Origin of the sequence: Lacrimispora sphenoides, assembly GCF_900105215.1 — a bacterium.
GTDB lineage: Bacteria > Bacillota > Clostridia > Lachnospirales > Lachnospiraceae > Lacrimispora > Lacrimispora sphenoides_A.
Map to the genome: position 1 here is coordinate 807399 of NZ_FOIP01000001.1, position 57671 is coordinate 865069.

The following is a 57671-nucleotide window of genomic DNA, read 5'->3' on the forward strand; positions in this document are numbered from 1 at the left end:
CATATTCATATGCAAGCTTTTCGCAATTCTGGACGGCTTCCATCGATTTTTGCGTAAATTTATTGATGTTCATAATAGCTCCTCCTTTTTTTCCGTTATGTAAAAGTATTGCTTTATTTGTTCTATATGTAATATAACAAATAGTGTTTCCTGTGTCAAGATAATTTTTCAGGATTCCAACAGAATTCCAACAAAAATCTTACAGTTTTAAGCCCTGCATTGTTTTTTCCAGGACCTTCCTCTATAATCAAAGCAGTGATTCTTATCCCTTACATTCAGGAGGTGACACTTTCATGAAAAATATTTCCCGCCGCGGGTTACTACTCCACGGAGCAGCCGCTGCTGTTTCCCTGTTTCTTTTTGCAGCCACAGTCCCCTTTGACAGCTTTGCCCACACAAAGGATGAATCCATATATCTGTCCGGTGCCTGGATAAAGGATGAGGTTGGCTGGCGTTTTTTTAATCAATGGAATTCCTCCTATCCTGCCGGAAAATGGGCGGAATACCAGGGCCATTCCTATTATTTCATGGATAATGGGTACATGGCGACCGGCTGGCGTTTTATCAATGACAACTGGTATTATTTTAATCCCAGTCAGGGAAAAGAGGAAGGCTCTATGGTAACCGGCTGGGTATATGACTCTGATCATTGCGGCTGGTTTTACACGAACCAGATTGGAATCATGGTAACCGGTTGGCATAAAATCGATGGCTTTTGGTACTATCTTAACCCGAATTCCGACGGTCTACTCGGTCTTATGGCTGTAAACCAATTTGTTGACGGTTCCTATGTGGATGCAAACGGGCGCATGAATGAAGTCAGGTAAACGAAGAAAAGAGCAGTGCTGTTAAGAAACAGACACCGCTCTTTTTTCTATTCCCCTGAATCTCCAGCTAAATAAAACCGCACGGAAAATCCAGTCAATAAACATACCATACCATACGCCCATGACACCTGTATTCATCACACGGACGAAGAAATAAGCAAATGCGATCCGGAACAGCCACATGGAGAATATGGACACCACCATAGTAAATTTGGCATCCATAGAAGCTCTCAGGGCATAAGGAATGGTAAAGGCCAAAGGCCACACGATCATCGCATAGCTGTGGACCACCACCATACGGACGGATATTTTTGCAGCCTCCCCCGAAAGGTTGTAGACAGAAGCAAGCTGGTCTGAAAATACGACCATGACCGTACACAACAAAAGAAGAATTCCGTAATTAGCGCCGACCAAAAGTCTGGTATAGCGCTTTGCCTCCTTTTTCTCTCCTGCTCCCACACATTGTCCAACAATGGTGATCAGGCCCAGGCCTATGGCATTGCCGGGCAGATACAGCAGGGTCACCAGGTTGGAAGCCACTGCGTAGCTGGCAATCGCCGCCGTTCCCAGGGAAGAGATCAGGCTTTGCAGCGCAAGCTTTCCAAACTGGAACATGCCGTTTTCCAGGCCGTTTGGGATACCAATGGACAGTATCTTCTTAATCATCGGAATGTCTGGTTTAAGATCCTCCAGACGGTTGATCCTCACAACATTGTCGGGACTTTGAATCATGAAAAGCATCACTACTGCAGCGGCCACCCGGCAAAACAGGGTGGGCCATGCCAGGCCGGTCACTCCCATATGAAGGCCGTAGACACAGACTGCATTTCCCGCTACATTCACGGTATTTATCACAAGGGACACTGCCATGGAAGCCTTGGAGTTTCCCATGGAGCGGAATAAGGCCGCACAGGAATTATAGACTGCCACAAAGGGATAGGACAGGGCCGTAATCCAGAAATAAACCACGGCGGCGCTCATGACTGACTCATCCACACTGCCAAAAATGGCCCTTAAAAGGCCTCCCCTGCCTGCCAGTGCAATAAGGGTAACAAGCACTGACAGTACAGTCGTGACTCCAATGAGCTGCCCCGCTGCCTTGCAGGCATTCTCTGACTGCTTTTTCCCAAGATACTGGGACGAAATGACAGCACCTCCTGTAGCTAGTGCCGACAGCATCTGAATGACCAGGATGTTGATGGATTCCACCAGAGAAACTCCGGAAACAGATGCCTCTCCCACTGCCGCCGCCATCATGACATTCACCATTCCTACTAAAACGATCAATATCTGTTCCACGATCAAAGGGGCCAGCAGCTTCATCAAATCTTTTTTAGTAAACATTAACCTTCCTCTTATTATGCCTCAAACGGGTAGCGGATTCCCCACTGTCTTCTTAGCTCATCCATGACCTTCATTACGTCCAGGGTTGCCTTATGAGGCATCTGGGGACACTCTGTCCAGCCGTTTCTGATGGCTTCCCCGCTGGCTTCAATCTGGTATTCATATCCTGATATCTGTTCCGGCCTGATGTGAGTTTCAACCAGCTCCCTATTGGCATTGTAAACCCGGATGGTCTCAAAATTATTGACATTCTCAACTACAAGGTATCCCTTGGTTCCGTATATGACTCCCATACGGTCGGAGAGCACCCGCAGGGAACTGTTTAAGATTGCCATCTTTCCTCCAGGATAGCATAGGGTTATGCTGTTCTGGGCGTCCACTCCGCTGTCTGTCTTAATCACACTGGATTTGATATCTGTAATCTCATCACCAAAAACAATGGAAGCGAAATTAAGAGTGTACACTCCTACATCAAGAAGGGCTCCCCCCGCAAGCTCCGGCTTTATAAGGCGCGGCTTGTCAGAAACCAGATAACAGAGATTTGCTGTAAGGGTCATAGGCTCACCGATAACGCCTGAGTTTAAAACCTCTTTCAGGGTTTTTGCCATAGGCATGTATCGAACCCACATGGCTTCCGTTATCATAAGATTTTTTTCCTCCGCCAGATCGGTCATCTCCTTGGCCTGAGCATAGTTGGCAGCAAAGGCTTTTTCGCAGAGAACATGTTTTCCATTTTCCAGGCATAGTTTCGCATTGCTGCAATGCTCAGAATGAGGTGTTGCAATGTAGATCAGCTGAATATCCGGGTCTTTCACAAGTTCCTCATAAGAGCCGTAAGCCCTTTCAATGGAAAAACGTGCCGCAAATTTTTCCGCTTTTTCCAGGCTTCTGGAGGCTGCTCCCAACAGAACTACCTGAGGCATCTGAAGCATTGTATTTGCCAGTACCGATGCGATCCTGCCTGTTCCCATGATTCCGATTTTTAACGTTTCCATGTCTTAAACCTCCGTACAATTATTTCATATATTTTCCTGTTCAGTATAGCACATGAAAAGAGTCTGTACAATTATTCTTTTGGAATGTCCAGAGGGGCTGCCCCTTTGCACTCCTGCTCCATCCTTTGAACCAGTTCAATAAATGCCTTCATCTCTCTGCTGATCCATTTATCCCTGTGATAAACCATCTGTCTCCAGGACTGCATGTGAAAATCCTTCATGTTAAGAGGCATTAAGGTTCCTTCCTCAATATCCCTGCAAATGGTGAATTCCGGAAGAAAAGAGATCCCTGCGTTGCTGCGGAGAAGCTTGATGATGAATTCCGTATTGCCGATCTCCAGAAAGGGATAAACCTTTTTTCCATAAGCAGCGAGGTACTGCTCTAGCATAAACCGGTAGCTGGCATCCTTTTCCGTAAGGATCATTTGCTGTGAAATGACTTGATCAATGGTAAGACCTGTTTCCATTCCAAAAGGATGGTTCTTTGAAGCGGCAAAAATAATGTTTTCAGGCTTTTCCATCACTTTTATCCATTTTGAATCATACATGCGCCTATCAAGGAAATACACCAGATCAATGGTATTATTGTTCATCATGGTAAGAAGCGCATCAGGGGAGTCCACGATAATGCTTACGTTGACTAAGGGATAAAGGCGGTGGAACTCCTGAATGAGGGGCGGAAACAAGGTAGAACAGATGGACTCAATGGTCCCGATCACCAGCCTTTTGGTAAGCTCCGAGGATACGGATAAAATATTTTTTACATGGGTTAAATTCTTTACCACTTCAGCCGCATATTCATAAAAGGTTTCCCCCTCATGAGTCAGGGTCGTCTGCTTTCCGATCCGGTCAAACAAATGAACATCTAATTCCCGTTCCAGCTGTTTGATCTGTACGGTGACAGCAGCCTGGGAATAGCCCAGCTTTTCAGCCGCCCTGCAAAAGCTTTTCCGGTTTGCCACCTCTAAAAATGTCTTTATTTCTCGAAGCTCCATCTTAAAACTCCTTTCAATTTAAAAATATTAAACGTTATCTTAAAAACGTTAAATTTTACATCCACACTTTTATATGGTACATTATAACTAATAAGAAATCAATGATTATTGACAGGCTGTATACGGAAAATTAATGATATTTCAGAAAGGAATTTATGTTCATATGGAAAGGGAATGTAATAAATACCGCAACTATGTCCAGATACTGAAAGAAGAACTGCTTCCTGCCATGGGCTGTACCGAACCGATCGCCCTGGCTTATGCCGCCGCAGTAGCCAGAAAAGCTCTGGGCCAAATGCCTGATAAAGTGGTGGTGGCAGCCAGCGGAAGCATTATTAAGAATGTGAAATCAGTAATCGTCCCGAACACCGGCCATTTAAAGGGCATTCCTGCGGCTGTTGCAGCGGGGATCGTGGCAGGGAATCCGGAAAGAGAGCTGGAGGTCATAGCAGAGGTCTCGCCGGAGCAGATGATACAGATGAGAGAATTTATGAAAGAACGGGAGATCACGGTAGAACACCTGGATCAGGGGATTAATTTTGACATCCTGGTTACTCTGTATAAGGGCTCGTCCTATAGCAGGGTACGGATTGCGGGTTACCACACCAACATCGTCCTCATTGAAAAGGATGGGACCATACAGACGGAAAAGAAAGCAGCTTTAGAAGAAGAGGCGCTGACCGACCGGACTTTACTCAATATGGAGGATATCTGGGATTTTATCAATTCCGTGGACATCTCTGACATCCAGGAAATCCTGGAACGCCAGATCCGTTACAACTGGGCCATTGCCGAAGAGGGGCTTAAGGAAAGCTATGGAGCCAATATCGGCAAGGTACTTCTTAAAAGTTCCGGAGATGACTTATCCGTCAGGGCAAAGGCCATGGCAGCTGCTGGTTCTGATGCCAGAATGAATGGATGCGGACTGCCGGTGGTTATCAATTCAGGAAGCGGAAATCAGGGGATCACCGTTTCCGTACCTGTTATTGTATATGCAAAGGCCTTAAAGGTCAGCGAAGAGAAGTTATACCGGGCCTTAGCCTTATCAAATCTGGCTGCCATTCACCAGAAAACACCCATCGGCAGATTATCCGCCTATTGCGGTGCCGTCAATGCAGGAGCCGGGGCCGGAGCTGGAATTGCCTATCTCTGCGGAGGGGGCTATGAGGAAGTCATCCATACCATAGTCAATGCGCTCGCCATTGTCTCCGGTATCGTATGCGATGGGGCAAAATCCTCCTGCGCGGCAAAGATCGCATCATCCATAGAAGCCGGAATTCTAGGTTATAATATGTACATGCAGGGACAGCAGTTCTTTGACGGCGACGGGATCGTCACCAAAGGCGTGGAGGCTACCCTTCGAAATGTTGGAAGACTGGGGAGAGAAGGAATGAGGGAAACCAACAAGGAAATTATACGGATTATGATAGAGGTGTAACATAGATAAGACAGCAATTCCAGGGCTTCCTGGAATTGCTGTCTTTTAACCTTAATAGCGATATCATTTATCAATCTTAAAGGGATCTCCATACATTTCCCACTCAAGAGGCTTTTGTAAGGAATAATTTTCTTCCTTTAGGAAATTCCTTTGGGCAATTGTTCTGCTTAAGTCTTCATGAGCACTTTCAAGTTTCATTACCTTATCTCTTTCATCAAGAAAAGCCGTAAGATAATCTGCTTCATTTCCTCCATCTGCCGGAGACTTCGCTTTATTTATCGCAGCCTCTCTTATGCCCGGAAAACTTTCTTCATATGGAACAGATCCATCACCAGGGCCATGCATTACGATTGCATCATAGTAAATGAACTGACCCAAAATGGATAATCCATCTTTTACTGCCTGGTCAACTGCCGGATTAAAATACATAACATCTCTGATTTTGTTCTGTGCTTCCTGGAATTCTTCATCTTCGCTGGCAGCCTTCCAGTCATTTTCAAAAGCTTCCCCTAATCCTTCATGAGAATCCGAACCATTCACCTTTTCAAGAGCTTCTATGTATTTAGCCAGCTGATTCTCCGACTTTGTTTCTGTATAGCCCTTTACTAATTGCAGCATATCTCCCGTTCCAGAACAAAACCCGATGATTCCGGCTGTATAACCTCTCCCATCTTCAATATCTTCAATATAGCTGTATTGAGCCTTCCAATCCAACGATGAATTTTCTGCGCTGGAAACTAACTCCATCGCTATCTCTTTCTTTTCTAAGTCTTTCAAAGAACCGCTGCTTTCGCTCTCTTTCTTTAATTGACCGCCGGTTTGATTGGAAGTACATCCGGTTAAAACCAATAACCCTATGAGAGATACGATAACCATGATTTTGTTTGTTTTTTTATTCAAGAAAAATTTTCTCCTTTCATCAAACAAAAGTTTACTGAAAACCTACTGAAAGAAATTAGGAAGATGTTTTTTATGGGCTTCCAGTAATTCCTCCATTACCTGTTTTGCTACGTCCCCGCTGGTAATCAGTGGGTTCATCATAAAGGCCTGTAATAAGGTACCTCTATCCCCTGTCACAGCAGCTTCAATGGTTAATTCCTCCATAGCTTTCATCAATTGTAGCAATCCTCTTTCCTGAGGTTTAAAGCTTCCGAAATTATAAGGAACCGGGCCTTTTCCTGTTAAAGTACAAGTAACTTCAACCGCGCAATCATCAGGCAGGTCTTTGATCGTACCGTTATTCCGGGTACTAACAGTCATGGTTGTTCTTTTATCATTGTAGATTGAGGTAATCGTTTCGCAAGCCGCATCACTATATCTGGCTCCGCCCCGTTCTTCTAACTGTTTCGGTTTATAATTCAGATTGGGGTCCTTATATAATTCATATAATTCAGCTTCAATTTTTTTGACTTTTTCTGCACGGGTTCCATTGTTTTTAAAGTCTTCTAATTCCTCGGCTAACATTTTATCCGTATAGTAATAATAATTATGATACGGGCATGGAACCATATGAAGATTTTCAACTTGTTCAAATATCAAACGATTATCCTTAATATTTGCAACAATTGAATTTGTTTCTCCACTTCCATACATCTTTTTAATCAGTTCATCCGTTCTGTCGATTCCACTTTTATCAACCACCGTGTGCCAGTGCAGATGATTAATGCCTGCAAACTGGAAGAATAAATCTGATGGTATTTCATCAAGTATTGCAGCTTCTTCATAGACCGCATTAATTGGAATATTACACAAACCAACGACCTTGTTCCAATTGCCATATCTTAAAACGGCTTCCGTAACCATACCGGAAGGATTGGTAAAGTTAATTAACCAAGCTTCAGGGCATAGCTCTTTCATTTCCTCTACAATATTTAATATTACAGGAATGGTTCGTAATGCCTTAAAGATGCCCCCGGCCCCATTGGTCTCCTGACCGATTAATCCATGGCTTAAAGGGATACGTTCATCCAGAATTCGTGCATCTAATAATCCAACCCGCAGCTGTGTGGTAACGAAATCCGCATCTTTTAAAGCTTCCCGCCGGTCCAGCGTTAAGTAAACCTTGCAGTCAATTCCTGCTGCTTCTACCATCCGCTTAGCCATCTCTCCCACAATCTCTAACTTATGCCTGCCTTCTTCGATATCCACCAGCCACAATTCACTGATTGGAAATTCATCATATCTTTTAATAAATCCCTCAACCAATTCTGGTGTATAGCTGGATCCTCCGCCAATCGTTACAACTTTAATTTTTTTTGACATAGTAAATTCCTCCATGATCAATTTTCTGCAACTCCATCAACTTCAATATCCGTTGTTTCAAGTGTGTGATTTTCATTCTCCAACATTTGTTTTTCAGCAATCTTGAAAAACGGCATATAAATAACAATAGCAATGACAATTTCAAGTGCAGACCAGATTGCGGCTCTTATGTCCCAGCCAGTAGCCATTAAAGGTCCAATAATCGGGGGCATTGTCCAGGGAACCATCATCATCGGTCTGCCAACCAATCCAATGGACATAAGAAAATAACTGCTGGCAGCCAATACTAACGGAATCAGGATGAAAGGAATCATCATCAGTGGGTTCATGATAATCGGAAACCCGAAAATTACTGGCTCATTTATTTCAAAAATCGAACCTGGCAGAGCTACCTTTCCCAATTCCTTATAAGTTTTTGATTTTGAGAAAATCATCAGAAGAACTAAGGTTAATGTTGCTCCTGTTCCGCCTACATTAACAAATAAGCTGGAAAAACCTGAAGCAGTGATATAAGGAAGTGCTTCTCCTTTGGCATATGCAGAAGCATTTGCTGCAACAAAGGCTAAAAATATTGGATCTGCAACACCTTCTAATGTCATGTCTCCATGGATTCCTGCGCACCACAATAAACTTACTAAAAATGTGTAGAGCAAAATACCAGGCAAACTATTTAATGCATGAAGCAACGGTGAAAAGATACTTTGAATGAATTCAGTAATATTAAAATGCAGCGGAACACGAATTGTCCAGAACAGCACTAAAATCAGCATAGCAGGAATCAAAGATACAAAGGAATTACTTACTGCTGGCGGCACACCCTCAGGCAGCTTAAATACCCAATTCTTTTTTATGCAGAAATGATAAATTTCAGTCGTAACAATTCCCGCAATAATCGCTGTAAATAGTCCCGTAGAATCAAAGCCTGCAGGATCAATGACAAAGCCGTCTGAAAGCTGAGTGGTAATAAAAGCCATTACCGACAAGCCCGCACCGGAAATAGCATCAAGGTCATAGCTTTTACTTAGCTCATAACCGATTCCAATCGCTGCTAAAAGTGAAATAATGCCAAACGATACACCGACGGCAGCATTAATCATGTCTTCATAAGGTGCTAAAAAATTAGTCCAGCTTTCAATTGGAATATTTCCTATGATAAGAAAAATACTTCCGCTTATGATTGCCGGTAATGTTAAGGTTAAACCATTACGTACCGCTACCAAATGTCTTTGATTCCCCAATCTTGACAATGGCGGTATAATTGTGTCTTGCAACCAGTTCATCAATTTATCCATCTTTATTTCCCCCTTATTGTGTGCTCAAATTCAATCGCCCAAAGCTTTTTTGACCTGAGCTATGACCTTTGCACCGTTCATAGTGCCATATACCTGCATATCAATGCATTCAATGATCTTACCTGGACAGTCCTTTTCTACTTTTGCCTTACTGAAACGAACCTGAGGCCCCAGCAGGATGATATCTGCATCCTTCCCCTTGTCCTTGGTGCTTGCAAGTGCATAGGCATTGATTTTACACTCGTAATTTTCTTTTTCAGCTGCCTCTTTCATCTTATGAACCAAGAGGCTGGTGGACATTCCTGCCGCACAAAACAAAACAATGTTTCTCATAACTACCTTCCTTTCTATAAATGAATTATTTTATTCTTAAAATATCAATCATTTCTTTGCACAGGTCCATGACCGTCATGGCATTCATCAGATGATCCTGGGCATGAACCATTAAAAGCCCGACTTCTGCCTTTTTGCCGTTTAACTCATTCTGGATCATTTCTGTCTGGACCTCATGTGCTTCCTGAATCGTCTTTTCTGCATCTTCCATCAACTGGTCTGCATGTTTAAAATCACCATTTTTTGCCGAACGCAGTGCTTCAATCGCAGTGCTTCTTGCGTTCCCTCCGCAGACTACAAGCTTCATAACAATCATTTCAATATCCATTCTCACACTGCCTCTCTCTTAACCTGTAATTATGAGTCTACAAATGTCATGAAGGGACTCATAACTACATCATGCTGATCTTGTATTATCTGAATTATTCTATCTACTGTTAACCTCTCCTCTATTGGCAGCTGGTACAGAACAAACGGCAGCCCCTGCTGCTGCAAGCAGGCCGTTCATAAATTTTCTCTTCATCACTTCCCTATCTCCATTGAAAATAATGCATTTATCTATTGCACATTCACATACTACCATACTTCTTTTTAGAACTCCATGATGCCTTTTTCCATTTTCGTAATGGTACCTTTTTCCTCTCTTTACCAGCTGAATATACGCCTTTGCGAAGCTGATCCCCGACAGAGAAAAAGACGAGTGCAAAATGATAATCATTCTGTACTCGTCTCACTTTTATTCTATATGCCTTTGCCTCATACTTCCTTTGGAATCTGGGCTTCTATGCTGCTCATGGCTTCTATAAATGCATCATAATCCTGCTTTTTGACCAGCTCCTGGATTTGTTTCTGGCTTAATAGAAAGGCTGCCGTCATCTGATAAAAGCGCTGCAGTTCTTCACTGGTATGATCCTTATTGGCTATGGACACCAGGAAAACGGCGCGTACTTTCTGCCCTTCCCAGTCCACCGGTTCATCAAGGATACCAACACATACAAATGTCTCCTCACTGATCGCCTTGTAAACGTGTGGCATTGCCACCATGTTGCCAAAAGCGGTCTTGGCTAGCCTCTCCCTCTTTAACACGGATTCATAAAATTCTTTCGGAAGATTCTTCTTTTCCATCACAAACTGGCACATACAGCGAAGGACCTCTTCCTTTGTCTGCAGCTTTAAATGAGGCAGAAACATCTCCCGTTCATAGTAATTCCGCACGGAAGATGCCTTATCGGAAGTAAGAACCTTTTTTACATTGACAATGTCTTTGTCATCAAGAAAATACTGAACCTCCAGAATCGGAAGAGGTACGGGAACCGTGATGGGTACGGTGGTAAAGATGTAGTCATATTTTGAAAAATCCACCTTATAAATACTTCCCACATCGCAGGCAGTAATATCGTTTATATATTCTTTAAACGAATTCTGGTATTTATACTGAAGAAGCTTCGCACTTCCCCGACCGGAAGAGCATACCAGAAGTATATTCTTTTTCTCTATTTCAGACTTTTTCCGCTCAAGAGCAAATGCGAAAGCAAAGGCAAAGTATGCAATTTCATCTTCTGACAAAAGGATATTAAAATGTTCATTTATAACTGTGACCGCATTGCAGGCCATGGTATAGGAAAGGCAGAACCTTTCCTTTACATCCCGAAGAAGAGGATTCTTCAAGTCCATATCATATTTGATCCTGATGCTTAAAGGCACCAGATGCTGGCATAATAGCATGCGCAGCTCCAGATCATTGCGAAAATCAAATTTGAATAAATCATACACCCGTTCCAGCATGATGGTCACCAGATCACTGATTTCCTGGGTGATGATGATATTCTGATCCGCTCCATCGGCATGGTATATCATCTTCTTCCCTGCTAAGTGTATGGTGATGTAAACGATCTCTGCCTCAGGGAATGTGATGTGGAATGTGGATTCTATCTGTTCCGCGATTTCTTTTGCGATCTGATACTCATACCGTCCGTTCAAATTCTTCAAAGGCTCCTCAGGCATGGGCACATAATGGCATTCCATGATCCGGCTGATTGCTATGTAGAGATGAACAACAAGGTTCTGATAGGCAGCTCCGGGAATCAGAAAATCGTTCCTTTTAAGTACATCCGATACGCATGCCGCAATCTCATCCATACTCTGATTGCCCTTATGAAGCCGTTTTCCAGAAAAAGACGCGATGCACAATCTTGCTTCGAACTCTCCTCCTTCCAGCTTAATTCCGTAATTAGGTTTTCGGATGATTTTTATATTAAATTTATTTAAGTATTGTTCTACTTCCTTTAAATCCGCAGTCAATGTCCGCTTCGAGATATACAGACTGTCACTCAATTCATCCAATTTTACATAGGAAGGGCTGTTAAACAGATACTCCAGCAGGTATTGTATCCGTTCCTCCGACGTATCAGGCAGATATTTATCGGAATGATGGGTGTCCTGAATAAAAGAACCGAACTTTTCTTTGTCCGAAACGTTCAGATAATATCCTACACCATATTTTGAAAGAATTAAGGCCCCATAGGGCTCTATTTCCTGATTCATCTCTTTCAGCAGATTGCGAATGGTCTTTGTCCCGATACAGATCTGCCCTGCAAGATCTTCTGCCGTATAGTATTCACTGTCTGACAAAATATCCAGGATCTGTCTCTTTCGCCTATCCATATCTATTCACTCCTATTTATTCATGCCAAATACGAAATACTTTTAGCTATATTTTTTATGCATATTTACATAATACCATAATTTGCAAGGGAACTAAATGATTCTTTTTTCCAATTTAAATGTGGTAATCTCTTCTCACAGATAGATAATATAAAAAACCCCATTCCATTGCGGAACGGGGTGACGACATGGGTCCATATTTTTTAATTTATACAAGTCCAGAAAACACCACGAATCCGGTATTTTTATATCTCTTCGTTTAACTTGCTTAAGCGCGCAGCCTGATCCGCAGCAATGAGAGAATCCAGAAGCTCATGAATGTCCCCATTCATAATGGAATCAATCTTATAAAGAGTCAGCTTGATTCTGTGATCCGTTACACGGCCCTGGGGAAAATTATAGGTCCGGATCTTTTCAGAACGGTCTCCGGTACCGATCTGGCTTCTTCTTTCCTCGGCCTCCGAATTCTGCCTTTTCTCAAGTTCTAAATCAAAAAGCTTGGAACGCAATAACCGGAAGGCCTTTTCTTTATTCTGAAGCTGTGATTTTTCCGTCTGGCTGTAAATCACGATTCCCGTAGGCATGTGGGTAAGACGAACGGCAGAGTCGGTAGTATTTACGCACTGTCCGCCGTTTCCGGAAGCACGCATAACGTCGATTCTCACATCTTTATCCTCGATCACTACGTCAAACTCTTCTGCTTCGGGCATAACTGCAACAGTCGCCGTGGAGGTATGGATTCTGCCACCGCTCTCTGTCTCCGGAACCCGCTGTACCCGGTGGACACCGCTTTCATATTTCATCTTGGAATAAGCGCCCTTACCTGTAATCATGGCAACTACTTCTTTAAAACCGCCGATCCCATTTTCATTGACGCTGATCAGCTCTACCTTCCAGTGATATCCCTCCGCATAATTTACATACATACGGTACAGCTCGGAAGCGAACAGAGCCGCCTCGTCACCGCCTGCTCCGGCACGGATCTCCAGAATAATATTCTTATCGTCGTTAGGGTCCTTAGGTAAAAGTAAAATCTTAAGCTCCTGCTCAAGCGCCTCGATCTGCTTCTTAGCATCGGATAATTCCTCCTTTGCCATCTCCCGCATCTCCTCGTCGCTCTCTTCCTCCAGCAGTGCCAGGCTGTCTTCCACGGTCTGTTTTGCCTTTTTATACTGGGTATAAGTCTCTACTAAATCCGCCAGATCCGCCTGCTCCTTCATCAGCTTACGAAACCGGTTCTGATCCTCTGCTACGGAAGGATTGTTAAGCTCTTGCATCAATTCTTCATAATGAACTAAAATATCATCTAATCTATCAAACATTGGTAACCTCCTGAATTTCATGGAAATGACTGTTGTTCACATTGTATCATGACTCCGCAGTATAGCCCTTAATACCTGCGGTTTAAGGGCTCACGGGTATTCGTGAACAAACCACGCGGTCCAGTCCTGCCGCATCTTTAACCACCTGGATCTCTCCAAAACCGGCATCCTTTAATAAACCGCTGACAGCCTCTCCCTGGTCATAGCCGATCTCAAAATAAACCGCACCTCCCAGGGTTAAATGATGGCGGCTTTCCAAGGCAAGCTTTCTGTAAAAATACAAACCGTCTTCCTTCCCGTCAAGGGCCAGCATCGGCTCATGGTCCCGGACTTCCGGCTGCAGTCCTTCTATTACTTTCGTTGGAATATAGGGAGGATTTGACACGATCACATCAAACGTTTTCTCTTCCTCTAATAAGGCAAATAAATCGCTTTCTATCAAAGCGACCTTTCCCTCTCCTAAAAGCTCCCCCACATTCCTTTCCGCCACCTTAAGGGCTTCCCTGGAGATATCCACAGCAGTTACGCGGTCAAATCCACCAAGCTTTGCAAGGCTGACGGCGATGCAGCCGCTTCCCGTACATAGATCCAGTACTTCCGGCTGCTTTCCTTTATAATCCTTTAAGACCAGCTCCACCAGAGTTTCCGTATCCTGCCTTGGAATCAGCACATGCTCATTTACAAAAAATTCAAGGCCCATGAACTCCCGGCTTCCTGTAATCTGCTGAAGGGGGATCCTCCTGGAACGCTTCTCTATCATGGTCCGGTATTTGGAAACGGCATCAAGAGAAGAGTCCTCTTCCGGAAGCACTCTGTTTCTGTCTATAAGAAAATGGACCATATCCGTGCGGAATGCCTCAAAAAGCAGGTATCTGGAATCAAGAGATGCCTCTTCCACTCCTGCCCTTGACAGCTTTTCTGTTCCTTCTTCTAATAAATGCTGTAAAGTCAGATTCATGCCCTCTTCTCCGGGAAATTCCTGTTAAGAAATCCCCTCCAGTCAAACACAGCCTCTACAGAAGCAATCCCCACTAAAATCATATCATCGTCCGGTTCCTTAGTGGTCAGTCCCTGCATCCACATTCCTGGACGGCTTAATAAATCCACCAGTTTTGAATTGCTGCGCCCTGCCAGCCGTAAAAATTCATAAGATACTCCGGCTATGACCGGAATCAGTACAATCCGGCTGAGGATCCGAAGGGGCAGCGTATTCACTCTTACCACCATGAAAAACAGGATGCTGATGATCATGACGATCAGGAGAAAGCTGGTTCCGCAGCGCTTATGTTCCTTGGAGCTGTTTCTGACATTTTCCACAGTAAGATCAAGCCCGTGCTCCAGGCAGTTGATGCACTTGTGCTCTGCTCCATGGTACATAAAGGTCCTTCGGATATCCTCCATGCGTGAAACCAAACCGATGTAAGCGATAAAGATTCCGATACGGATCACACCTTCTAAAATCGCCATAACCGTCTGGGACTTTATAAAACTATGGAATATATTAGCAAGAAACATCGGCAACACCATGAAAATAAGGATGGCCATTACCACGGAAAATGCCATCACTATACTCATCAATGCCTTTTCCATCTTCTCCCCAAACAACCGTTCCAAAAACTTTTCAAATTTGGAAGGCTCCATATCTTCCTCATCATCCTCAAAAAAGCTGGCTGAAAAGGTCAAAGCCCTCATACCTAACACCATGGAATCCACAAAACTGAATATACCTCTGATAAATGGCAGAGAAAAAAGCTTCACCTTTTCTCCCATGCTGACATAAGTATCCTTTTTCACTTCAATGGTGCCGTCCGGCTTTCGGACTGCTGTGGCATACTCATCCCCGTTTTTCATCATAACGCCTTCAATCACGGCTTGCCCGCCGATTCCTGAATACTTCATACGCCAAACCACCTTTCTGTTTAAAAAATGGAAGCTTTTCACTAGTTAAAATCCCAAAAAAGGCTGAGCTAAAGTGTTTCCACCAAACTCAACCTCTTCTTTGCCCCTGATATAATAAGGAAGTTCCATACGCCCAATGAGCACATAGAACGGCTGATTTCCTGAATTCATGAAGGAAGTCCGATTCACCCGAGGCTCCTCGAACGGCTAATTTACTAAATCCAGGCTGTACAACCTTTGCCTTCATAAGTAAATTATGCTTCAGCCTTAACGCCATATTTACGATTGAATTTATCAATACGTCCACGAGCGGAAGCAGCCTTCTGCTGACCGGTGTAGAATGAATGGCATTTAGAACAAACCTCTACGTGGATATCTTCCTTTGTAGAACCAGTTACAAATTCATTACCGCAGTTGCAAACAACTTTTGCCTGGTAATAATTTGGATGGATTCCCTCTTTCATGATTTTCACCTCACATACTTTGATTTCTATTAAATCGCAGTCCGTAAACCGACTTTGTCTAATAAACAGCTTACATAGTATAACATAGATTTTTTTTTAATGCAAGCTTTTATTTCTACAAAAAACCCGTATTCTCTAGTAAAAGCGCATTTTTTTGGAGGTTTCCACGAATTCCCTGTTGTTTCTTGTCCTCGAGAATAAGTCCAGTATTTTCTCCACTGCATCTTCCGGTTTCAGGGTATTAGTAGCCTTTCTTATGATATCAACCGCTTCCGCTTCTTCCCTTGTAAGCAGCAGGTCATCCCTTCTGGTGCCAGACTTAAGAATGTCAATGGCAGGGAAGATCCTCTTCTCAGACAGCTTCCGGTCGAGAACCAGTTCCATGTTGCCGGTTCCCTTAAATTCCTCATAAATAACGTCATCCATACGGCTTCCCGTATCCACAAGAGCGGTGGCGAGAACGGTAAGGCTGCCTCCCTCCCTCATGTTTCTGGCGGCACCAAAGAAACGCTTTGGCATATGAAGGGCAGCCGGATCCAGACCGCCGGATAAGGTACGTCCGCTTGGAGCAACCGTCAGGTTATAAGCTCTTGCCAGACGGGTAATGCTGTCTAACAGAATCACCACATCCCGGCCATGCTCAACAAGACGCTTGGCCCTTTCGATCACCATTTCTGACACTCTCTTATGGCGGTCCGGAAGCTCGTCAAAGGTGGAGTAGAGCACTTCCACATTAATTCCGTAAATGGATTCCTTAATATCCGTAACCTCCTCAGGACGCTCATCAATCAATAGAATCATGAGATGAATCTCCGGATGGTTAACGGTTATGGCCTTTGCCACATCTTTAAGCAGGGTCGTTTTTCCTGCCTTTGGCGGGGATACGATCATACCCCTCTGCCCCTTTCCAATAGGAGCTAAAAGATCCAGGACACGCATGGCGGTGGTATTCTTTCCTCCCTGGGTTTCCATATGAAGCCTTTCATCCGGAAATATGGGAGTCATATTTTCAAAATTCGGACGGCGTTCCGCCGCACTGGTTGGATAACCATTGATTTTCTTTACATATAGAAGGGCAGCAAACTTTTCTGCCGCTGTTTTCACTCTGCGGCTTCCATGAATGATGTCTCCGGTTTTCATGTTGAACCGGCGGATCTGAGAAGGAGCCACGTAGACGTCATTTTCACCTGGAAGGTAGTTTTCACAGCGGATGAAACCAAAGCCATCTGGCATGACCTCCAGAATTCCATGAGCCTCGATACCGCTGTCCAGTTCCTGCAGTTCAGGGCTTGGCTGAAAATCACCTCTTTGTTCTTCCGGAGCAGTTTCGGACCTTGCCTCACTCCTGGCGGATGGCTCTGTGCTGTTTCCCTGTGCCGGCCGATAGCCTGTGGGCCTTTGCTGCCCTTCCGGCCGATAGGAACGGACAACCGTCTTTCTTTGGCTGCCGGCCGCTGACTGCATCTGCTGATCCCCGTTCGCCTGCCCCTGCTGGCCTGCAGAATCCGTATGAGGCTGGGTCTGAGCAGCTGGTTGTGCCGTAACAGTTTTAAAAACCTCTTTTTTTACTTCCTCCGCCTTTTCCACTGAAACATTCCCCGGCGAAGCAGGAAAAGCAGGAGCCTCCTCTTCCTTTTCGCAAAGTAAATCTATAATTTCAGCTTTTCGCATGGAACTGCACCCCTTGATTCCCTGGGCTTTGGCAAGCTCCTTTAATTCCGCTAACGGCAATGTTTGTAATTTTTCACGCATATTATTCTCCTTCATGATTCCTTATAACAGTTGTTTCGTAATCTTGGGAATGCTTCACGATAGAATATCGCAACAGATGGCCGGAAATTTTATTCCGGCCCAAATCATGATAAACCAGGTCGTACGATACGCCTATTATATACCTTATAATTAAAAAAGAAAAGTTATTTTTTCAGTTCCTTTAAATGCTCTTTGATTCTACGTTCATAGCCATTTTCCGTAGGATGATAGAACGATATGTCCTCCATCCCGTCCGGAAGATACTGCTGTTTCACATAGTTGCCCGGATAATCATGGGCATAAAGATAGCCCTGCCCATGGCCCAGCTTTGCGGCTCCCTTATAATGGGAATCCTGCAGATGAACCGGCACAGGCATGGTTTTCTGGTTTTGTACTGTATCCAAAGCCTCAAACACCGCCATGCAGGCCGCATTGCTCTTAGGTGCTGAGGCCACATAGGTGACCGCTTCCGCCAGAATGATCTGGGCTTCCGGAAGCCCGATCCTTTCCGCTGCCTGGGCTGCTGCCACCGCCAAAATAAGAGCCTGGGGATCTGCATTTCCTACATCCTCCGCAGCACAGATCATGATTCTTCTGGCAATGAACTTTATATCTTCACCCGCATAAAGCATTCTTGCCAGATAGTACACGGCCGCGTCGGGGTCCGATCCCCGCATGCTCTTTATGAAGGCCGATATGGTATCATAATGATTGTCTCCTGTTTTATCATAGCGCACTACCCGCTTTTGAATGCACTCTTCTGCCACCTGGAGACTGATATGGATTTTTCCGTCCGACGGATCCCGGTCCGTGGTCATAACTCCCAGCTCCACCGCATTTAAAGCGGCTCTTGCATCTCCATTGGAAACATCCGCCAGAAATTCTTCCGCCTCTTCGTCAATCACGGCGTTATAGGAGCCCATTCCCTTATCCTTGTCATATACCGCCCGGTGGACCAGTTTCCTGATATCCTCCTTTTCCAGGGGCTTTAACTCAAATACCCTGGATCTTGAAAGAAGAGCGCCATTTACTTCAAAATAAGGATTCTCTGTAGTGGCCCCTATGAGAGTCAGCGTCCCATCCTCCACAAATGGAAGCAGATAATCCTGCTGCCCCTTGTTAAAACGATGGATCTCATCCACGAACAAGATGGTCTTTTTGCCATACATTCCTAAGGAATCCTTGGCTTCCTTCACGATTTCTTCCATGTCTTTTTTTCCGGCTACCGTGGCGTTGATCTGTCTGAACTCTCCGCTGGTGGTGTTGGCAATCACCCTTGCCAGAGTGGTTTTACCGGTTCCCGGAGGACCGTAGAAAATCACAGACCCCAGCTTGTCCGCCTTAATGGCCCGGTAGAGCAGTTTATCCCTGCCAATGATATGCTGCTGCCCCACTACCTCTTCAAGCGTTGACGGCCGAAGCCTTGATGCAAGGGGGGACTCTTTTTTCATGGTATTTTCTCTCATATAATCAAACAAATCCATTATTATTCTCCCGTATTCTAAAATCCCTTGAGGAAGAACCTCTTGCGATAATCCCAAAGAAGCCTTCCGGCTGTAACAAGAGTATATCCCTGCTTTGATAAAGTGTCAATGATATCCCGCTTTCCCGCACCTTCGTAAGAGATTTGGTTATAATTCTTCCGGATACTTCATATTCCAGTCATTTCGTATTTTTGTCATAATGTTCATGACATCTACCGTATATTCCAGCCGCATTTCCTCAGATTCTCCGGCAACAGCTTTTTCCATATCCAGAATTTCATACAACAGGGCATCGTCGGTGGTTCCTGCTTCAATCACTTCCCGGCGGTTATCTTCCGTATAAGTGATCACCGCCTTGTCAGCCCTTGGATATTCATATATTTCTATATAGCCCTTGTCAAAGGCAACTGTTCCCCGCTTAGGCTGCTTTGCATGAAGGGACAGAGAAATGGAAGCCATCTCCTGCTGATTGTTCATTAGCAGGATTCCCGCCTGTTCATCAACGCCGCTGGGGGCAAGCTTTACCTGTGATAGGATATGGTCCGGCGCCTCTGACATAAACCATCTTGCAAAGGAAAGGGCGTAAACCCCGATATCAAGCAGTGCTCCGCCGGCAAGGCTTGGACTAAAAAACCTGTTTTCCATATTATAGTCCTTATAGCTTCCAAAGTTCATCTGGACAAAACACAGAGGGCCCAGTTGACCGCATTTCGCAACTTCCTGCAATTTTTTATAAAGAGGCATATGATAAATGGTCATTGCTTCGGCAAGTACCAGGTCATTTTTCTCCGCAAGACTGACTGCCTCGGAAAGCTCCTCGGAATTCAGCGTTATTGATTTCTCACACAGTACATGCTTTCCATTCTTTAATGCCTCTTTTAAATAAGTAATATGAGTATTATGGGGTGTTGAAATATAAATAATATCCACATCATCATCATGAAACATGTCATAGACATTATGGTAAACCTTCTCCACTCCGTATGTTTCTGCAAACTTAACCGCATTTTCATAGGTTCTGTTGCCGACCCCGTATAAAGTTCTTCCCTGCTTCTTCAAATTTTCTGCCAGCTGTTTTGCAATTACTCCACAGCCTAATGTTGCCCAGCGATACTCTTTCATACTCAATCCTCCTTAATGCTCTTGTTTTCCTCATGTGCCCGTATAATTCTGCCTCTTCAAAACTTCTTCTATATAATGTATTATGGGCAGTACCTGTTCCTTTGTCAAGTATTGCCGCCAGAGTCTTAAGGTTTGGAACGCAATATTGCATTTTGCATACAAAAAAAAGCCCTATTTGCTTTGATATAAAGCCTGCCTGCCAAATAGGGCTGATCCTTGAGCTTTTACAGTTATTCTGTATACCTTCCACTTTTCTTCATATATGATTGAGAGATTAAAAGGCTGTTTATGCTTCTTACCTGTCATCTCGTATCCATACTTTTTATGGCCCGGCCGAGATCTCATTAATCTGCAGAATTATATTTTCTCCATCCAAAGGTTACTTTCCGTGATGCATTTCCGATACATACGTTTCCCTTAAGACTGCTATTGCTTTCCGGACTTTTTCTGTATAAGCATTTACAGTTTCCGCTGAATCAATATGTACGCAAATCATAAATGCTCCCCTTCCTATCTGTATGCCTGGACATCGGTCCTTTAATCCGTTTTTTCTTGCTCTCTGCTTCTTTTCCGCACTCTTTTAACAATGACCAGTATTAAAAGTATGATCAGTAGAATTGCAAGGATTGACATGGTAACGGAATTTGTCAGAAGCCATTTTAGGAAATTCCAAAACCCCTTTCGCCCATCCCTCATATAAGTTGCTGTTACTTCTTTCTTATAGATGATCTGCTCAGTCTGATTCTCAGCTTCTGCATCAATATAAGTTCCATGATAAGCATTGGCTTCTATGGAAGGGAAGGTGACATCCCCTCCATAAATTCCCCTGATATTTTTTATAAATTTACGCCCATGAGCGGTTGCCTTTCGGATTATTTCTCCATCCTTTGACACAGGATCTCCGTCCCACTCAATGCTTGATATCTCATAGTACTGTGATGGCAAATTTAGATAACTTAAGAATAATATTGCGTGATCTATTAAAGGGGAACGGTTGGAAATCTCAGTCTGACCCAGCATGTAAGAGTCCACATCGTATCCGCTCACGGTTATAGGGAATGTAAAATTATAATCCCAGTAGGCACTTTCTTCTTTATAACCAACCGCTGGAAGTGTTACATTTAATTCCTGTTTTAAATCCTCATTTATAACCTTGACCTGGGCATCTTCCGGTAGAGAATCTATGTATTCTACTCCTTCATACAATATGGAGGCTTCTGAATATTTCGTAGTCTCTTCCGTGAGTACCTTTGAAAGCTCACTGGTTTTTAAAGCATACCTTTTTCCTTCTTTCTCAACTGCTTCGTTAGGTGCATATTTTTTAGGATTTCCAACAAAAGAATCGAAGTCATATGTAATAATATCCCCTGGATAGATTTCCTCTACATTATCTGTACGAACGGATTTTAACCGATAGACAATACCGTCCTTTTCATAAACTTCTTTAAACTGGGACCTTCCATCTTCCTCTTTTATAGAGGTCCTATACTCCTTTGCTATTTCAATGAACGTTTCTTCCGCACATGCTATTCCAGCGTCCCCTAAAACAAGGGGGACGACAAGGAACATAGCAACAAAACCTTTCTTAATCCTATTAATCTTATTTTTCCTCCTTCTTATCTCTTCTTCTCCTCACGATTGCAATGGAAGTAACCATACCAACCAGCCCTATACTTATAAGCAATCCTCCTCTCAGATCTACATCACCTGTTTTAGGCAGTCTTTTCAACCAACCCCAGAATCCTTTTCCTTTATAGTAAGTAATTCCAAGACCATTTAGACTGGATTGATATGTGGCTGTGATGAAACCCTTTTTCTTCCCGTGTTCCGGATTGTTATACAATATAAATTCTCCTGTTAAAGCTCCATCATCCGTTACATAAATGGTCAGGCAGGTATCAGCCTTTATATATCCCTCAGGGGCATTTATTTCATGTACGGTATATTTTCCAGAGCGGAGCGGAAGGAATGAAATCACACCGTTTTCATCTGTTATTCCTTTGTATACCGGCTCTTCGGCTTCATTTCTAATCTCCAGCTCTGCACCGGCTAATTTTTCCCAAGTTTCAACGTCTATCTTTTGGATAAACACCTCCGGAGAAGGATGATTTACAACTGAAATTGTACTGATTCCTGATACCTCACCGTTATGAATGGTAAAGGAATAGGTGTGATCTGTTGAAAGGTAACCAGGAGCTGCCTTTGTTTCTTTGTATGTATAGGTTCCGTTTTCCGGCATATCAAAGTTTGCATACCCATTCTCTCCAGTATTTACAGTCAGATATAAACTTCCGTTAGGGCGGTAAATAGAAAATTCCACTCCTTTTATTCCCTGTCCTGTAGCAGCGTCTGATTTATATAGAAACATTTTTTCAGAATCAGGGCTATGGTGCTTAAGATCTGACATTGTGACTTCCAATAGCCCGGGGCCTTTTGGCACTGTAAATGCTATATCAGAGGAAAGAAAATATCCTGATGGAGCTTTCACCTCATGAAGGTAATAAGTTTTTCCAGCCTCTAATCTTCCAGTGATATCTATAGCCACGCCTGTTGTCTCAAAATCTGGAATAACCACATTTTTCTGATGATCTAGTACCTGTAAAATGGCTCCTTTTAGAAGTACACCGGATGAATCTACTTTGTTAAGCCGAATTGCAGTGACTTCGTTTTTCATTTCAACCATGTCAACCGCTCCATTTTTACTTACAGTAAAAGGAACATCTTCTGCATATGAATATCCATCTTTAGGAAGGATTTCATGGAGCCAATACCGTTCTCCCGTCTTTAATTTTGCAATGAGTTCATGAGGCTGCTCCCCAGAAATCCACTCTTCCACAACATTTCCATCCTTATCTTTTATGCTCATATGATTTCCTGGCAGCTCTTCACTGCCCGTGATAGCCTTTTTCGATAGGATCAGATGGGTTGGATTATCAATCATAATAATAACGTCCTCATCACCGTTTATACTGACTGTAAATGGGATATCTTCTGCGTAGGCATATCCATCTGCCGGACTGATTTCGTGAACCCAGTATTTTTTTCCAGCCTCCAACTGGCCTTTTAACTCCTTCCACTGAATTCCTGTGATAAAGATTAGATCCTCTCCGGCCTTAAAACCATTTCCATTACGGATTGCCCTTGCTGGGGTCTTATCTTCATTTAAGATTTGAAGCGTACTTCCCGGTAACTGATTGGCTGCTTCTGATGGCATTCCAATAAAAAGGGCACCTTTCTGTTTCTTAATTAAGACCTCTGTTTTTTTATCCTTCATGACTACCGTAATAAGACCTGGTTCCTCCAGTACTGTAAAAGTCAAGCTTTCGCTATAGCTATATCCAGCCGGAGGCTCCTCTTCTGAAAGTTCATAAGTTTTTCCTGCAATCAGAAGTCCTGTTAATACTATCGGCCCCCCATTAGCAGTGAATTCCTTAATTAATGTTCCAGTATCCTTTTCCCGGATAGAGAAGCGGCCACCTATTAGAATATCTCCTGTCTCTGCATCTACTTTTAAAATCTTTATTTCTGTTTTTTTATCCTGCATAATGATGGTTGACCGTATGCCGCTTTCCTCCGCCGTGAAGCGGATCTCTTTTTCAAAAGAGTATCCAGTTGGGGGCTGCTCTTCCTTGATGATATATTCTTTCCCTGGAGTAATCAGTTTTGCTGGAATGAGGACCTCCCTTCCTTCTTCTTTCGTAAATTCATATATGACTTTTCCTGTTTCTGCATCAATCAGGCTGTAGCGGCCTCCTGTAAGCTCCTCTCCTGTTTGCGCATCCACTTTCGTGAAATATAAGTGTACCGGCCGATCTTCCATATTCACATTATCAACCATTCCTGAAGCATTTAGCTGAAAACGATAAACTCCGCTTATTAGGCTGCTCCCGTCACTGTACGTTGTGGTTTCTATGAGGCGGTAGTTTCCTCCTGCAGTCAAGATCTCACGAATCGTTTCATTGTTCCGATTGTTTTCGAATACTGCGCTCTGTATGGCCTTTGAAACCTCACCTATTATCATTCCCCCTTCTATCTGACCGGTAGAGCGGGGTATGTTGTCATAACCGTCTTTTGGCTCCTGTGTAATCTCATATCTGGTTCCATAGGGCAATCCTGCAAAGGTAAGATACCCGTCACCGGTTATTGTAATGTTTTCTTCTCCTTTGATCCGTCCCTCCGATGTACCAGCGTATGCCTGATATCCAGTTAAGGTCTTTCCAGCAGAGTCCATAAATCTTACATGATAAGTAAATTCATCTGTCTGATCCTTTCCGGTTCCAGTCAGTTTATTTATGATGGTAATGGAACCTTCCGGGACAATGGGATTTATGAGCGTAGTACGCTTCGTAACTGCTTCCGTCTGTGTTTCAAAATAAACATTTGCCTGCATTCCTATCTCACCGCTTACCACAGCCACCATGTCCACTGTACCACTTTCATGGGCAGCGATATCCGTGAGATTCCAGGTGATAATTCCATTTTGTTCTACTCCATAATTGGTGGATCTTAAATAATCAAGTCCATCTTTCAGGACCGCATTGATACGGATATCAACTGGATGATTGTAAGGATTGGTATAGGTAGCCGTGTATTTTATGACACTTCCGGTTTTTACTGCACTGTGATCCGCACCTATGCTGCTTGTTACTTGTGCTAAAGGGATTTCCTTTGTTACTGGGTTTATGATTGTATAATCATGATTGTCCTCATTAACGGTCCAGCTTGCAAGGACGTTACCATTTACATCGGCCAGCTCCTGCCTTGTTTCCAGGTATGTCCTGGAAGGAATGGAATAGGATCCGCTTTCGTCAAGGTGGATCCGTTTTGTTTCCTTAAAGGACTTTTCTGTCCTGCCATCAGAATATCTGGTGTATTCGGTTATTTCGTATAAATGGCCGTTTATGACACCATCTTCCGCGGTGATAACTTGGCCGCTTCCTGTCCCAATAAAGGGAGGAAGTTCGGTTCCTGTATCTAAGTCTTTTAATATGGTATATACCTTTACTGGAACTCTTGAAGTGACGGTTAGGGCTTCTATGGCATCATTGTCACAGGCCAGCTTTAAAATGCTAAAATCATTTGATACATTCCTGATTCCGGTTCCCGCTTTATTTAAGGTAAAGATCACCGGTTTTGAAAGAGCATATCCGGCTGGGGCTTTAAGCTCTTCCATGATGTAAACCCGGTTCGCTGACAGCTTCTTTGTCAGGATAAAACCGTCCGGACCGGATACAAAAGTCTCTATGGCTTCTCCATCTTTTTGATACTCTCCATCAATGACCGCCGCCTCATACACAGCTATTTCTGCACCTTCCACAACCATTCCATTATCAAAGTTCATTTTTTTGAATTGAATATTTGTTGTCTGGTTCTCTATTTCACAGGTATAAAGTACTTCTTTTCCGGCCTCTTTTCCATCAAACTGGAACTTCTTCATTCCCTCGGAGATCTGGTAAAGATCCGGTGGAGAAATCTCTTTAATAGTATAAGTGAAAGGTTTAATAGTTCCGTCTGTATGCACCATACCCACCGGAAGTCCGACTATTTCTGCCTTTCCATCTGTTCCAGTTGTCATGTACCAGACAGCCCCGGTATCTTTATTAGATACCATAAAACGGGCATTTTCCAGTCCCTCTCCGGTATCGGATGCTTTCTTTTTGATCTCCAGCTTCCCGACGGTTGGGGTATTTACAACCCGATAAACAGGAACTTTTTCTGTTCCTACGAGGATCTTTATTGGATCTATCTTCTGCATGTAGGCTGGGGCCGTAAGCTCTGCGATATAATAGGTTCCATAAGGGATTTTATTGATCCGGTGAGGTTTTAAATCTCCTTGGTCAAATCCCTCCAGAATGTCCCCGTTAAACTTATCGTTTTCTGTATACCTTCCGTCTGATCCAGATATCCAGGTCTGTATTAGATGGGTTTCATCTTCCACGAAGTTCCCAGCTTCATCGGCCCGATAGAGAGCCAGTTCTGCACCCTTTACGGCATATTCTCTGGCTCCATCTTTTACCACTTTGAGAATGTTAATGTACTTTTCCTCATTTTCAATGCTGAATCTCTGCACATTTCCAGTCTCTATAAGGACAATAGCCTTTGGATCGACTGTTTCAAAGCCAGCAGGTGTCTTTTCTTCCACCAGGACGTAATTCCCTACTTTCTTCCCTTCTTTTACTGCATTGAAGGGCAAATAATCAATCCGGTGCATACCTTCTAATGTGTCATAATTCTTCACCCCGTTTTCCACTTCGTAGTTGAATTGATATTCAAAGTTAAGAGGAAGCTTTCCACCTGGATCAAGGGAAGCATTTTTTACATTCCGGTATATGGTGATACGAATTGTCTTTCCGGCATCAGTGGTCCAAGTCTGGACAGTACCCTCCCCCTTTCCGGTCTGAATGATTTCGTTCCGCTCGGCCGTCCGCTCCCCGTCTTTCGTGTACCAGATGAAGGAAGTAAGGTCCTCCCCTTTCTCCTGGTAAGCTGCTTCAAAGTCCGTGATAAAACTGGACTGATTTTCTGCCAGGCCGAGAAAGTCCTTTATGCGGTCCATAAAATCAGTACTTTTTTCTGTTTTATCTGTATACTCAGTCAAGTCATCGGTCATCCATCCCGCTACTCTCTTTTCCTCGTCATATACTGGCTTCACTCCATCCATCAGAATATTTCCGTCTTTATCTGTTTTCGCTTCATAAAGGGCCAGACCAGCCGCATGACTGTTAGGAAGCTGCACCTTTTTTCCAGTGCTGTCCTCATAGTATTTATAAACCTCCAGCTTGGTATGATCATTCTTTAGATTTACAGTCTGCACTTCTCCGGTAGCTTTTACCGTAAATTCCATGGAGCTTCGGACATACCCAATAGCTGCATCTATCTCTTCCAGAATATAGTCCCCTGCAGGGATACCCTCATAGTATTTCGGAGCCCCTTCTGTGATCCATTCGGCTATAATTTGCACTGGAGCATTATCAGCTGTATTTTCTATCGTCCATTCTGCCGCCTTACTTTCTGTCTTTACAAAATAGTATCCTTTCGGATAGGTTTCTCTGTCAGTAGTATAAACCCGCTTAGCTTTATAAAGCGCCAAATGCGCCCCGGAAATCTGACCGTAACTGTAGGCTCCCTTCGGTTCCGTGACTGTAAGACCCTCCTGATAATCACTGAGTACATCAATTCGGTACTGGTCCGTTGCATCGGTCTTTACAATCTCCACCTTGATCCTCTCATTCTCCAGCCCGGTCTTTTGGACTTCTCTGGTTTCTATAACGGTAACTCCTTCCGGGAATCCCCTGGTATAGCCTGATGGAGCTTTGACTTCTTCCATGATGTATGTTCCTGGGATCACCCGCTTTAGCATATCGGCCTGGCCTACGGTCATATCAGATTTAAATGGATCATTGGGGTACTTCTCTCCGGTAATCCAGGTATTCTCCATGATCCAGGCTTCTCCCTGGCGATGATAAAGCTTCTTATCATCTGTGATGTCCTCTTCCTTCCCGATATCATTCATGCCGGTCTTGTCATTGATCCGGTAAGCAGCATTGTTATAGGCAGGAAGAAGGTCATCGTATTTGTAGCGGACGAAATCACCATCAATATCATAGACAGGATCGCCCTTTTTATAGGTTTCAGCCGATCCCTGGTAATACTCCGGAAGGCCATGGTCATTTAAGACCGGATTCATGCTTTTATCAAAACGATTTCCGTTATAAGTCCCTGTGATATATTCCTGATCCGTGTCGGCGTTGATGGTAGCAATTCTCCACGTTTTGATTTTTTCCCTGGCAATAACCGCTCCGGTTTTCGTCCGGGATACCTTTACCGGCCATACAAGGACCTTTCGTCCTTCTTTGGCGTAGGCCATGCCGGTAGTCGGATCCACAAATGCGTCTCGGTTACCATTGCTGTCCAGGTGATAAAGGATCGTTCCATCACTTAAATGAAAGCACTTGTCTGTTGCAGAATACTTCACAGCAGTCAGATCACCTCCGGTTAACTCATAGACAGGCTGCCCGGCTTTCAGCACGTAGATGGATTCCCGGTTTTTCACTTGTACCTGGTTCCCGATTCGGTCATAGCCGTAAATCTTCCCATTCGCCCCGGTTTCCGTTACTTTCAGCTCTCCAAGGGAATAGAAAAGAATATCTATATTCCCTCGCTCTATCGTCCGGTAAGTCCAGGTTCCTTCCCCTGGCTCTCCGTTTAGGCTTCCTTCCTCATCCTCCTCCCGAATAAATTCAATAGTGGTTCCAGCGTGTCCCTTTAGTACCTGAATGGACTGAACATTATTATTACGGTCCCTTATTACCTCAACACCATCATATCCATAATCTCCGCTGTCTCCGTTTTCCTTGATTTCTATGGCGTCATAAAGAGTCATCTGCGCCCCGGCAACATAGCGGTTGTTATCGCCTGCGGTATCTAAAGGCCTGGATATCAGGCCATACCCGGCAAATATACCATCTACATAGACCGGCTCTGCATCTTCACCTGTAGCCTTTCTGGACTCTAAGTATTCCAGGGTACCTTTGTACCAGGCATAGCCTAAGTAAGTTCCGTTTTTATAGGCAAACTCCAGGTTTTCAGTCCCATGCTTCTGTTTTAACTCCAGTTCTGTTCCTTCTAATCTGGTATTGGTTATGTATGTGATCGTCTGTTCAGAGTCCTTGATTTTGGATATTTCCAAGCGTACTGGAGTATTCCCCACGTAAATCCTAGCGATGTTTGTAATACCCTGTGGTCCTTCTCCTCTCTTATCCTCATAAATAGCTGCCACTACCCGGTTGTCTCTGTTTCCGTCCAGGTAGTAGGTGGTCCGGTCGGAATAAACTTCTATGGCTACTGGCTCTGTCCTTACATATCCAGCAGGAGGCTTAATTTCACAAAGAACATAGGTCCCGGCTCCGAGAGGCTGTGGAGTAATTAAATATCCGGAATTCTGATCCTGATAGGAAGTTTCTCTTAGATCCTCTTCCTTGTCCTCAGCGTGCCACGCTTCTTCGGGCAAAAAACCGTCCCTGGTGGTTGTAAAGGCTTCAAACTGTCCTGTCCTTCTTCCTTCCTGATCGGTAAGAATCACCTGTTCCGATTCCTTACATATAGGTGTTCCTGCCGGAACAGTTCCCTTCCAGGCATTCCCTTCCAAGGCAATATTCTTGGCTCCCATAGCTTCTAAAAATTCCTTCGATCCTTCGATCCGGGTATCCGATCCATAAATCTTCACCAGGCCGTCCGTATTCTCTCCGTCCTCCCTGGACGCTGCATAAAGAGCAAACAAGGCTCCGTCATGGAGGAGAGTTTCCCCTGTCTCCGAATCCAGCTTTTCGATCCTCAGCTTTGCTTTAAAAAAACTGTTTCGAAACTTCGTATATCCGAAGCCTTTGTATGAGCTCTCTCTATTTAGGGAAAGGATACAGTCTGCTACCTCTGTAACTACATTGTCAGAGGCCACGACCGTCCACGGCACAAGCATAGGGGCATATTTTCCATCATAAGCAATCTGTACGCCCTGCATGGTCATTACATTATCTTTGTACTGGATTACAGCACCATTGATCTCTTTATTGGTTCTCCCTGGAAATGGAACATCAATTGCATTACCTTTGTTTTCTGCCACGGAGCTGAATCGGTAGTATTTTGATACGGCATCTCTACCACTTAAGCCTTCTGACAGATAATATGGTACATTTCCACTCGTTCTATCATCCTGCTCATTGTAGTAGTTCTTATATGGCTTAAATCTGTTCTGGCTCAGTGCAAAATAGTCACCTGATCCCATCCCTGCCACGCCGTTTCTGATGTTGTCAATGTCCATGCCGTACTTGTAAACTTCAAAGTCACCATCCGCATTCCTGCCCTTGATTACGCTTACACTCTCTTCATTGAAACGGATCCTATACTTCCTCTCCATCTCAGGCTGTGTTATGCCGGCAGAATAATTGTAATAATTATTAGTCACTTCCGGCGTAGCCTGGGAGCCATCATAATCCGCATATACAGACGGGAGAGAGACTTCTCTTGGCTTGTCAATCTGGTAATGCTTGTTCTTTAAATCCCCCAGATTATTGAATTTCGGTTGCTGTTCTGCCACTACATAAGTTCCGTATGGCAGATATTTTGAAGTAGCAAAGTAGTAACCATCGCTGTTTCCAGCAATGTCACCAAATAGGGTATCCGCTGATAGTGTTGTGAGATCTTTATCTGATCCGCCATTCTTTGCACTGTCCCATTTAATGGAATAAATCAGGTCAAGATCATATGCAAAGAAAGGGGTTAAATAGTTTTCTGTCTTTCGGATGGCTTCTGAAAGGGCTTTGTCGTAAACTTCATCGGAATAATCATTTTCACCTGTGGTGCTTTCCGTTTCCCCAGACGGATTCTTCTTTGCCAGCTTTGCAACTTCGTCAACCAAATACCAGGTAATGGCAAACTGGCGGATATTATCAGAATATAGGGCATTATTCGTAGCTATATCCGATGTATTGCTGTGATTCTTAATTTCTAAATTATTTTGGTCCGCTGGATACTGCCTTTCTGCCCCGCTAGTTCCAAACAGGTGCTTCTTTATAAAGGCAAAGGGTTTAAAAGATGTGCTTCCATTATCTGTACGATCCCATTTATCATCATTGGCCACATTTATGGCATCGAAGAACTTGTCATAATTGTAAACAGAAACAATTCCTGCTCCAGTACTGCTATCCGTCCTTGCCGATATGGATTCCAGTACGGAAGTATAGCCGTTATTCTGGTTTCCGTTAATATAACCATTAGCATAGCTGTACAAGGTATTATTACTTACGATTGCATCCTCTGAGTCTTTATATAAAGGAGAGGTGACATGCTGCACTTTTGTGAAAACCTTGTTTACTATAGCCGGGAATTTCTTATTTCGATCAATCACATTAATTTCATTCCCCAACCTGTCCTGCCAGACTATATTTCCTTCGTTGTCACGGTAAAGTCGTTCCAGATTTGATTTTAAGTACACCTTAAAGCGGAAGTTGTCCATCTTCTTAGCCACCGTGTTTCTTCCAAAACGCCCCCCAAATGTTCTTGTAAACCAGTCATCATGGACTTCGGCATAGGAATTGGTGTTGTCGTATGTTTTTTCATCTATCGTCTTCGTAACCTTAATCTGCTGTCCGATGATACGTTGCAGCACAGTGGTTGGTGTTTCTCTTGTATTTCCGTCTTCAAGCAGATCGTGATATCCATTGCAAATCAAATGCTGACTCTTAATGAAAGTCTTGTTCGAATCAAAGTCTTCGGAAGTAAATGCCCCGGCTCCAGCTCCGGAAACACGTATTACGTATTCTGCATTGGAGATGCTAGCCCCAGCCGTATACCCCCACACATTGTTTGATCCAATCTTACTTATATCTTCATTTGTAACAACGGTCTTTCCATTATTAAGTACGATTGTGAAGTTACCTGATTTTGCTCCGGTTAGGTCCATATCTTTTGAACCGACATGAATGGTATATTGCTTTGACACCTTATCATAATAGTAATAGGTGCTGCCCACCCGGTTCGTCACTTCTTCCGTAGAGTTAACTTGGGGGATTTTAGAAGCGTTTACATTCTCTTCTTTTACAATGACCTCCTTGTAATTCGGCTCCCAGACTTTCCTGGTTACGGGAGCATGGCCAACGTAAGTGCCGCCATTTAAGTACCAGTAATCGTATAGAGTTTCTCCTGTGGTATAGCGGAGATACCTTTCGCTATCGGTAGGATACATGGTTTTATCCGTTGGGAATCCATCTTCGCCCACTTCATAATCTGGTGTTACGTTAATTATGTATTTGCCTGAATTTCCTACTTCTGCGGCATTTAACTCATTCCCTGTATACTTTCTGATAATATATCTTCCGAAGGTTGTATTCAGTTTTGTTAAGTAAGCAGCAACGATATCTCCACTGGAATTTGTTTGATACAACAAGGTCCTACCCGGATTCATGCCGACAACGACTGTTACAATGATTTTCCCGCCGCTAGATTCCACTTTTTGAAGGCCGCCATAGGTAAATACTTTTTCATTGATATAATAATTTAATATTGTTTCGATCACTGATTTATTGGTCGTGGCATTTTCAATTTCAAGGACCATTTCCGGCCTGCCATAGACAATTTTCCCATGTACTGTCCGTTTCTCATCATAGACTGGGACATCTGCCGTGGAATAATCATTATCTTTCGGAGTTTCCATATGGAGAGAATTACGCATCATCAGCTCCAGTTCAGCTTTCACATACTTTATGTTGCTTTCTGAAATCGTAAAAGCACTGGTAAACCTTGCCGGGTCACTGGCTGTAGCAGTCCCTTCTGTAGGTAGTTTATCCGCTTCGGTTCCGTAGGCTTCGTAAGAAATCTTGATACTTTCAGTGACCCCTGGTTTCTCAATCATGTTTCCATTGATATCACGTTTATAAACGGACTCTGATTCTGCTGTCAGATAAAATGGTGCTTCCTTTGCATCAACCCAGTTTCCTCCATCCACTTGCTGGATCACTACCGGATTCAATGTAACGTTGTTTAGATAAATATCTGCTCCTTCCGGAATTCCATCAAGGACTACGTTATAACCATTTGTGGCATCCTTTGATTTTGTTTCGAGAAGAAGTAAGTTTTCTTTATTTCCATAAGTAGCATTTTCTTCCGGGAAGGTAACTGCATTATATAGCTGCTTCGTTATCCAGGCTGATCCTACCGGGGCAGTTTTCGAATCAGTGGTATCACCATAGGACTCTCGGGTACTTTTCTCTGCATTCGTAACCTCCATATCCTTTCCGGTAATAGATAGTTCATATCCTTCGGAACGGGAAAGCTCTTTAATATAGTAATTGCCAAGAAGCAAAGGTCTTCCGATCCAGCTGTCCCCATTCATGGTCTTATTATCTTTGTAGATACGGCCCTTTTCTTCCTGTGGCTGTGCCTTTTCATAACCGTTTTTGATATACAGGTTTTCCGGATATCCCTTTCCGGTATATTCAATCTTTCCTGCCTTGTAATTATAGATACTATGAGGTCTTTCCGTTATCGTTAAGAAGGAACCTTCCCCATTTTTATCTGTGGCGGCGACTGCGACAAGGTCATTTGCATCAAATACCACTCCGATACCGGATGTTACATTTCCACTGTCATCTCGTTGTGTATCCGGTCCATAAATAGGATCTGCCGCAAACAAACCGTATACCGCACCTTCTAAGGTTGCATCTCCCTGGGAATCGCCATAGGAATCATAATTTAAAGACTCCCCGGCCATTAATTCCATATCTCTCTTATTGAAATGAACCTGCCCTGGTACACGGTGATCATATACTTTAAAGGTATGAGCTGTATTATTTCTCGGTCCTTTGTCTACTTCCGGTTGGCTGTCCTCTTCTCCTTCTTCGGCCACCTTACTGGAAACTCTGTTGAGAGCACTTAAACCAAGCATTGTTGTCATGACTGGTTCTTCATTGGTATCTTCTGCAAAAAGGCTGACTTGCCCTATTCTTCTTTCTTCCTTAGGAACGAATGCATCAGAATCTGTGGCCGGACTATATCTTAATGAAAGATTCATAAAGTTCCTTCTAGCCTGCGATGGAGTAGATCCATCTTCATCATCTAAGAAATCATCCAGAAATTCCTCTTCTATATCAAACTCTTCATCATATAATTCTTCATCCTCCTTAACGGTAAGTTTGACGGTTATCTCCTTTTCCTCCGCAAAAGCAGTAGGAAGCCCTATAAAATTTAGTAATTTGTTGATGATTCTTTCTCCTAATGGGAGATCATAGGTTTCTTTCAGGATTAAATCTCCACTTTCCTCATAAGCATCAGAATATGTAGATGAACTTGCCACATTGCTATTGATATCAGCTAGTGATAATTCTTCCTCATCTGTCAGGCTGGTATTCTCTAATACAGGAACTTTCACGTTTGTTAAACTCTGCACGGCAAATCCCTCAAAGTTGCCTTCACTACTTGAACTACCCTTCGTTATGTTTCGGACATATCCTGTAACTTTTACATTTGCATTACTGGAACTTTTCCATTTTTTAGCTCTTCCGGCTTCGGAAGCTGCTATTGTAATAATTTCAATCGGAACGTCATCCGGATGTCCTGGATCATGAATGATGTAGCCATCCCTTGGCTTTGTTTCCCTGAACGTATAGTCATATTCGAGATTGATAAAGGTTTCATATACATCATCCCTGGCAGCCTTACAGCCTGATGCTTCAAATGCTTCTTCCTCAGATGGCTCCTCTTCACCACCACATTCCCAGTGATGGAATGTTCCTCCACTGGCTGCCGCACGAGCTTCACATTCATTTATTGCCGCTTGCCATTCCTCCATTAATATTTCATACTCTTCTGCCGCTTCATCGGCATTGCTTTCTTCTCCTTCTTCTCCACCTTCCGATCCATCTATTTCCGGTTCCGGGGGAATTGGATGACCATTGCAATAGGCATGGCTAAAATCATAAAAACGGATATCTTTATGGGAAATTCGCCCACTGGCATCCGTTACTAAATCATCGTCAAATATCAGCCAATTCTGCCAAGTTGTTGGGGCTTCTCTCATGTTATCTTTGATTACTCCGCCATCTGATTCATCATCACTTAACTGGCTATCGTCGAAATGTTCCAATACCTGCCATGTAGAATTCTGTAATGAATTTCCAGTTTCATAGTCTCTTTTTTCAAGATCAACTTTATAATTGGATTCAAAGGTTTCATTGTGTCGATAAACCTTTAAGGATACTTCTCCACCGCCTGGTGTCGGAGCAGAAGTATTTGTACTGTATTTTGTAGTGAGGAAAAACTCACAAGTTATTTCTTTCGCATGTCCTTTTGCACGATATAGTTGCTGGGAACCTGGAACATTACACTGGAAATACTCTAAGCGGCCTGAGACTTCCAATACCCTAAAAACATTAGGATCGTAACTAATTTTCATAACCGCTTCGTTTGGTTTCTGACCAACCTGGGCATAGGGAAAGCTCCAGGAGAGGTTCTGGCCCTCTGTGTTTACAACCAGTCCCGGTGTTATAGCTGTAATGACACAATATCTCTTAAAGGTTTCCCAATCTGTAAGTCCAGTCAATTCATACAGCTTTGTTGTATCTATTTGTCCGGGGCCGCTTCTTAAGTCATTGATATACATTGCCTTACCTTCGGTATCATACTTGCTGATCAATTCAAGAATATCCTTGGAGCTTTTACAACCGGAAGGGATATTTTCCAATGTCATAAAACCGTCATTGGCTTGCGATTCTATCCAGTCCGATCCACCATTGCTTTTACCTTTTGCCCATGCAACTTCTCTTGCTATATCTTTGTCAATCTGACCGAATTGATTAAGAGTTGGATCTCCATCATAACTTCTAAATGCGCCAATATAAGCCCAGAACATTTTTTTCTGCTCAATGGTACCTTTGTCATAATCGATATCTGCATTTACCTTGGAATAATCGTAATTGCTATGGGCCGAAGCTCCCTGGTTCATGCACAAAAACCATTTATTTGCTTCATCACCAGGCGCTTTTCCCATCAAAAAGGGATGTCCAGCCTGTCCCGAGCTGACAAAGACCAGACCAAACCCCCACGAATTAAACATACCTGGTGGTAAGTAGGTGAGTATAGGCGTTAACAATAAGACAATTGCAAGCAGCCCAGCAATTTTCTGATTTAGTTTTATACCTCTCTTCCAACTTCTGATCATCTATTCTCCTTATTTTTCATATTTTTCCATGTTATGAGAAAAAAAGCTACCGGTTATAATAACCGATAGCTTTTCCTTATAAGTTTTTAATTAAAATATATAATTGGTGCATTTTCTCCTCGAATAACACCAGTTCTTACATCTGGAAACTTTCCCTCCACGCTTGATGGAATTTCGTATCCAGTCGATTTACAGAAAATCCCTAACTGCGTTAATTGTGGTACACCATCTAAATAGTAAAATGGTTCATAAATCGAGGCCACCGTAAAATAAGTGTTCTTACTAGTTGGTTCATAAGCTAACCATACACCATCCACTAAAAACACAGGATAAATATGACTTACAAAACCGAGGCTATTCACAGGTAGCCCCACACAAGTAGCTAAAAGATATGCAGCTCCCCTATATCCATCGCAATTTGCATTCCCGTTAACCAGACAACTGTAGGAATACTGGGTTCCTTCCTGATCTATATAATCTGCCTGAGTGATTCTCTTTGCGATCCGTACCACTTTTTCATAATCGGAAGCATTTCTCCAGTCAAAGCTGTTTAAAAAATTTCGGGTTTCTGTGGTCAAACGCTCTAACTTTTCTTGATCCACACCTTCCAGTCCAGTGGTAGGATAATCCGTTAGTTTTGCAATAGCAGCCAATTCCCTTCCACCAAAAGAAATTAGGGAAAGAGGATCTCTATTTTGGATTGCAAGATTCAAAGCATACTGCAAATGATTATTGGATTCGTAGAAGAAGTTATCCGGATCGCTCTTCCAGGCAGTTGTACCTGTAACTGGACTGGTCACAAACCATGGTTCCATATAGCCTTTTAAGGGGTATTGCGGATCATAATCACCTATGTTGTCCATATCTGATTCACTGGCATTCTGTATCTGCACAACACCATTCATAACCCAGGCGCCATCTGCATTAACCGAATAACCGTCAGGAGTGGTCGTGTTTGCAAGCATATTTCCGTTCTTTTCAAAGAAGTAGGATTTTCCATCAATCCAATTCCAGTCTGTAGCATAAGAGCCATTGTCATTCTGGTATTTCCATGCTGCACCTTCCAGCTTCCACTGCCCTGCAAAAGAAGTTGTTGCTGATCCAATTATTAAAATAACTGATATAACAGCCGTCAATAATTTCTTCTTCATACTTAATTCCTCCCTTAAAGCTTATTTAAAAATCTCCGGTATGATAACTCTATAAATTCTTATTCAAAAGATACAAAGGATAGCCAACTCCAGTTTGTTAATTTATCATCTCCTCCCGTAAGCATATTTATATAGAACTTTTTCGGTATCAAATGTACTTATCTATTAATGTGTAGCTGAGATTTTATTGCTTCCTGCAGCAACTGAGAAAAGTTTATATCATGCTCCATCGCAATAGCATTAAGCCATGCCGGAAGTGTTACTGTACGATTAACAGAACGGTTGATTCGTGCCATACGAATGGAAGGCATATAAACGTCAATTAAAACCACTCTTTCATTTTCATGTACTTCTATCTGCGAAAGCGGCGTAGGATCTGGTATATCCTCTTCATCTTCCTCTAAGCCATATAGGGCGCAGCCAAGTAATTCCCTCGCTGAAAGAAATGCATCATCATCATCTTTTCCACTGGTAGCACAATCCAAATCAGGAAAAACAACTGCAATTTCCTTTCCAGATTCATAAGTAAAAATAGCAGGATAAAAATAACGTTCTGATTTTTTTATAATAAAAGGCCTCCTCTATTTATATTTTATCGTGAGAGAATAAGAGCTATTTGAATTTTAACCCTGACTGTCTTTCAATACTTTTTAGCGTTGGGAGCGGAATATCTTTGTCAGGATGTTTTACGGTTGTACGCCCCTTCTTAATCGGATGTTTGTATTGGTGATGACTTCCAGTTACTCCTACCTCATACCATCCATCAACTTCAAGCATTGCAATGACTTCCCGTGATGAATAACTCTTCATGTATTTTCCCTTCTGACATAGTCATTGTAACACATATAATTATATGTGTCAACTAACACATGTTTTTATATGTGTTACAACAAGATTCGGCCTATATTTAAATCTATTTTCTATTTTTTTCTATCAGTTAAATATTTTCTATTGTCAATGTACAAGATCACAATTTTATCCTCTAAATAAAAGGTAAGTCCGGATCACCCACTCCATCTGGAATATTCATAACGCTGCCCCCTACTACATTAGTTGGCTCTGGCCTGGAATTATCAGAAGATGCATTCTTGCTATCAGTAAATTCCTGTTCATCCACAATAATATCTGTTGTATATACTTTATTTCCGTCCTTATTTGTATAACTCCCAGTCTGGATTCTTCCGGAAATCAGTACTCTCATACCCTGACGAAAATATTTTTCTGCAAACTCTCCTCCTTTGTCAAATGCAACGCAATTGATAAAATCAGCTGTCTGTTCATTACCGTCCTGATTCCTGCGGACTCTGCGGTCAACTGCGAGAGTGTACCTTGCAACTGCCATAATACGCTCTCCCTGGGAATATCTTACTTCTGGATCACGGGTTAATCTCCCCATTAAAATTACACGATTCATATTTTCCTCCATTCCTCCCTGCCCATATGGGCAGGGAATATGTATTGTTATTATGTCGTTTTACTGTACCCATTGGCCTTTCTCATTTACTGTATATCCATCTGGTGTAACAGTGCTGATTAAGAGTTTACCTCTTGTTTCATCGGAAACCGGGTTAAAGAAATACCATGCTCCCTCTACAGTTTGCCCCGCTTCACCGGGTATGTACTGCCACCCGGTAAGCATTTGGCCCTGGGTTCCGTCCATTGCAGTTTTTAAGTAATAAGTATTTCCATCTGGATCTGTTTGCCAGCCCGTTACCATAAACCCCTCCATGTCAAACCGGAACCAGGAGGCTTTTTCCTGCTCTCCGGTTGCGTACGGGTTACTGATATATGCCCATTCATCTGTATACGTACGGTTTGAGGCAAAGATCCATTTTCCATTTGCCACCTGTGTCCAGGTTCCCGTTACTGCTCCGGTCGGAGTTGCTGACCCCTGAGTATTCCCTGCAGTCGTTATTACCACGGAGCGGGCACCACTTTTGCCGCCTGAAGAACCACCACCTCCGCCGGAGCTGCTGGAGGTCGTATTGTCAATTACCTTAAAATTAAGAGTAACAGCTACCGGATCATACATCTTTCCATCACTTGTATAAGCATAAACCGTTACCGCTACGGTTCCGGTATATGGAGATTTTGCCATGGCCGCCTTAATCCAGTTCGCCATAACCTCCTGTTTCTCATTAAAAACTACAGGAGTTGCGAATCCATCCTGATCCACAGTAAGGATACTGGCATCAGAGGAACACCATAGAACATTCTGCATATCCTGGATTCCGGAATAAATGGAAGCATTGAATTTCTTGCTTTCAAGTCCTTTCCATGAAAGAACGGGGCTGCTTGATCTTCCTGTCTTTGTGAGTATCAGGTTATATTTCTCATCCTCCCGGTCTGCCTCGATGCATTCTGCCTGGAAGGTTAATGTAACCTTACAGGCAGCAGCTTTCTGGCCATCTTTTGTTATGGCCGTGATCTCCACGTTCTTTTCTGCCCGATACGGCGCCTTTGAAAGTGCTTTTCTGATCCACGATGCTCCTTCAATCGGTTCTACATTCCCTTCCTGATCCACCGTTACTGCTTCCGGATCGGAAGAGATCCATAAAACGCTGCGGTCATAAGGCTTATGCTCCGTAGTATCCTCCACCTCTGGAAAAACGGCTGCGGATAGTTTTCTCGTTTCAAAACCGATGTTTTGAACCGTTTCGGAATGGATATCCCCTTCCTTCCTATACCCCAGACTATAAGAAAGCGTCGTCTTATCCAGGGTGATCCCTTCCGGAATAATCCTTGTCTGGTCATTGGTTACAAACTTTACGCTTACCTGGCATGTGGCTGAAGCCTGATTTCCAAGCTTGTCCTTCCCATTTACCGTAACAATCGCCTCCCGGCTTCCGGCCCCGGATATCTTTGTATACTTATCACTCTCCCGGATCCCATTATCCGTCGCCATGATATTTCTGATCCAAGCAGAGTCCTTTAGGCCAGAAACTGATACCTCCCGATAAGCTTCTTGATCCTGAGATACCAGAGCCACTGTCGGGTCCGAGCTTGACCAGGTTACTTCAGCCCTGGAGAAAAAATCCGGTGTAAATGTAGCCGTTAATGACTGGGGTGCCGTTACCGACACTGTTTCCTGCGGATTAGTCCGGTCCCCGGTTAAGGTCCTAGTTACGGTATATGTAAGGGCCTGTTTATCCAGGTTCACTCCCTCCGTTGCCACTAAGGTATTATCCAGGACCTGAAATGTGACATTGATCCGGCTGTTCGCCGTACAGGGCTTACCTTCAAAGGAAGCGGATGGCCTGGTCTGTGCCGTCAGGACCGCAACGCCGCCATTCTGGTGCCCAGCTCCATAAATCGTATTGGGGATCTTATACTGGTAATTCCCTTCCGCCTGGGCCCTTTCCCCCTCTTCTGTAATACTTGTAAAAAAAGAAGAAGAAAGGTTTACGGTAAGGCTGGCTGATTTGGCCGTATAGCCATCAGTCCCCTCATCATCGTTTTTCGCCAGGCTGATAAGCTGGGGATCGTCAATGCTCCATTTCACCCGGCCGTCATCTACATCATTATTGGCATCAATGATAGCCTTGATATTTACTGGTTGAACTTCGGTTCCCTGCTCTAACACTCCATTGATATAACGTGCAATGAGCTTCCCTTCCTTATTCCTGATCTCTGTGGTCTTTACTGGGTTTTTCCGGTTACCTGTCCTGGTCTGTACTACTGCAAAAGAATAATCCTCTGGTTCTACCTTGATGGACACAGCCACCTTCTTATAAACCGCTGATACAGATATATCCTCCTGCGGCATCGAAAAGGTATAGGCATGGCTGCTATCCGAATAGGTAGTGCTCTTCTTTACTCCTTTACTGTTTGCGTAAGTTGGGGTACCTTCCATCTGGAACTTTTCTGTATTCGTATTCTTTGGAGCTGTTGTTACGCTTACCGTTGTCCCGGCTGCAATGGACCCCCGATGTTCCTTATCAAGAGGTCTGGAATACTGGGAACTTCCCCTCATCTCCAGGGTTGCGACATCGTAAAAGTTCCGACCATTTGCCACCGTGTCGATCTGATTCACATTTATCAGATATCCTCTCACGGGACGCCCCAGGGAATTCGGGGCAAAATGATCCAGAATGTAATCCCCACTTTCCTTATCCATGACGGTCAGAATGCCGTTTTCTAATTCTTCGTAAAAATACCGGTCTGATATGGTCTTTTTAGATCCACCCTGCACCAGGGTATAATATATATCCCCGGTATGCCAGTATCCTATATGCGCAGCATAGGTATAGTCGTTATCATCACCTATCTCTGATCCGCATACATTGGCGCTGATCTTGCTTACAGAATCTGTAAACAAATAGGCTACATCTTCTATGTAATTAAAGTTTGTTGCGGCTCCCTGCCTGGTTCCTATAAAGGTCCCCTCTCTTGCTAAGGAGCCAAGCTGAGAGTTTCCGATGGTGCCCTCAAAACGTGCCACTTTAAGTTTCCCGGCTGCATATCTTCCGGTGATTCCTCCGATAGCCGTTGAATGGTAGCCGCCGATGGTTCCGCTTACATGTGTATTGTAGATATAGGCTGCATTCTGGAATCCGACGATCCCGCCGATATAGCCTGTCCCCTGGATTCTAGCCGTGGTTCCGTCCCCTGTGGAAACATTAGAGTCCACGATATAGGAATCCGATGCAATCCCAGCGATCCCTCCAACATAAATCACATCTGTTCCGTCGGTGGCATCAATCATCATCTTTTCACAGATAGCATTTTCAATGATAGTACCGCTGATCTCTCCTGCGATTCCACCAGCAATGCCGCTAGAGCGGATATAGGCATTTTTTACGGTCACATTTCGGATTTTGGAATTCTTTGCATATCCGGCTACAACACCGGTCCGGTCTTTTCCCTTTATCTCGTTGCTGTCCGGTATGATAGTCACGTCATAGATCCCCCCATCCGAGACTGCCCCGAACAGCCCTACATTGTTATAATTGGCAAAGGAATTAAGCTTTAAGTTCTTAATGGTATATCCGTTTCCGTCAAGCTCACCGCTAAAGGGATAAGGGACCTCACCGGCATTTTCAGAGGAATCCCTGTAAAAACCGATGGGTATCCAATCCACTCCCTGTAAATCAATGTTTCCTCCCAGGGCAAAATAGCATCCGGAATAGTCACCGGCATATTTCGTCTCTCCGGACTCTGGAACCATCATTCCCATGGCGGTCAGCTCAGAGAGGCCCATAAGCTGTTCTCTGTTCTTAATAAGAAAGGGTTTTTCTTTTGTTCCTTCTCCCTGGCTTCCGTCCAAAAATTCAAAGCTGGTCTTCCCCATCCAGGCATCCCAGATATCTCCCAGGGAGCTGAAAGCTGTGGTCGTTACCGCTATTTTAGTAGGAAGGATTGTAGGAGCATCTTTTGGTTTTTCTTCCGCTTCAGAAGGAATGGCTTCTCTTAACTCCTCATCCATCTTTTCATCTGTTTCTAAAGTGGATTCCAGATCCTCGCTGGTTTCTTTCCCTTCCTCTACCTCCTCATTGTCTTCCGTATCCCAGTCTGCCACGGATGGAGTAGCAGTCTGAACTGTTTTTTCTACAATCCGCCCATTCTCCGCATATACTGCCCATGTTGGCAATGTACTTATTACCATAGTTGTACAAAGCAAGTAGGCGACTCCTTTCATTCTTTTTATCATATTCATTTTCCTTTCTCTATTTTATTATCTCGTATACTTTGTTTCCTGGTATTTTCTCAACCAGCCTATCTGCTCTTTATCATCCAGTTCCCTCTGCTCCGGATTCACTGCAAGAGTACGGCAAAAAAAGAAACTAGATAATGTCAATACAACAAGTCCTAACAAAATAATAATGATTCCCATAGACCCTCCTATCCCTGGGGAATTGCCATGGCTGGCCGGATTCCAAAGCTCGTCTCTTTTACACTTACCGGCTGAATATTACCTTCCACCAGGCTGACGGCATAAATTCCGTCTCCATAAAGAAAATTATTTAGTCCACCATCCTGCGGGGTACGGAGATAATATCCTTTGGAATAAGCGGAAACCTGTGATCCCGGATTGTTGGTTTCACTTCCATTAAACCGCCAGAGAACCTCCCGATACTTAAGTGCCTCATCCACTGACAAAATGAATACTTTATCCTGCAAAAGCTGAAACATCTCTTTCATAGCCATCAGGCTGTTATCATTGAACTGTTCATAGCTTCCCTTCCAGGTGGCACCTATATATGACCTGGTGATCCCGATATAGGTTTCATGGACAAAATCAGCTTCCGCATGATTCAGAAGCCATTCCCGGATCTCTGAGTATTTATAATTGTTATTAGATCCAAAATTCAGTTTATTTTCCGCTTTAAGTATGTCTGACCGGATCACACTGTCACATAGAAACAATGCCGTCCGCTGGCTGTTACCCATTACATCTTCATAATCTTCATCGACACAGCGGAACATATAGACTTTGTTTCCAATGGTCCGGGCCTGTACATCTCCGATGCTGTAATGCATGGTTTTCGGTATTTCACAGGCTGGCCTATAACAAACTTCACAAATTCCGTCATGATCAAAATCCACATGGCCGGTCGCTGGCAGTATGACGGTTTCTTCTTTTCCGCACTTCTGGCATCGGACCGTTTCATGACCGTTTTCTATACATGTGGTATTGACCTTATCTGTAACCTGAAAATCGTGGCTGCAGGTGATTTCATCATAAGCTTTTTCAAACCCAACCCTCACAATCGTATATTTCTCATTAGCAATGTTGAATTCGTCCATGACCAGTTCAGATAGATTCTTAATGTTTTGGAATATCTGACTTATGATCACAGTACTTGGCACATGCCCCTTTGCTATGAGATAGACTTCTTTCCGTTCCGTACCATCAGCCATTGACACCAGATTAAGAAGCCTTTCATTGCTTTCCTCTATGCTCTTAGTAATAATCTGCTGATCAGATGGCTCCTGGCCACTAAGCATGATATCTGCATCTTTAGCAATTCCAAGCCATTTTTCCTGCTTGGCCTTGGCCTCATAATCCGGATCCTCTTCTTGGAGGTAATCTCCTTTCTCATACTCAATATAGTATTTCTGAGTTCCATTGCCGTTTACAATGGCACTCCACGGACTTGAAACAAGGGAATGATAATAATACCTATCTGCTCCCAATATGATTTCTGGAAAATCAACCACAAGGAGCCTGTCCTCTTCTGTCTGACCCTGCTGGACTTTCAAGATCTCGTTGCTGCGATTTCCCTCTTCAACAAAATAAAGGTTCCAGTCAACCCTTCGTGCTTCTGAAGGGGAGGCCACGCTTTCTTTCTCGTAATAGACATTTAGGAGCATATGATCGTCGATCAATTTAAAACTTTCCTTTTGACTATCGCAAGGCTTATAGCCATCAATAACCGGCCGCGTGATAGCAATCAGCTCTCCTTCCGTCCCTGCACCAGCCACGACCTGTAATATGGTCTTATCCTTAACATCCATATACCGTACCGTGTATCTGTACTGCTTTCTTTCCTCCTCTGGTTCGTTGGTTCCCCCCGAGGGTTCCTCTGCCTTCTGAGTCCCTGGAACAGCTTCTGATTCTCCTACACCTGGTATCGAATCTTTGGGGCCACTGTCTGGCTTAATGTCCTTTTCTGGTTTTGTACTGCTTCCCCGGCTCCCTGATCCTCCACCACCGGAGCCTTTTCCGGAAAGTTTATTTTTCGAAGCTGCCTCTTTCGCAAAAACTGTCTGTATCCCTTTTCCAGGTACATATTGTACTGTACCGTCTTCATCAGTCCAAGCTCCAGCGTAATCTACGGGATACCCATCTGGCGTTTTTTCATTTATGTACAGGGCTCCTTTAGGATGATTATTCTCAGATCGGTCGGACAGGTAATAGCAACGCCCATCAATCCATTGCCAGCCGGTTAGCATTTTTCCCTTCGTCTCGTCAGAGTCAGGGCTTAAAAAATACCATTTGCCATCAATCAGTCTCCAGCCAGTAACCATATAGCCAGTATCATCAAAGTAATACCAAGCCCCGTCAATCAGCCTCCAGGCATTCTTCTCATAAATCTTGTTATCCTCATAGATCCAATGGTTATCCTTCTGTATCCAAGCACCATAGCTTGGAATTGGAACAGAAATTACCGCTAGAGTAGCACTTAATAAAGCAAAATTTTTTCTTTTATTCATTGAAAAATTTCATCACTCCTTACTATTTGATTTTTCTCCTACCAAGCAGACTTTTTTTAAACTCTTATATTCAATTAAGAACTATCAAGCACTGCAATTTTTCCGTATTAAATGGGATTTAGGTATAATGCAGTTCATACAGTCTGTTCGCTCAAGAATGGATATATGGCTCCTGCAGGGGGTAATCCCTCAGGTTGGTCCCAGTAAAAAAGTAGACTTAGAAATAAATTCTATTGCCATTTTGTATTTAAATAATTTATAAAATTATGGAATGTAATGGAGAAGTAAATATAATCCAAAAGAAGTAACACCTGAATTGCCAGAATAACAGATAATCATATCACATGAAAGTTCATGTCTTTTGTAAAGACAATGCTTCGATAATTTTTATATCCACATAACATTGGTTACAAAAACACTCCAAATACCAGGATCAATTAATTGCATATCAAAGCCACCAACCTATTGGTAACTTAATTTCTAATAAATAAGTAAAATTGCTCTAAGCAATATGCAAAAATATAATGCATAAACTTTAAAATACGTTAATAACGGAATAAAGTGAAATCAGAATATAACGATATGAACAAGAACTTAGAAAATAACAGAAGATAAAAATACCATCACAGGAACATTGAAACACACTGAATAAGTTCCTCCAGTCTATGTAAAACAAACGGAAATAAATGAAACCTACAAAATACAATTTTAATAATGGAATTAAACGAATGGGATCATAGAAATGAATTCAGATATGAAAAACAGTTGCCTGCCTTGCCAGATAATTATATGATACCAGAAACATATTTAAATAAGTTGGTTTAGATGAGATTCAATTCAATGCAAGTCCATTGCAATACAAGTATTCAAAATGTTCCTTCCAAAATAGATCATAAAGATATAAAAACAAAAAGTCCATTTATCGATGACGAATCATCAAATGACCCAAATAAAACCTTATACCATATACGATTGAACAATATACTAAACGGGAATATTTGTCGATACTGACTTGAAAAATCAAATGATTGCTGTATAACTGTTTTCAACAGTCCCAACAACATGCTTTCACATAACAATAATTTAAAAAACGACCAGGCCTTTACTCCTGCAGTTATCAGAGATTATAACGAACCAACTAAAGAGACTAAACCACCTAATTCTCCAACCATTACAAACTCTTCTGCCATGCAAATCTGCCTTTAGCAATTGGACGCCCCATTTAAAGAAAAAACTCCCTGCAATGCAAGGAGTCTTCAAACCGTACATTTATCATATCAAACGGTAAGAGGATTCCATCCAAACTGCATACTGTTACCCGGCAACGAAACACTACAAACATTGCTTCCTGCCTACTATGACAGTATACAACAAACCGTTCAGAAAATCAACATGCTCAAGCAGAATATATGAAAGCTATATTCTACATCAAGATAGCCCCCTTTCATAACGTTCCATGGCAATCCCTTTTTAGGACATACCAATACCATACAGCTCATAATATTCCCCCAGACTGGCATAGAATCCGATTCCGGTCAATCTATTAGCAGTTCATCGACCGTAACAAAGGTATATCCCTGCTTTGTCAAAGTATCAATTACCTCCAGGGCTGCTTCCACTGAAGTCGGGTACACATCATGAAGAAGGATAATATCTCCAGGCTCCACGCGCTTTACAATATAACGCACTACCTTTTTTACGCTTTTTGTCTTCCAGTCTAGAGGGTCTAAGTTCCAGAGCACAACCGTCATGTCGGTTGTACATTCCAATTCTTCATTCCATGAACCATAAGGCGGCCGCAGATAATCAGGTCTTGTACCGGTAATTTCTTCGATCTGTCGGTTATTCTGTTCTATTTGCTGGCAAGCAGTTAACACAGATTCCTTGCTCATCTGCACATGAGTATATCCATGATTCCCGATTAAATGTCCATCCTCTTTCATCTGTTTCAAAATGGCCTCTTTCCCCTCCACATTTTCTCCAAGAATAAAAAATGTGGCATGGACCCCTCTCTTGCGAAGCCCGTCAAGAAGTCTTGGCGTATAAACGGAATGAGGGCCGTCATCAAAGGTCAATGCGATCTGCTTATCCCCAGAAAACTGCCTCCTGACCTCATCTCTTGCCTCTGCATCCGCACCCACGGGAAGGAACAGGGTACTCTTTGCCTCTGTGTATGATTGGTGCATAGCTTTTATAAATATAATATCCAATATAAAAACAACCAGTAAACAGGCCGCTTTCCATTTCATTTTCATTTTCCCATAAGCCCAGCTTTCTGCCATTATTAATAAACCTATGGAGTAATGGAGAAAAATAAAACCAAAACATTTCTGCCTTTTTCTATCTTTTCCCTTATATGATCTTATCCTGAGGTCTTATCCGCAGTATTAAAGAGAATTTTGTATGCAATCTTACAACATTGAATCAACCCACATTCCGCCTCTTCCCTATTCCCAGATATCCGGCATCTACAAAGCCATGGAAAACATCTCCAGACCAACAAAAAAGGACTGTTCCCATCTTTTAATGAGAACAGCCCTTAAAGCTTACATAAAAATCGAAGCTTTTCTTAAGCCATGCAAACGTTAACTGCCTGCAGACCACGGTTTCCTTCTGTTGTATCATAAGTTACTTTCTGGCCTTCTTCAAGAGTCTTGTAACCATCAGACATGATGCCGGAGAAGTGTACGAAAACTTCCTCGCCTGTTGCGTCATTTACGATGAAACCATATCCCTTAGCACCATTAAACCATTTTACTGTACCGTTGTTCATAACGTGTACCTCCTATAAAATAAAAAATATTTGATATATCGCCTGAAACAAAAAATCACATATTTTTGTAAATCATCATCCGAAAATAATGACTTACAAAAATATGTGAAATCATAACTCCATTCGATAATACACGTACATTCTACCCTGAATTTACAAAATTGTCAAGACTATTCTGTTATTTTACGCTAGAAAAAGACAGGGTTTTGTCCCCGTTTAAAAGGTACAAACCCTGTCCAAAATAATCATAAAATAAAATTATTTTAAAGTAACTTTAGCGCCTTCAGCCTCTAAAGAAGTCTTGATCTGCTCAGCCTCTTCCTTGGAAGCGCCAGCCTTTACTACCTTAGGAGCTCCATCAACTACGTCTTTAGCTTCCTTTAAGCCTAAGCCAGTAGCTTCACGAACAACTTTGATAACTTTAACTTTGTTAGGACCAACTTCGGTTAATTCTACGTCGAATTCAGTCTTCTCTTCTTCTGCTGCTGCAGGACCTGCTGCTGCAACTACTACGCCTGCTGCTGCAGATACACCAAATTCTTCCTCACATGCCTTTACTAATTCATTTAATTCTAATACAGATAATTCTTTGATCGCTTCGATAAATTCAGCTGTTGTTAACTTTGCCATGATAATATACCTCCGTATTTAATATGTTTTTTAAGGAAGTTCGATTCGCCTTATAGCTCACCGAACGGCTAATTTTCTAAGTCCAGGTATGCTTTGCTTACCTTTATTAAAAATCTTATGCCTCTGCTGCTTCTCCGCCCTGAGCATCTGCAATCTGCTTGAGAACGCGAGCAATGTTTGTGATAGGAGACTGGATGCTTCCAAGCAACTTTCCAAGAAGGATATCCCTGGAAGGAATGCTGGAGATCTTCTCCATACCTTTTGCATCATAATAAGCGCCTTCTACAACACCGCCCTTAATCTCTAAGGCTGGAGCTGTTTTTACAAACTCAGCCAGGATTCTTGCCGGAGCTGTTGCATCTGTCTTGGAAACAGCGATAGCTGTAGGTCCTTCCAGATTAGGTTCCAGAGCCTCAAATGCTGTACCCTGAGCTGCAAAACGGATCATTGTATTCTTATATACTTTGTAGGAAACACCAGCCTCTCTTAATTTCTTACGAAGTGCTGTATCCTGAGCAACTGAGATACCACGGTAATCTACAACTACCGCTGACTCAGCGCCATCAAGTAATTCTTTGATCTCGCTTACAACTGGCTGCTTTAATTCAACTTTTGCCATTATGGTTTACCTCCTGTTTAGTCTGAGCCTCCCGGCTGCCCGCAAGGCCCGCTCGTATAAACCGCAAAGAAAAACCCCTCCGCCGGATGGACGGAGAGGTCTACAATTCATTTACATAAAATGATTCTTGTACATTCCTCGGCAGGCGTTAACACCTTATGCCTTGCGGCACCTGCTGTCTTCGGCAGTCAATACTTGCATAGTATAACATTATTTATAATTAATGTCAACCACAAAACAAAATTAGTTCATTAACTTAGCTACGTTCAGTTTTACGCCAGGTCCCATAGTGGAAGCCAGTGTAACACTCTTTAAGTAGGCACCCTTAACTGCACTTGGTCTTGCTTTGACGATTGCATCAACAAGCGTCTGGAAGTTGTCCGCTAACTGTTCTTCTGTAAAAGAAGCTTTTCCAACTGGCACGTGGATAATATTTGTCTTATCAAGTCTGTACTCAACTTTACCAGCTTTGATATCGTTGATTGCTTTTGTTACGTCCATGGTAACAGTGCCAGCTTTTGGGTTTGGCATTAAGCCCTTTGGTCCCAGGACACGTCCCAGACGACCAACAACACCCATCATATCTGGTGTAGCAACAACTACATCAAATTCCAACCAGCCTTCGTTCTGGATCTTCGGAATCAATTCCTCAGCTCCAACAAAGTCTGCGCCTGCGGCCAGTGCTTCATCAGCCTTTGGGCCCTTAGCGAAAACTAAGATACGAACAGTCTTACCTGTACCGTGAGGAAGTACAACTGCACCACGGATCTGCTGGTCTGCGTGACGTCCGTCACAACCGGTTCTGATATGAGCTTCAATGGTTTCATCAAATTTAGCACTTGCATTCTGCTTAACTAAAGAGATTGCTACTGGTGCATCGTAGAGAACAGAACGATCTACTGTTTTAGCTGCCTCTGCGTATCTTTTTCCTCTTTTCATTCTAAATAACCTCCTAGTGGTATTGTCGGGGATTTTCCCTCCCACGTTCTTAAAACTTCATTAACTGCGATATTATAAGGAAGTTCGATTCGCCTATCGGCTGTCGAACGGCTATTTTCTAATTTCAAGCCGCACTTACGCTTGCTTTCATTAAGTAAAATATGCCAAGAAAATTATGCTTCAACTACTGTGATACCCATACTTCTTGCGGTACCAGAGACCATGCTCATAGCTGCTTCAACAGATGCAGCATTTAAGTCAGGCATCTTCAATTCAGCGATCTTCTGTAATTCAGCCTTAGTAATTGTAGCTACCTTTGTCTTATTAGGAACCGCAGATCCGGATTTGATCTTGCAGGCCTTCTTTAATAATACAGCAGCCGGTGGAGTCTTGGTTATGAAGCTGAAGCTTCTGTCAGCATAAACAGTGATAACAACCGGGATGATCAAGTCACCCTGATCAGCTGTTCTTGCGTTAAATTCCTTTGTAAACTGTACGATATTTACACCATGCTGTCCAAGTGCCGGACCTACAGGAGGAGCTGGTGTAGCCTTTCCTGCTGGAATCTGCAATTTGATATATCCTGTTACTTTCTTTGCCATAATAAGGCACCTCCTAAATAATGTGGTATTGTCGGGGATTTCCCTCCCACGAGCTTATACACGGGTATAAGCCGCTTTTACTTGTTACATCTTTTTTACTTCGCTGAAGTTTAATTCTACCGGAGTCTCCCGGCCGAACATCTCAACGCTCATGGTGATGGTTTTCTTACTTTCGTTGATGGACTTGATGGCACCAACCGTATCTTTCCATGCACCGGAAGTTACCACAACGGTATCTCCCACTTCAAAGCCAATGATGACCTCTTCGTTCTTGAATCCAAGTTTCTCCATCTCTTCTTCTGTCAGAGGAACCGGTTTTGATCCAGGACCTACAAAGCCTGTCACTCCACGGGTATTACGCACCACATACCATGTGTCGTCATTCATGACCATGTGAATCAGTACGTAGCCGGGAAACATCTTTTTATCCGCCTTCTTCTCAACGCCATTTTTCAGTTCAATGACGGATTCAAGCGGAACCGATACTTCCAGAATCTGATCCTGTAAGTTTCTGTTTTCGATTGTTTTCTCAATGTCAACCTTTACTTTATTCTCATAACCTGAATAGGTATGAACTACATACCAATGTGCTTCTGACATAAACTCACCTTAACCCTTACGAATTATAAGATAAAACTGAGACCAAACTTGATGATCAGATCAAGAATTCCGATAATCAGTCCTAAAGCAATCGCTGAAGAAATGACAGCGATCGTCTGTTTCGTTACGGTTTCTTTGTCAGGCCAAACGATTTTTGCAAACTCAGATTTTAAACCCTTAAAAAAGCTCTTCTTCTGAGCGCTCTCGTTGTTCACTGTATCTCCCATAATTTCACGTCCTTTACAAACTGATTACTTTGTTTCCTTGTGCATTGTATGGCTCTTACAGAATCTGCAGTACTTCTTGGTTTCCATTCTGTCCGGATGAGTCTTCTTATCCTTGGTCATGTTGTAATTACGCTGTTTGCATTCTGTACATGCCAGTGTGATTTTTGTGCGCACGACTTCCACCTCCACTTAAATTTTCATTGTTGTGTTTTAAGTCCCTTTTTCTGCTGCAAGCAATTTTGAGCATAAAAAAAAGACCTAAGCTCTTCCATTCGCCCAATTACTATAACATACAGACCAGGATTCGTCAATCTTTTTTTCTGAAAAACAATGATATTTACGGTATTTCGCCATTATATCATGTAGGCAAAAAAATTGCAAGTCCGGTTTGGAGGATTTAATGAATTTTTAAATCGGTTCCAGCCGGACCTGCTTCTATAATATTACGTATTCTGTGTTTTTTTGCTATGGCCTTACAGGCGTTCCGTCAGGAAGTCTTGAAAAGAGCCAGCCATGGTCCATATCCACCGCAGGATATTTTTCAGCCGCTTTTTCATCAAAACCGACTCCAATTCCCGGCTTGCCGTTTACATAGGCATATCCTTCTCTGATCTCCGGACAGCCCGGGAATACCTCCTGCTCCGCTTCACTGAAGCCGGAAAATTCCTGTATTCCGAAATTGTGGCTGTTTAAATCCAGATGCATCTGCACTGCCATTCCAATCGGAGATAAGTCATTTGGCCCATGCCATGCTGTCCGCACTCCGTAAGCCTCACAAAAATGTGCCAGCTTTCTGGCAGGTGTCAGTCCTCCGATATCACTTAAATGTACTCTCATATAATCGATCCATTGATTTTGTACGATGGACTTCCATTCATTGGGATTGGTAAACAGCTCTCCCATGGCCAGAGGAAGTATGGTATGGTGCCGCAGGGTCTTAAAGAACTCCACGTGCTCCGGTGCAAGAGAATCTTCCAGGAAAAACAGCTTGTACTGCTCCATCTCCCGGGCAAATTCCAGAGTCTCCGCAAAGCTCAGGCGTTCATGTACATCATGCATAAGTTCCACTTCCCAGCCAATATCGCTGCGTACCCGGTCAAACAGCTTATAAACGCTTTGCATGTACATTCTCGGATGGAAATATGCTCCCTCCGGTGCATGATCAGGCTTCACGATTCTCTGTATTTTTCCATCGAAGTTACCGCCATAGGTACCCATATGACATCTGATGTATCGGTATCCTTCCGCCATGTACCCGCGAATGCATTCTTCCACCTCTTCGATGGAGCTTCCATCCGCATGCCTGTAAACTGCGATTCCTTCCCTGCACTTTCCACCCAGCAGGCTGTAAAGCGGCATATTGGCCCGTTTTGCCTTAATGTCCCACAACGCCTCATCAACCCCGGAAATGGCATTGTTCAAAACAGGACCATTTCTCCAGTAAGAGCTTCCCATCATGGTCTGCCAGATCCCTTCGATGTCATCCACAGGCATTCCCTTGAGCATGGGACGCAGATATTCTTCAATGGCTGTCACCACCGCCTTATGTCTCCACGTAAATGTAGCGCACCCATATCCATACAGCTCCGGCTCCGTTGTTTCCACCTTTACCACAACCAGGTTGATATTTCTTGGAGCTGTTACAAAAACTTTGATGTCATGGATTTTTATATGATCCATTTTTAGTACCTCCGTAAGTCATATTCTCTGCATATCAGCTCTTTACAGCTCCTCCGGTCATTCCAGCAATAAAATACTTCTGGAAACTTACAAAAAGAATTACCAAAGGAAGACTGGATATGCTGGATGCTGCCATTAGGTCATTCCATTTAATTTGATATTGGGAATTTAAGGAAATGATCCCAACAGTGAGCGTTTTTAATTCATCCTTGGATACCAGGACAGAAGAAAACATATATTCATTCCAGCCGTTAAACAGTACAAACATGGCTACCGCCGCAATTCCCGGAACGATCAGCGGAAGGATAATATTCCAAAAGATCCGGAAGCTGGAAGCCCCATCCACCCGTGCCGCCTCATCAAGTTCCAGGGGGATGGTCTTAAAGTAAGATACAATCATCCATGTACTGAAGGCTATATTTGTAGCCGCATAAACGACGACCAGGCCAAGCAGGGAGTTAACAAGATTATACCTGGAAAGCACCGCGTAAAAAGGAACCACCAGCATGACTCCCGGAAACATCTGCGTAATAAGAAGAAAGCTCATCAGCTGTTTTCTTCCTTTAAATCGGAACCTGGTCACCCCATATCCTGCCAGGCATGCACAGGCCACACAGATAACCATGGCGGAAAGGCAGACCACCAGACTGTTTAAGGTCATGCGTCCAAAATTATAAGTATTGAAGAATTTCCGGAAGGAATCCAGTGAAAACGGGTCCGGAATCCATTTAGGCTGAGGATAATACGTCTGCGGCTCCGTTTTAAAAGCAGTGGATATCATCCATAAAACCGGGACCACGATAAAAGAAGCCATAAAAATTAGTACGGCATAGGTAGCAGCCAAATTATTTTTTTTCTTTTTTGATCTACTCATTTTCCTTTGTCACCACCTTACTCACCAGACTGATCAAATAGCAAATGAAGAACACCAGAATACCCCAGGCAGACGCCTTTCCAAATCTTAAATCATTGAACGCTGTTCCATAGATGCTTAAGCTGATCAAATTGGTAGCAGTTCCCGGGCCACCTGCTGTCATGGTATAAACCAGGGTATACTGCTTGAACCACCATACGCAGTCCAGGATCAAAACCGTAGTCAGTATAGGCTTTAAGGACGGAACAGTAATGTACCGGAATTGAGCCAATTTGCTGGCGCCATCGATTTTTGCCGCCTCATAATAATCCTTGGATATGCTTTGCAAACCTGCCAGGATCATGGTCATGACCAGGGGAAATCCCTTCCAGATGCAGACAAAGACAACTGCCGGAAAGGCCAGCTCCTTGCTGCCCAGCCAGGAAATATTCGTAGATATAAGCCCAAGTCCTTTCAGCGCACTATTTAAGATTCCGTACATGGGATTCATAATCCAGGTAAATAAAAGTGCCACAACCGCTTCCGGGAAAAACCATGGCAGCATAAATATTACCCGGAAAACAGTTCTTCCTTTAAATTCCCGGTTAAGCAAAGTAGCCAGGATAAACCCCAAAATGAAATGTCCCGCTACGACCAAAATCATAAACATGGTCGTCAGCAGAACCGACTGGTAAAAGGCCGCTTCTTTAAATGCCGCTGTATAATATTTAAAACCTACAAAATTCCATTTCGTCACCAGGTTCGTGTTGAAAAAACTGATATAGAACCCATAAACCATAGGATAAATGATAAGGGCAGCCAGCATGACGACAATCGGAAGCGTAAAGTAATATCCTTGCCTCTGGGACTTTACTTTTATTTGAGCAATTCCACTTTTGTTCATGAAATTCATCTTACTCCCTTCTCAATCTTTTTGAGGGAGGATGGTTCCTCCCTCATTCTTAATGATTAGTTATAATCCCCTAACAATTCATCAACATCGCTTACCAGGGTTTTTACCGCTTCTTCGTTTTTCTTTTCATTGGAGAATACAGATGCATATGCATTTCCAAGGGCACTCTTTAAGCCGCTTACACCTGCGAACTTAACGGTTGGACGGCAGCCGTCTGCGATTTGCTGTAAAAAGCCTGCATAGTCCTCTCCTGATATATAGTCAGCTTTCTGTCCCTCTGCTGTGGCCGGAATCTTTCCACTGCTCTGCCAGAACTGCATGTCCTTATCGTGCTCTACAAAAAACTTCAGATAATCAATGGCTGCTGCCTTTTCCGCATCAGTTGCATAGGCGCTGACGGAATAGCCTTCGGTTCCAAGCATGGTTCCAGGATAATCACCAGGCATTTTAAAGGATCCCAAGTTTCCCTTTAAATCAGGATTATTGGCATAGGCCACACCAAGAGCATTGGGCCCGGTAAGGAACATGCTTGTATATCCCATAGCAAAATAATTGGCGGCAGTCGGATAATCCACCTCAGTAATTCCTGTCGGTACTATGCCCTCTGCATTCATGTTGGTCCATCTAGAAAATGCATCCATGAATTTCTGGTCTTCTGTAATATCAGTGATCCATTTTCCGTTCTCTTCTTTCACACATTCAATCCCGTTTGACCATAAGTATGCCATGAAACGGCTCTGACCGGAGGAATTATTGGAGCCAACCATGTCAAATCCCCATTCATCCATCTGCCCATCATTGTTGGTATCCTTTGTAAGGGCTTTTGCTGCAGCTGTAAACTCTTCCCATGTTTTAGGAATTTCTAATCCGGCTTCCTTAAACCTGTCTGCACGATAGATCACGGCCAGCGGCTGAACAGCAACAGGAAAATATGACATCTCATCTCCCAGCATACAGGAGTCCACAACACCGTTAGCAAATTTTGCTTTTAAATCCTCTGGCACAAGCCCGCTGATATCAGCTGTCAGCCCAAGGTCATGAAGAGTGGCAACTGCATCTGCTGATGTAAAGAAAATGGTGGGCACATCCTTTGGTGTAGCTGCCATAGCCGACAGCTTTGTGTAAATATCATTGGTGCTGACAGCCTGTACATCAATGATCACATTGGGATGCAGTGCCATATACTCATCTGCATACTGATAGATGAATTTTCCGTGAGGATCTTCTCCCGCATATCCATCGAAAATGGTAAGTAAAACTGTCTCGCCTTCGGTTCCTTTTTCTGCGGTACTTGTCTGTGCTTGTTCCGTCTCCTTTTCCGCCATTGTTTCATTCTGGCTCTTTCCGCTGCAGCCTGTCACCAGGGACATTGCCATTACAGCTGAAAAAAATAATGCAAGAACTCTTTTCTTCATAACTGATCCCTCCATAAATTATTTTTGCCTATTTTTTAGCTGCCTTCATCATATCTTATTCCCTTTGTTTATTCTGTATAGATCTTAGTCAATAATCACCATTTTTTAATTACACTTTCGAAAACCTTCCTGTTCTTCTTTTCACTCATTAAAAAAAGACTGTAATTGCTTACAGCCTTTTAGTCTCTTCTTTATTCCTTTTAAACAACTCATGGATCGCTTTCCGGTACTGCAGGGGAGTTGTTTCCATAACCGCTTTAAACTGCCTCAAAAATGTATTTACACTGTCATATCCACATTTTGCAGCAACGGCAGTAACGCTCTCATTGGTGTTTTCAAGCAGCTTTGCAGCCTCGCATACCCTGACAACGTTGATATATTTTATCAGCGTCTTTCCAAAATACTTATTAAACTCCCTGCTGATGGTAGCCGGATGGAGATAAAAAAGTTCACTTAAAATCTTTAAGTCAAGATTCTCCTGATAATGCCTGTCGATATATTCCTTAATTGCAATCATTCTCAGATTCATTTCGGATCGTTCGCTTTCCGTCCGTTCCAATCCAAATGCCCGAAACAGCAATACAGTTATCTCTGTGATGATCGACCTCTCTATCATGGACCGGAACGGCTGTTGGATCTCCTGTTCCTCATACAATTCCTTTATAAGGCCGGTCACACGGTTGAATATCTTTTCATCCACATGCTTATAATGCTCCTGGAACGCCTGTTGGCTAGGCGTAATAAACACCTTTTTTAAGTCTTCCCCAAGATTTAAGCTTTCATAATAAGAGGGACGGACCGAAAGTCCATACCGCAGGAAGGGAAGGCCCAAAAGCCTTCTCTGATGATGCTCCTGCCCTCCGATGACCATGATGTCACCCTTTTCCAGAAGATATTTCTTTCCGACTACATAATATTCCGCAGATCCCTCTTCCACAAACAAAAGCTCACTAGCTGTATGAATATGGTGCATCCCATTCTTTTCGTATTCACAGGATCTGGAGACATTGTAATTATCTTCACTTAAGGCCCGGAAATGATCCGGTTCCCAGTAGTCATTGATCTTGATTTCCATATCCCCTCCTGCTGATGCTTAACCGGGAAAAACAACCTCCAGATACCGTTTTAAAGCATCCTGCCAGGAAGGCAGGGGCAGAAAGCCGTTTTCTTCCAGCTTATCCTTATTCATACGGCTGTTGGCCGGCCGTTT

At 43.1% G+C, this 57671-nt stretch carries 44 protein-coding genes and 1 other annotated feature (2 of these 45 cut by a window edge); of the genes, 3 read left to right on the forward strand and 41 right to left on the reverse strand.

Features of this window, described 5'->3' with window-relative positions:
• Positions 1–73 carry the 5' portion of an ATP-dependent chaperone ClpB gene (gene clpB / locus BMW45_RS03650; protein ID WP_092240636.1) on the reverse strand. Its footprint begins 2516 nt before the window's first position, so only the first 73 of its 2589 coding nucleotides appear in the window; the start codon lies at positions 71–73; its stop codon lies beyond the left edge, outside the window.
• Between the two features lie 220 nt (positions 74–293).
• Here clpB and BMW45_RS03655 point away from each other — a divergent pair, with 220 nt between their 5' ends.
• The gene (locus BMW45_RS03655) at positions 294–827 is read left to right on the forward strand and encodes a glucan-binding protein (RefSeq protein WP_092240638.1); all 534 of its coding nucleotides are present in this window, start codon (positions 294–296) and stop codon (positions 825–827) included.
• Between the two features lie 21 nt (positions 828–848).
• Here BMW45_RS03655 and BMW45_RS03660 read toward each other — a convergent pair whose 3' ends face one another.
• The 3 genes from BMW45_RS03660 to BMW45_RS03670 form a co-directional block, all read right to left on the reverse strand.
• Positions 849–2171, reverse strand: a complete 1323-nt coding sequence (locus tag BMW45_RS03660; protein ID WP_092240640.1) for an MATE family efflux transporter — start codon at positions 2169–2171, stop codon at positions 849–851.
• Between the two features lie 14 nt (positions 2172–2185).
• Positions 2186–3166: a Gfo/Idh/MocA family protein gene (locus BMW45_RS03665; protein ID WP_092240642.1), complete on the reverse strand. Its 981-nt coding sequence runs from the start codon at positions 3164–3166 to the stop codon at positions 2186–2188.
• A 71-nt stretch (positions 3167–3237) separates the two neighbouring features.
• Complete coding sequence (locus BMW45_RS03670; RefSeq protein WP_092240644.1) at positions 3238–4161, reverse strand: LysR family transcriptional regulator; 924 nt, start codon at positions 4159–4161, stop codon at positions 3238–3240.
• A gap of 163 nt (positions 4162–4324) precedes the next feature.
• On the opposite strand from BMW45_RS03670, the gene BMW45_RS03675 reads away from it, so the two are divergent.
• The gene (locus BMW45_RS03675) at positions 4325–5599 is read left to right on the forward strand and encodes an L-cysteine desulfidase family protein (RefSeq protein ID WP_092246134.1); all 1275 of its coding nucleotides are present in this window, start codon (positions 4325–4327) and stop codon (positions 5597–5599) included.
• A gap of 63 nt (positions 5600–5662) precedes the next feature.
• On the opposite strand, the gene BMW45_RS03680 is transcribed toward BMW45_RS03675, so the two are convergent.
• The 23 genes from BMW45_RS03680 to BMW45_RS03790 all read right to left on the reverse strand — a co-directional run bounded on the left by BMW45_RS03680 (position 5663) and on the right by BMW45_RS03790 (position 47465).
• Positions 5663–6499, reverse strand: coding sequence for a chitosanase (locus BMW45_RS03680; RefSeq protein WP_278320766.1), 837 nt, complete (start codon positions 6497–6499; stop codon positions 5663–5665).
• 42 nt (positions 6500–6541) lie between these two features.
• A complete protein-coding gene (locus BMW45_RS03685) occupies positions 6542–7861 on the reverse strand; it encodes a 6-phospho-beta-glucosidase (protein WP_025231197.1) in 1320 nt (439 codons plus the stop codon).
• 17 nt (positions 7862–7878) lie between these two features.
• A complete protein-coding gene (locus BMW45_RS03690) occupies positions 7879–9153 on the reverse strand; it encodes a PTS sugar transporter subunit IIC (protein ID WP_025231196.1) in 1275 nt (424 codons plus the stop codon).
• Positions 9154–9183: 30 nt separating this feature from the next.
• A complete protein-coding gene (locus BMW45_RS03695) occupies positions 9184–9486 on the reverse strand; it encodes a PTS sugar transporter subunit IIB (protein WP_038278151.1) in 303 nt (100 codons plus the stop codon).
• 25 nt (positions 9487–9511) lie between these two features.
• A complete protein-coding gene (locus tag BMW45_RS03700) occupies positions 9512–9814 on the reverse strand; it encodes a PTS sugar transporter subunit IIA (protein ID WP_025231194.1) in 303 nt (100 codons plus the stop codon).
• Positions 9815–10242: 428 nt separating this feature from the next.
• Positions 10243–12150, reverse strand: coding sequence for a BglG family transcription antiterminator (locus tag BMW45_RS03710; RefSeq protein WP_092240648.1), 1908 nt, complete (start codon positions 12148–12150; stop codon positions 10243–10245).
• Positions 12151–12395: 245 nt separating this feature from the next.
• A complete protein-coding gene (prfA, locus tag BMW45_RS03715) occupies positions 12396–13472 on the reverse strand; it encodes a peptide chain release factor 1 (RefSeq protein WP_025231191.1) in 1077 nt (358 codons plus the stop codon).
• An 82-nt stretch (positions 13473–13554) separates the two neighbouring features.
• On the reverse strand, positions 13555–14430 hold the full coding sequence (gene prmC, locus BMW45_RS03720) for a peptide chain release factor N(5)-glutamine methyltransferase (protein ID WP_207649047.1): 876 nt from the start codon (positions 14428–14430) through the stop codon (positions 13555–13557).
• Positions 14427–15371: a DUF1385 domain-containing protein gene (locus BMW45_RS03725; protein ID WP_092240650.1), complete on the reverse strand. Its 945-nt coding sequence runs from the start codon at positions 15369–15371 to the stop codon at positions 14427–14429. The genes prmC and BMW45_RS03725 overlap by 4 nt, the downstream gene beginning before the upstream one ends.
• Before the next feature lie 254 nt (positions 15372–15625).
• Positions 15626–15835 (reverse strand): 50S ribosomal protein L31, encoded by a 210-nt coding sequence (rpmE, locus tag BMW45_RS03730; RefSeq protein ID WP_013271164.1) that lies wholly within the window; start codon positions 15833–15835, stop codon positions 15626–15628.
• A gap of 135 nt (positions 15836–15970) precedes the next feature.
• A complete protein-coding gene (rho, locus tag BMW45_RS03735) occupies positions 15971–17587 on the reverse strand; it encodes a transcription termination factor Rho (RefSeq protein ID WP_092240652.1) in 1617 nt (538 codons plus the stop codon).
• 164 nt (positions 17588–17751) lie between these two features.
• Complete coding sequence (locus tag BMW45_RS03740) at positions 17752–19071, reverse strand: replication-associated recombination protein A (protein WP_092240654.1); 1320 nt, start codon at positions 19069–19071, stop codon at positions 17752–17754.
• 147 nt (positions 19072–19218) lie between these two features.
• Positions 19219–20193, reverse strand: coding sequence for a Gfo/Idh/MocA family protein (locus BMW45_RS03745; RefSeq protein ID WP_092240659.1), 975 nt, complete (start codon positions 20191–20193; stop codon positions 19219–19221).
• A gap of 537 nt (positions 20194–20730) precedes the next feature.
• Positions 20731–21762: a hypothetical protein gene (locus BMW45_RS03750; protein WP_092240661.1), complete on the reverse strand. Its 1032-nt coding sequence runs from the start codon at positions 21760–21762 to the stop codon at positions 20731–20733.
• A gap of 31 nt (positions 21763–21793) precedes the next feature.
• The gene (locus tag BMW45_RS03755; RefSeq protein WP_092240663.1) at positions 21794–35902 is read right to left on the reverse strand and encodes a SpaA isopeptide-forming pilin-related protein; all 14109 of its coding nucleotides are present in this window, start codon (positions 35900–35902) and stop codon (positions 21794–21796) included.
• An 86-nt stretch (positions 35903–35988) separates the two neighbouring features.
• Complete coding sequence (locus BMW45_RS03760; protein WP_092240665.1) at positions 35989–37053, reverse strand: hypothetical protein; 1065 nt, start codon at positions 37051–37053, stop codon at positions 35989–35991.
• A 158-nt stretch (positions 37054–37211) separates the two neighbouring features.
• Positions 37212–37538 carry a type II toxin-antitoxin system HicB family antitoxin gene (locus tag BMW45_RS03765; RefSeq protein ID WP_408610318.1) on the reverse strand — a complete coding sequence of 109 codons (327 nt, stop codon included), beginning with the start codon at positions 37536–37538 and terminating at the stop codon, positions 37212–37214.
• A gap of 127 nt (positions 37539–37665) precedes the next feature.
• Entirely contained in the window at positions 37666–37863 is a 198-nt protein-coding gene (locus BMW45_RS03770; protein WP_025231180.1) for a type II toxin-antitoxin system HicA family toxin, read from the reverse strand.
• A gap of 172 nt (positions 37864–38035) precedes the next feature.
• The gene (locus tag BMW45_RS03775; RefSeq protein ID WP_092240667.1) at positions 38036–38467 is read right to left on the reverse strand and encodes a single-stranded DNA-binding protein; all 432 of its coding nucleotides are present in this window, start codon (positions 38465–38467) and stop codon (positions 38036–38038) included.
• Positions 38468–38527: 60 nt separating this feature from the next.
• Positions 38528–42703 (reverse strand): hypothetical protein, encoded by a 4176-nt coding sequence (locus tag BMW45_RS03780; protein ID WP_092240669.1) that lies wholly within the window; start codon positions 42701–42703, stop codon positions 38528–38530.
• Between the two features lie 24 nt (positions 42704–42727).
• The gene (locus tag BMW45_RS27705; protein WP_166433268.1) at positions 42728–42886 is read right to left on the reverse strand and encodes a hypothetical protein; all 159 of its coding nucleotides are present in this window, start codon (positions 42884–42886) and stop codon (positions 42728–42730) included.
• A gap of 8 nt (positions 42887–42894) precedes the next feature.
• Complete coding sequence (locus BMW45_RS03785; RefSeq protein WP_092240671.1) at positions 42895–45210, reverse strand: DUF6273 domain-containing protein; 2316 nt, start codon at positions 45208–45210, stop codon at positions 42895–42897.
• 1535 nt (positions 45211–46745) lie between these two features.
• The gene (locus BMW45_RS03790; RefSeq protein ID WP_025231176.1) at positions 46746–47465 is read right to left on the reverse strand and encodes a polysaccharide deacetylase family protein; all 720 of its coding nucleotides are present in this window, start codon (positions 47463–47465) and stop codon (positions 46746–46748) included.
• A gap of 148 nt (positions 47466–47613) precedes the next feature.
• Between BMW45_RS03790 and BMW45_RS03795 the strand changes: the two genes are divergently transcribed.
• On the forward strand, positions 47614–47799 hold the full coding sequence (locus tag BMW45_RS03795) for a hypothetical protein (RefSeq protein ID WP_092240673.1): 186 nt from the start codon (positions 47614–47616) through the stop codon (positions 47797–47799).
• Here BMW45_RS03795 and BMW45_RS03800 read toward each other — a convergent pair.
• The 14 genes from BMW45_RS03800 to rfbD all read right to left on the reverse strand — a co-directional run.
• A complete protein-coding gene (locus BMW45_RS03800; protein WP_025231175.1) occupies positions 47780–47983 on the reverse strand; it encodes a cold-shock protein in 204 nt (67 codons plus the stop codon). The two genes, BMW45_RS03795 and BMW45_RS03800, sit on opposite strands and share 20 nt — an antisense overlap.
• 258 nt (positions 47984–48241) lie before the next feature.
• Positions 48242–48613, reverse strand: a complete 372-nt coding sequence (gene rplL, locus BMW45_RS03805; RefSeq protein WP_025231174.1) for a 50S ribosomal protein L7/L12 — start codon at positions 48611–48613, stop codon at positions 48242–48244.
• A 115-nt stretch (positions 48614–48728) separates the two neighbouring features.
• The gene (rplJ, locus tag BMW45_RS03810; protein WP_092240675.1) at positions 48729–49232 is read right to left on the reverse strand and encodes a 50S ribosomal protein L10; all 504 of its coding nucleotides are present in this window, start codon (positions 49230–49232) and stop codon (positions 48729–48731) included.
• Between the two features lie 59 nt (positions 49233–49291).
• Positions 49292–49435 (reverse strand) — a sequence feature (ribosomal protein L10 leader region).
• Positions 49436–49475: 40 nt separating this feature from the next.
• Entirely contained in the window at positions 49476–50171 is a 696-nt protein-coding gene (rplA, locus tag BMW45_RS03815; protein WP_025231172.1) for a 50S ribosomal protein L1, read from the reverse strand.
• A 173-nt stretch (positions 50172–50344) separates the two neighbouring features.
• Positions 50345–50773 (reverse strand): 50S ribosomal protein L11, encoded by a 429-nt coding sequence (gene rplK / locus BMW45_RS03820; protein ID WP_025231171.1) that lies wholly within the window; start codon positions 50771–50773, stop codon positions 50345–50347.
• 84 nt (positions 50774–50857) lie between these two features.
• The gene (gene nusG / locus BMW45_RS03825) at positions 50858–51373 is read right to left on the reverse strand and encodes a transcription termination/antitermination protein NusG (protein WP_054790771.1); all 516 of its coding nucleotides are present in this window, start codon (positions 51371–51373) and stop codon (positions 50858–50860) included.
• Between the two features lie 23 nt (positions 51374–51396).
• A complete protein-coding gene (gene secE, locus BMW45_RS03830) occupies positions 51397–51600 on the reverse strand; it encodes a preprotein translocase subunit SecE (protein ID WP_025231169.1) in 204 nt (67 codons plus the stop codon).
• A 24-nt stretch (positions 51601–51624) separates the two neighbouring features.
• Entirely contained in the window at positions 51625–51774 is a 150-nt protein-coding gene (gene rpmG, locus BMW45_RS03835; RefSeq protein ID WP_013271142.1) for a 50S ribosomal protein L33, read from the reverse strand.
• 291 nt (positions 51775–52065) lie between these two features.
• Positions 52066–53280 carry an enolase C-terminal domain-like protein gene (locus tag BMW45_RS03840; protein ID WP_092240677.1) on the reverse strand — a complete coding sequence of 405 codons (1215 nt, stop codon included), beginning with the start codon at positions 53278–53280 and terminating at the stop codon, positions 52066–52068.
• Positions 53281–53314: 34 nt separating this feature from the next.
• The gene (locus tag BMW45_RS03845) at positions 53315–54154 is read right to left on the reverse strand and encodes a carbohydrate ABC transporter permease (RefSeq protein WP_092240679.1); all 840 of its coding nucleotides are present in this window, start codon (positions 54152–54154) and stop codon (positions 53315–53317) included.
• A complete protein-coding gene (locus BMW45_RS03850; protein WP_207649048.1) occupies positions 54147–55046 on the reverse strand; it encodes a carbohydrate ABC transporter permease in 900 nt (299 codons plus the stop codon). The genes BMW45_RS03845 and BMW45_RS03850 overlap by 8 nt, the downstream gene beginning before the upstream one ends.
• Positions 55047–55102: 56 nt before the next feature.
• A complete protein-coding gene (locus BMW45_RS03855; RefSeq protein WP_092240681.1) occupies positions 55103–56461 on the reverse strand; it encodes an ABC transporter substrate-binding protein in 1359 nt (452 codons plus the stop codon).
• Between the two features lie 169 nt (positions 56462–56630).
• Positions 56631–57536, reverse strand: coding sequence for a helix-turn-helix transcriptional regulator (locus tag BMW45_RS03860; RefSeq protein WP_092240683.1), 906 nt, complete (start codon positions 57534–57536; stop codon positions 56631–56633).
• Positions 57537–57554: 18 nt separating this feature from the next.
• Positions 57555–57671, reverse strand: partial view of a dTDP-4-dehydrorhamnose reductase gene (gene rfbD, locus BMW45_RS03865; RefSeq protein WP_092240685.1) — the final stretch only. 732 nt of this gene lie beyond the right edge of the window; the window shows 117 of its 849 coding nt (coding positions 733–849); its start codon lies off the right edge, out of view; the stop codon is at positions 57555–57557.

Coding starts and splice junctions, on each gene's coding strand:
- BMW45_RS03795 (WP_092240673.1), top strand. CDS start 47,614: ATGCAATCTTACAACATTGAATCAACCCACATTCCGCCTCTTCCCTAT.
- nusG (WP_054790771.1), bottom strand. CDS start 51,373: ATGTCAGAAGCACATTGGTATGTAGTTCATACCTATTCAGGTTATGAG.
- BMW45_RS03670 (WP_092240644.1), bottom strand. CDS start 4,161: ATGGAGCTTCGAGAAATAAAGACATTTTTAGAGGTGGCAAACCGGAAA.
- BMW45_RS03675 (WP_092246134.1), top strand. CDS start 4,325: ATGGAAAGGGAATGTAATAAATACCGCAACTATGTCCAGATACTGAAA.
- BMW45_RS03855 (WP_092240681.1), bottom strand. CDS start 56,461: ATGAAGAAAAGAGTTCTTGCATTATTTTTTTCAGCTGTAATGGCAATG.
- BMW45_RS03800 (WP_025231175.1), bottom strand. CDS start 47,983: ATGAACAACGGTACAGTAAAATGGTTTAATGGTGCTAAGGGATATGGT.
- BMW45_RS03780 (WP_092240669.1), bottom strand. CDS start 42,703: ATGATAAAAAGAATGAAAGGAGTCGCCTACTTGCTTTGTACAACTATG.
- BMW45_RS03695 (WP_038278151.1), bottom strand. CDS start 9,486: ATGAGAAACATTGTTTTGTTTTGTGCGGCAGGAATGTCCACCAGCCTC.
- BMW45_RS03840 (WP_092240677.1), bottom strand. CDS start 53,280: ATGGATCATATAAAAATCCATGACATCAAAGTTTTTGTAACAGCTCCA.
- BMW45_RS03790 (WP_025231176.1), bottom strand. CDS start 47,465: ATGAAAATGAAATGGAAAGCGGCCTGTTTACTGGTTGTTTTTATATTG.
- BMW45_RS03750 (WP_092240661.1), bottom strand. CDS start 21,762: ATGTTCCTTGTCGTCCCCCTTGTTTTAGGGGACGCTGGAATAGCATGT.
- rplL (WP_025231174.1), bottom strand. CDS start 48,613: ATGGCAAAGTTAACAACAGCTGAATTTATCGAAGCGATCAAAGAATTA.
- BMW45_RS27705 (WP_166433268.1), bottom strand. CDS start 42,886: ATGGGAATCATTATTATTTTGTTAGGACTTGTTGTATTGACATTATCT.
- BMW45_RS03755 (WP_092240663.1), bottom strand. CDS start 35,902: ATGATCAGAAGTTGGAAGAGAGGTATAAAACTAAATCAGAAAATTGCT.
- BMW45_RS03740 (WP_092240654.1), bottom strand. CDS start 19,071: ATGGATTTGTTTGATTATATGAGAGAAAATACCATGAAAAAAGAGTCC.
- rplA (WP_025231172.1), bottom strand. CDS start 50,171: ATGAAAAGAGGAAAAAGATACGCAGAGGCAGCTAAAACAGTAGATCGT.
- BMW45_RS03775 (WP_092240667.1), bottom strand. CDS start 38,467: ATGAATCGTGTAATTTTAATGGGGAGATTAACCCGTGATCCAGAAGTA.
- BMW45_RS03760 (WP_092240665.1), bottom strand. CDS start 37,053: ATGAAGAAGAAATTATTGACGGCTGTTATATCAGTTATTTTAATAATT.
- BMW45_RS03845 (WP_092240679.1), bottom strand. CDS start 54,154: ATGAGTAGATCAAAAAAGAAAAAAAATAATTTGGCTGCTACCTATGCC.
- BMW45_RS03850 (WP_207649048.1), bottom strand. CDS start 55,046: ATGAATTTCATGAACAAAAGTGGAATTGCTCAAATAAAAGTAAAGTCC.
- BMW45_RS03660 (WP_092240640.1), bottom strand. CDS start 2,171: ATGTTTACTAAAAAAGATTTGATGAAGCTGCTGGCCCCTTTGATCGTG.
- BMW45_RS03860 (WP_092240683.1), bottom strand. CDS start 57,536: ATGGAAATCAAGATCAATGACTACTGGGAACCGGATCATTTCCGGGCC.
- rplK (WP_025231171.1), bottom strand. CDS start 50,773: ATGGCAAAGAAAGTAACAGGATATATCAAATTGCAGATTCCAGCAGGA.
- BMW45_RS03770 (WP_025231180.1), bottom strand. CDS start 37,863: ATGAAGAGTTATTCATCACGGGAAGTCATTGCAATGCTTGAAGTTGAT.
- BMW45_RS03690 (WP_025231196.1), bottom strand. CDS start 9,153: ATGGATAAATTGATGAACTGGTTGCAAGACACAATTATACCGCCATTG.
- rho (WP_092240652.1), bottom strand. CDS start 17,587: ATGCGTGAAAAATTACAAACATTGCCGTTAGCGGAATTAAAGGAGCTT.
- prfA (WP_025231191.1), bottom strand. CDS start 13,472: ATGTTTGATAGATTAGATGATATTTTAGTTCATTATGAAGAATTGATG.
- BMW45_RS03700 (WP_025231194.1), bottom strand. CDS start 9,814: ATGGATATTGAAATGATTGTTATGAAGCTTGTAGTCTGCGGAGGGAAC.
- BMW45_RS03665 (WP_092240642.1), bottom strand. CDS start 3,166: ATGGAAACGTTAAAAATCGGAATCATGGGAACAGGCAGGATCGCATCG.
- BMW45_RS03745 (WP_092240659.1), bottom strand. CDS start 20,193: ATGAAAGAGTATCGCTGGGCAACATTAGGCTGTGGAGTAATTGCAAAA.
- prmC (WP_207649047.1), bottom strand. CDS start 14,430: ATGAATCTGACTTTACAGCATTTATTAGAAGAAGGAACAGAAAAGCTG.
- rplJ (WP_092240675.1), bottom strand. CDS start 49,232: ATGGCAAAAGTTGAATTAAAGCAGCCAGTTGTAAGCGAGATCAAAGAA.
- rpmE (WP_013271164.1), bottom strand. CDS start 15,835: ATGAAAGAGGGAATCCATCCAAATTATTACCAGGCAAAAGTTGTTTGC.
- secE (WP_025231169.1), bottom strand. CDS start 51,600: ATGGGAGATACAGTGAACAACGAGAGCGCTCAGAAGAAGAGCTTTTTT.
- BMW45_RS03785 (WP_092240671.1), bottom strand. CDS start 45,210: ATGAATAAAAGAAAAAATTTTGCTTTATTAAGTGCTACTCTAGCGGTA.
- BMW45_RS03655 (WP_092240638.1), top strand. CDS start 294: ATGAAAAATATTTCCCGCCGCGGGTTACTACTCCACGGAGCAGCCGCT.
- BMW45_RS03725 (WP_092240650.1), bottom strand. CDS start 15,371: ATGAAGTATTCAGGAATCGGCGGGCAAGCCGTGATTGAAGGCGTTATG.
- BMW45_RS03710 (WP_092240648.1), bottom strand. CDS start 12,150: ATGGATAGGCGAAAGAGACAGATCCTGGATATTTTGTCAGACAGTGAA.
- BMW45_RS03685 (WP_025231197.1), bottom strand. CDS start 7,861: ATGTCAAAAAAAATTAAAGTTGTAACGATTGGCGGAGGATCCAGCTAT.